Source organism: Filimonas zeae (genome assembly GCF_014641615.1).
Classification (GTDB): Bacteria; Bacteroidota; Bacteroidia; order Chitinophagales; family Chitinophagaceae; genus Filimonas; species Filimonas zeae.
Genome location: NZ_BMIB01000002.1, coordinates 1153430 through 1210121, shown reverse-complemented (window position 1 = coordinate 1210121; position 56692 = coordinate 1153430). Strand labels below are relative to the sequence as shown.

Annotated in this window: 56 protein-coding genes and 1 tRNA gene (1 of these 57 only partly in view); 33 read left to right on the top strand and 24 right to left on the bottom strand. The window is 45.6% G+C overall.

The window, feature by feature from the left end; translation table 11 throughout:
• Positions 1 to 300: a DUF6496 domain-containing protein gene (locus IEY13_RS11620; RefSeq protein WP_188952137.1), complete on the bottom strand. Its 300-nt coding sequence runs from the start codon at positions 298 to 300 to the stop codon at positions 1 to 3.
• A gap of 245 nt (positions 301 to 545) precedes the next feature.
• Between IEY13_RS11620 and IEY13_RS11615 the strand changes: the two genes are divergently transcribed.
• The 3 genes from IEY13_RS11615 to IEY13_RS11605 all read left to right on the top strand — a co-directional run bounded on the left by IEY13_RS11615 (position 546) and on the right by IEY13_RS11605 (position 4634).
• Entirely contained in the window at positions 546 to 1361 is an 816-nt protein-coding gene (locus IEY13_RS11615) for a DUF4249 domain-containing protein (protein ID WP_188952136.1), read from the top strand.
• Between the two features lie 145 nt (positions 1362 to 1506).
• The gene (locus IEY13_RS11610) at positions 1507 to 3819 is read left to right on the top strand and encodes a TonB-dependent receptor (protein WP_188952135.1); all 2313 of its coding nucleotides are present in this window, start codon (positions 1507 to 1509) and stop codon (positions 3817 to 3819) included.
• Between the two features lie 5 nt (positions 3820 to 3824).
• A complete protein-coding gene (locus tag IEY13_RS11605; RefSeq protein WP_188952134.1) occupies positions 3825 to 4634 on the top strand; it encodes a DUF4249 domain-containing protein in 810 nt (269 codons plus the stop codon).
• Between the two features lie 3 nt (positions 4635 to 4637).
• Here IEY13_RS11605 and IEY13_RS11600 read toward each other — a convergent pair whose 3' ends face one another.
• From IEY13_RS11600 to IEY13_RS11590, 3 genes are all read right to left on the bottom strand, one after another.
• Positions 4638 to 6551 carry a TonB-dependent receptor plug domain-containing protein gene (locus tag IEY13_RS11600; RefSeq protein ID WP_188952133.1) on the bottom strand — a complete coding sequence of 638 codons (1914 nt, stop codon included), beginning with the start codon at positions 6549 to 6551 and terminating at the stop codon, positions 4638 to 4640.
• Between the two features lie 192 nt (positions 6552 to 6743).
• On the bottom strand, positions 6744 to 7295 hold the full coding sequence (locus tag IEY13_RS11595) for a hypothetical protein (RefSeq protein ID WP_188952132.1): 552 nt from the start codon (positions 7293 to 7295) through the stop codon (positions 6744 to 6746).
• Between the two features lie 91 nt (positions 7296 to 7386).
• A complete protein-coding gene (locus tag IEY13_RS11590; protein WP_188952131.1) occupies positions 7387 to 8658 on the bottom strand; it encodes a sensor histidine kinase in 1272 nt (423 codons plus the stop codon).
• A 403-nt stretch (positions 8659 to 9061) separates the two neighbouring features.
• Here IEY13_RS11590 and IEY13_RS11585 point away from each other — a divergent pair, with 403 nt between their 5' ends.
• Entirely contained in the window at positions 9062 to 9709 is a 648-nt protein-coding gene (locus IEY13_RS11585) for a helix-turn-helix transcriptional regulator (protein ID WP_188952130.1), read from the top strand.
• Positions 9710 to 9833: 124 nt separating this feature from the next.
• Here the strand turns inward: IEY13_RS11585 and IEY13_RS11580 are convergent, their stop codons facing one another.
• From IEY13_RS11580 to IEY13_RS11570, 3 genes are all read right to left on the bottom strand, one after another.
• Positions 9834 to 10304 carry an SET domain-containing protein gene (locus IEY13_RS11580; protein ID WP_188952129.1) on the bottom strand — a complete coding sequence of 157 codons (471 nt, stop codon included), beginning with the start codon at positions 10302 to 10304 and terminating at the stop codon, positions 9834 to 9836.
• A gap of 63 nt (positions 10305 to 10367) precedes the next feature.
• Positions 10368 to 10970 carry a hypothetical protein gene (locus IEY13_RS11575; protein WP_188952128.1) on the bottom strand — a complete coding sequence of 201 codons (603 nt, stop codon included), beginning with the start codon at positions 10968 to 10970 and terminating at the stop codon, positions 10368 to 10370.
• Positions 10967 to 11803 carry an SDR family NAD(P)-dependent oxidoreductase gene (locus IEY13_RS11570; RefSeq protein ID WP_188952127.1) on the bottom strand — a complete coding sequence of 279 codons (837 nt, stop codon included), beginning with the start codon at positions 11801 to 11803 and terminating at the stop codon, positions 10967 to 10969. Before IEY13_RS11570 ends, IEY13_RS11575 begins: the two co-directional genes overlap by 4 nt.
• 48 nt (positions 11804 to 11851) lie before the next feature.
• Here IEY13_RS11570 and IEY13_RS11565 point away from each other — a divergent pair, with 48 nt between their 5' ends.
• From IEY13_RS11565 to IEY13_RS11535, 7 genes are read left to right on the top strand one after another with little or no spacing between them, the layout of a single operon-like run.
• Positions 11852 to 12496, top strand: coding sequence for a conflict system bpX4 domain-containing protein (locus IEY13_RS11565; RefSeq protein WP_188952126.1), 645 nt, complete (start codon positions 11852 to 11854; stop codon positions 12494 to 12496).
• Entirely contained in the window at positions 12465 to 13631 is a 1167-nt protein-coding gene (locus IEY13_RS11560; RefSeq protein ID WP_229687829.1) for an AAA family ATPase, read from the top strand. The genes IEY13_RS11565 and IEY13_RS11560 overlap by 32 nt, the downstream gene beginning before the upstream one ends.
• Positions 13604 to 14371 carry a hypothetical protein gene (locus IEY13_RS11555; protein ID WP_188952125.1) on the top strand — a complete coding sequence of 256 codons (768 nt, stop codon included), beginning with the start codon at positions 13604 to 13606 and terminating at the stop codon, positions 14369 to 14371. The genes IEY13_RS11560 and IEY13_RS11555 overlap by 28 nt, the downstream gene beginning before the upstream one ends.
• A complete protein-coding gene (locus IEY13_RS11550) occupies positions 14334 to 16982 on the top strand; it encodes a hypothetical protein (protein ID WP_188952124.1) in 2649 nt (882 codons plus the stop codon). Before IEY13_RS11555 ends, IEY13_RS11550 begins: the two co-directional genes overlap by 38 nt.
• The gene (locus tag IEY13_RS11545) at positions 16972 to 18738 is read left to right on the top strand and encodes a bpX3 domain-containing protein (protein WP_188952123.1); all 1767 of its coding nucleotides are present in this window, start codon (positions 16972 to 16974) and stop codon (positions 18736 to 18738) included. Before IEY13_RS11550 ends, IEY13_RS11545 begins: the two co-directional genes overlap by 11 nt.
• Before the next feature lie 12 nt (positions 18739 to 18750).
• Positions 18751 to 21384 carry an MGH1-like glycoside hydrolase domain-containing protein gene (locus IEY13_RS11540; RefSeq protein ID WP_188952122.1) on the top strand — a complete coding sequence of 878 codons (2634 nt, stop codon included), beginning with the start codon at positions 18751 to 18753 and terminating at the stop codon, positions 21382 to 21384.
• Between the two features lie 13 nt (positions 21385 to 21397).
• The gene (locus IEY13_RS11535) at positions 21398 to 22441 is read left to right on the top strand and encodes a hypothetical protein (protein WP_188952121.1); all 1044 of its coding nucleotides are present in this window, start codon (positions 21398 to 21400) and stop codon (positions 22439 to 22441) included.
• Positions 22442 to 22451: 10 nt separating this feature from the next.
• On the opposite strand, the gene IEY13_RS11530 is transcribed toward IEY13_RS11535, so the two are convergent.
• A complete protein-coding gene (locus IEY13_RS11530) occupies positions 22452 to 22736 on the bottom strand; it encodes a GNAT family N-acetyltransferase (RefSeq protein WP_188952120.1) in 285 nt (94 codons plus the stop codon).
• 187 nt (positions 22737 to 22923) lie between these two features.
• Here IEY13_RS11530 and IEY13_RS11525 point away from each other — a divergent pair.
• The 4 genes from IEY13_RS11525 (at position 22924) to IEY13_RS11510 (ending at position 24623) form a co-directional block, all read left to right on the top strand.
• Positions 22924 to 22997, top strand: a tRNA-Asp gene (locus IEY13_RS11525).
• 161 nt (positions 22998 to 23158) lie between these two features.
• A complete protein-coding gene (locus IEY13_RS11520; RefSeq protein ID WP_188952119.1) occupies positions 23159 to 23494 on the top strand; it encodes a hypothetical protein in 336 nt (111 codons plus the stop codon).
• The gene (locus IEY13_RS11515; RefSeq protein WP_188952118.1) at positions 23478 to 24080 is read left to right on the top strand and encodes an ATPase; all 603 of its coding nucleotides are present in this window, start codon (positions 23478 to 23480) and stop codon (positions 24078 to 24080) included. The genes IEY13_RS11520 and IEY13_RS11515 overlap by 17 nt, the downstream gene beginning before the upstream one ends.
• 150 nt (positions 24081 to 24230) lie before the next feature.
• A complete protein-coding gene (locus IEY13_RS11510) occupies positions 24231 to 24623 on the top strand; it encodes a DUF5071 domain-containing protein (protein ID WP_188952117.1) in 393 nt (130 codons plus the stop codon).
• 5 nt (positions 24624 to 24628) lie between these two features.
• Here the strand turns inward: IEY13_RS11510 and IEY13_RS11505 are convergent, their stop codons facing one another.
• Together IEY13_RS11505 and IEY13_RS11500 are read right to left on the bottom strand one after the other, a co-directional pair.
• On the bottom strand, positions 24629 to 25279 hold the full coding sequence (locus tag IEY13_RS11505; RefSeq protein ID WP_188952116.1) for a hypothetical protein: 651 nt from the start codon (positions 25277 to 25279) through the stop codon (positions 24629 to 24631).
• 241 nt (positions 25280 to 25520) lie between these two features.
• On the bottom strand, positions 25521 to 26804 hold the full coding sequence (locus tag IEY13_RS11500; RefSeq protein WP_188952115.1) for a toxin-antitoxin system YwqK family antitoxin: 1284 nt from the start codon (positions 26802 to 26804) through the stop codon (positions 25521 to 25523).
• A gap of 204 nt (positions 26805 to 27008) precedes the next feature.
• Between IEY13_RS11500 and IEY13_RS11495 the strand changes: the two genes are divergently transcribed.
• From IEY13_RS11495 to IEY13_RS11460, 8 genes are all read left to right on the top strand, one after another.
• Positions 27009 to 27533 (top strand): hypothetical protein, encoded by a 525-nt coding sequence (locus tag IEY13_RS11495; protein ID WP_188952114.1) that lies wholly within the window; start codon positions 27009 to 27011, stop codon positions 27531 to 27533.
• Between the two features lie 758 nt (positions 27534 to 28291).
• Positions 28292 to 28945: a hypothetical protein gene (locus IEY13_RS11490; RefSeq protein ID WP_188952113.1), complete on the top strand. Its 654-nt coding sequence runs from the start codon at positions 28292 to 28294 to the stop codon at positions 28943 to 28945.
• A 266-nt stretch (positions 28946 to 29211) separates the two neighbouring features.
• On the top strand, positions 29212 to 30789 hold the full coding sequence (locus IEY13_RS11485; protein WP_188952112.1) for a pyridoxal phosphate-dependent decarboxylase family protein: 1578 nt from the start codon (positions 29212 to 29214) through the stop codon (positions 30787 to 30789).
• A gap of 12 nt (positions 30790 to 30801) precedes the next feature.
• On the top strand, positions 30802 to 32349 hold the full coding sequence (locus IEY13_RS11480) for a phenylacetate--CoA ligase family protein (RefSeq protein ID WP_188952111.1): 1548 nt from the start codon (positions 30802 to 30804) through the stop codon (positions 32347 to 32349).
• A 6-nt stretch (positions 32350 to 32355) separates the two neighbouring features.
• Complete coding sequence (locus IEY13_RS11475) at positions 32356 to 32790, top strand: DUF8788 domain-containing protein (RefSeq protein WP_188952110.1); 435 nt, start codon at positions 32356 to 32358, stop codon at positions 32788 to 32790.
• Positions 32791 to 32813: 23 nt separating this feature from the next.
• Positions 32814 to 33686, top strand: coding sequence for a DUF8788 domain-containing protein (locus IEY13_RS11470; protein ID WP_188952109.1), 873 nt, complete (start codon positions 32814 to 32816; stop codon positions 33684 to 33686).
• An 18-nt stretch (positions 33687 to 33704) separates the two neighbouring features.
• Positions 33705 to 34103 carry a DUF8788 domain-containing protein gene (locus tag IEY13_RS11465; protein ID WP_188952108.1) on the top strand — a complete coding sequence of 133 codons (399 nt, stop codon included), beginning with the start codon at positions 33705 to 33707 and terminating at the stop codon, positions 34101 to 34103.
• A gap of 32 nt (positions 34104 to 34135) precedes the next feature.
• Entirely contained in the window at positions 34136 to 34669 is a 534-nt protein-coding gene (locus IEY13_RS11460; protein WP_188952107.1) for a DUF8788 domain-containing protein, read from the top strand.
• Positions 34670 to 34775: 106 nt separating this feature from the next.
• On the opposite strand, the gene IEY13_RS30150 is transcribed toward IEY13_RS11460, so the two are convergent.
• On the bottom strand, positions 34776 to 35330 hold the full coding sequence (locus IEY13_RS30150; RefSeq protein ID WP_229687828.1) for a dodecin family protein: 555 nt from the start codon (positions 35328 to 35330) through the stop codon (positions 34776 to 34778).
• 176 nt (positions 35331 to 35506) lie between these two features.
• On the opposite strand from IEY13_RS30150, the gene IEY13_RS11450 reads away from it, so the two are divergent.
• Complete coding sequence (locus tag IEY13_RS11450) at positions 35507 to 36979, top strand: vWA domain-containing protein (protein ID WP_188952106.1); 1473 nt, start codon at positions 35507 to 35509, stop codon at positions 36977 to 36979.
• Here IEY13_RS11450 and IEY13_RS11445 read toward each other — a convergent pair.
• The 9 genes from IEY13_RS11445 to IEY13_RS11405 form a co-directional block, all read right to left on the bottom strand.
• Positions 36918 to 37304, bottom strand: a complete 387-nt coding sequence (locus IEY13_RS11445) for a polysaccharide deacetylase family protein (protein ID WP_188952105.1) — start codon at positions 37302 to 37304, stop codon at positions 36918 to 36920. The two genes, IEY13_RS11450 and IEY13_RS11445, sit on opposite strands and share 62 nt — an antisense overlap.
• Positions 37305 to 37367: 63 nt before the next feature.
• Positions 37368 to 37739 (bottom strand): polysaccharide deacetylase family protein, encoded by a 372-nt coding sequence (locus IEY13_RS11440; protein WP_188952104.1) that lies wholly within the window; start codon positions 37737 to 37739, stop codon positions 37368 to 37370.
• A 119-nt stretch (positions 37740 to 37858) separates the two neighbouring features.
• Entirely contained in the window at positions 37859 to 38563 is a 705-nt protein-coding gene (locus IEY13_RS11435) for a lycopene cyclase domain-containing protein (RefSeq protein ID WP_188952103.1), read from the bottom strand.
• Positions 38560 to 39036, bottom strand: a complete 477-nt coding sequence (locus tag IEY13_RS11430; protein WP_188952102.1) for a sterol desaturase family protein — start codon at positions 39034 to 39036, stop codon at positions 38560 to 38562. Before IEY13_RS11430 ends, IEY13_RS11435 begins: the two co-directional genes overlap by 4 nt.
• 1 nt (position 39037) lies before the next feature.
• The gene (locus IEY13_RS11425) at positions 39038 to 39511 is read right to left on the bottom strand and encodes a hypothetical protein (RefSeq protein ID WP_188952101.1); all 474 of its coding nucleotides are present in this window, start codon (positions 39509 to 39511) and stop codon (positions 39038 to 39040) included.
• Entirely contained in the window at positions 39508 to 40344 is an 837-nt protein-coding gene (locus tag IEY13_RS11420) for a phytoene/squalene synthase family protein (protein WP_188952100.1), read from the bottom strand. The genes IEY13_RS11425 and IEY13_RS11420 overlap by 4 nt, the downstream gene beginning before the upstream one ends.
• A complete protein-coding gene (gene crtID, locus IEY13_RS11415; RefSeq protein ID WP_188952099.1) occupies positions 40328 to 41824 on the bottom strand; it encodes a bifunctional phytoene desaturase/3,4-desaturase in 1497 nt (498 codons plus the stop codon). The genes IEY13_RS11420 and crtID overlap by 17 nt, the downstream gene beginning before the upstream one ends.
• 32 nt (positions 41825 to 41856) lie before the next feature.
• Positions 41857 to 42780 carry a MerR family transcriptional regulator gene (locus IEY13_RS11410; protein WP_188952098.1) on the bottom strand — a complete coding sequence of 308 codons (924 nt, stop codon included), beginning with the start codon at positions 42778 to 42780 and terminating at the stop codon, positions 41857 to 41859.
• A gap of 192 nt (positions 42781 to 42972) precedes the next feature.
• Positions 42973 to 45336, bottom strand: a complete 2364-nt coding sequence (locus IEY13_RS11405) for a TonB-dependent receptor (RefSeq protein ID WP_188952097.1) — start codon at positions 45334 to 45336, stop codon at positions 42973 to 42975.
• Positions 45337 to 45452: 116 nt separating this feature from the next.
• On the opposite strand from IEY13_RS11405, the gene IEY13_RS11400 reads away from it, so the two are divergent.
• The 3 genes from IEY13_RS11400 (at position 45453) to IEY13_RS11390 (ending at position 47774) form a co-directional block, all read left to right on the top strand.
• Entirely contained in the window at positions 45453 to 45923 is a 471-nt protein-coding gene (locus IEY13_RS11400; RefSeq protein WP_188952096.1) for a hypothetical protein, read from the top strand.
• Positions 45924 to 46169: 246 nt separating this feature from the next.
• Positions 46170 to 47096 carry an alpha/beta hydrolase gene (locus IEY13_RS11395; protein ID WP_188952095.1) on the top strand — a complete coding sequence of 309 codons (927 nt, stop codon included), beginning with the start codon at positions 46170 to 46172 and terminating at the stop codon, positions 47094 to 47096.
• A gap of 66 nt (positions 47097 to 47162) precedes the next feature.
• The gene (locus tag IEY13_RS11390; RefSeq protein ID WP_188952094.1) at positions 47163 to 47774 is read left to right on the top strand and encodes an HPP family protein; all 612 of its coding nucleotides are present in this window, start codon (positions 47163 to 47165) and stop codon (positions 47772 to 47774) included.
• Positions 47775 to 47865: 91 nt separating this feature from the next.
• Here the strand turns inward: IEY13_RS11390 and IEY13_RS11385 are convergent, their stop codons facing one another.
• The gene (locus IEY13_RS11385) at positions 47866 to 48957 is read right to left on the bottom strand and encodes an alkene reductase (RefSeq protein ID WP_188952093.1); all 1092 of its coding nucleotides are present in this window, start codon (positions 48955 to 48957) and stop codon (positions 47866 to 47868) included.
• Between the two features lie 4 nt (positions 48958 to 48961).
• The gene (locus IEY13_RS11380) at positions 48962 to 50065 is read right to left on the bottom strand and encodes an alkene reductase (RefSeq protein ID WP_188952092.1); all 1104 of its coding nucleotides are present in this window, start codon (positions 50063 to 50065) and stop codon (positions 48962 to 48964) included.
• Between the two features lie 93 nt (positions 50066 to 50158).
• Between IEY13_RS11380 and IEY13_RS11375 the strand changes: the two genes are divergently transcribed.
• Together IEY13_RS11375 and IEY13_RS11370 are read left to right on the top strand one after the other, a co-directional pair.
• Positions 50159 to 51064 (top strand): LysR family transcriptional regulator, encoded by a 906-nt coding sequence (locus IEY13_RS11375; protein ID WP_188952091.1) that lies wholly within the window; start codon positions 50159 to 50161, stop codon positions 51062 to 51064.
• Positions 51065 to 51205: 141 nt separating this feature from the next.
• Positions 51206 to 52099: a helix-turn-helix transcriptional regulator gene (locus IEY13_RS11370; protein ID WP_188952090.1), complete on the top strand. Its 894-nt coding sequence runs from the start codon at positions 51206 to 51208 to the stop codon at positions 52097 to 52099.
• Between the two features lie 178 nt (positions 52100 to 52277).
• On the opposite strand, the gene IEY13_RS11365 is transcribed toward IEY13_RS11370, so the two are convergent.
• On the bottom strand, positions 52278 to 53021 hold the full coding sequence (locus tag IEY13_RS11365) for an SDR family oxidoreductase (RefSeq protein ID WP_188952089.1): 744 nt from the start codon (positions 53019 to 53021) through the stop codon (positions 52278 to 52280).
• Between the two features lie 327 nt (positions 53022 to 53348).
• Between IEY13_RS11365 and IEY13_RS11360 the strand changes: the two genes are divergently transcribed.
• Genes IEY13_RS11360 through IEY13_RS11345 form a run of 4 tightly spaced genes read left to right on the top strand, consistent with a single transcriptional unit; the run spans position 53349 to position 55372 of the window.
• Entirely contained in the window at positions 53349 to 54119 is a 771-nt protein-coding gene (locus IEY13_RS11360) for a hypothetical protein (protein ID WP_188952088.1), read from the top strand.
• Positions 54120 to 54137: 18 nt separating this feature from the next.
• Positions 54138 to 54398 carry a DUF2024 family protein gene (locus tag IEY13_RS11355; protein WP_188952087.1) on the top strand — a complete coding sequence of 87 codons (261 nt, stop codon included), beginning with the start codon at positions 54138 to 54140 and terminating at the stop codon, positions 54396 to 54398.
• 43 nt (positions 54399 to 54441) lie between these two features.
• Positions 54442 to 55092, top strand: a complete 651-nt coding sequence (locus IEY13_RS11350; protein WP_229687852.1) for a MarR family winged helix-turn-helix transcriptional regulator — start codon at positions 54442 to 54444, stop codon at positions 55090 to 55092.
• Between the two features lie 49 nt (positions 55093 to 55141).
• Positions 55142 to 55372: an RNA ligase 1 family protein gene (locus IEY13_RS11345; RefSeq protein ID WP_188952709.1), complete on the top strand. Its 231-nt coding sequence runs from the start codon at positions 55142 to 55144 to the stop codon at positions 55370 to 55372.
• A gap of 101 nt (positions 55373 to 55473) precedes the next feature.
• Here IEY13_RS11345 and IEY13_RS11340 read toward each other — a convergent pair whose 3' ends face one another.
• Positions 55474 to 56692: the 3' portion of a S9 family peptidase gene (locus IEY13_RS11340; RefSeq protein ID WP_188952086.1), read on the bottom strand. The gene runs 1067 nt beyond the window's last position; 1219 of the gene's 2286 nt are visible here — the last part of the coding sequence; the start codon falls outside the window, past its right edge; its stop codon occupies positions 55474 to 55476.

Here is a 56692-nt window from a genome sequence, read left to right as displayed (position 1 = left end):
TTATTTCGCTGCGGCTTTTTTACGGGCAGTTTTTTTACGTGCCGTCTTTTTTGCAACAGCTTTCCGTGCGGTTTTCTTTGCCGTCTTTTTCTTCGCTACTTTCTTTCGGGCAGTTTTTTTTGCAGCGGCTTTAGCCGGAACCCGCGCACCTTCCTCCCGCGCTTCTGATAATCCAATGGCTACAGCCTGTTTGGGGTTGGTTACTTTTTTACCACTGCGGCCACTTTTTAATTTGCCCTGCTTCATCTCACGCATGGCGGTAGCTACCTTGTTCTGGCTTTTTTCAGAATACTTTGCCATAATTGTAGTGTTTCAGATTAATGAATAGGTTAGTGATCAGTTTATAATGGCGCAAATATGCTGCCACAGGCGGGTGTACCCGCAACCAAGGGGGTAATGTGTAAACGTTTACACACTACCTTTAAACCTGATTAATAGAAAATAACGGCATTATTTTTTAAATGAATATTTAAGCTTAACTTAGGTCAGCGCTTGCTAAGTTTGTTTGTAATTCATTTCCGATATCCTCTTTAATGCCGTAGTGCATGAAATTCCTGACGTTCTGCTTGTATGCCATATGTGTATATGTAAGTCTTTTATCCTGTGAGAGAGTGGTGGATGTTGCTTTGAATGAAGTAGCGCCCAGGTATGTAATTGAGGCTACTATTAACAACAATGGTATATGCCGGGTTTTACTCTCTGCAACTGCCCCTGTTGCCGGTGCTGACAGTTTTGCGGTTATACGCAATGCTTCGGTTAGCATCAGTGATAATAATAGCGCACCGGTTATCTTATCTGAGAAACAACCAGGAGAGTACCAGTCTTCCACTATGAAAGGAAGGCCTGGGCATACTTACCACTTAAGGGTGAAAATTAATAAACAGGAGTTTACAGCTACTTCAGTTATGCCTGCTGTAGTTGTTAAGCCCGATTCTGTTTATTTCACCGCTGAGGCTGTTTCGGGATCAGATCATCTGATTGCGAACGTATGGTATAAAGATCCGGTTGGCGCAGGTAACTACTATCGCTTCATTCAATATGTCAACGAACGCAAAGAGCGTACTGTGTTTGTTAACAACGATAAACTGAATGATGGTAAAGCAGTGGCGTACCCATTGTTTTATCTGAACAGCGATAACAATGAAAAAAGAAACATTGACAGAGGAGATACAGTCCGGATAGAACTGCAGTGTATTGATGCGGGTATGTACAGGTATTGGTACAGCTTAAGCACAGTATCAGGCACTCAGTTGTTTGCTGCTGTTACTCCTGCCAATCCTGTATCTAATATAAGCGGCGGCGCACTGGGCTATTTCAGTGCATTTACCAGCCGTTCTATCCGCGTAATACTCCTGCCTTAAAAAGGATGGATAATCTTCTCATTGCGCTTTATTAAATTTTAAGCTGTTTCGCTGTATATGGAGTTTTTTTAAATCTGTATTTAAGAGGCTTCCCTATAATTCAGTCTAGGTTTGCAACAGATTCTTTGGTAATAATCTTCCGTCTATGAAATGTTGTTTACTGGCTGTAATAGTAATGGTTACGTTACAGGCCGCTGCTCAAAAGCAATACCTGCTTACTGGTCTTATTACCTCCGAAAAAGGTGAAACACTACCTTATGCTTCTGTAAAAGCTATGGAGCAGGGTGCAGCGGCTACTGCCGATAAAAATGGTTACTATGCGCTGCCGCTTACACAAGGTAAACATACAATAGCAGTGGATGGAACAGGCTATGGTTTACAAACCCTGGAGGTAGAAATAGATAAAGATACACGCCTTAACGTAGGGCTTTCTGAAGTGCCTAACGAGCTGGGCCGGGTTACTGTTAAATCAACCAGGGGAAGTCATTTAATGCAGCCCGTAACAGGTTACGAAAAATTTCTGCTCAAAGATACCCGTAACCTTCCTGCTATGCTGGGCGAACGCGATATATTAAAAACATTACAATTACTGCCGGGCGTTAAATCTGCCGGAGATGGCAACAGCGGATTTTATGTAAGAGGTGGTAGCGCCGATCAGAATCTGGTATTGCTGGATGGCGCACCTGTATATAATGCTTCGCATTTTATGGGTTTCTTTTCTGTGTTTAACGCAGATGCTATTAAAGAAGTATCGCTGTATAAAGGAAGTATGCCGGCGCAGTATGGTGGCAGGTTATCTTCTGTGCTGGATATCAGTACCAGCGATGGTGATAATCAGTCCTGGAAAGTAAATGGAGGTATTGGTTTAATTTCTACCCGGTTAAGTGTGGAAGGCCCCATTACAAAAGATAAGTCTTCCTTTCTTATTTCAGGCCGCCGTACTTATGTAGACATGTTTCTGAAGCTGTCTAAAGATTCAGCTATCAACAGCAATAAAATGAATTTTTACGATGTGAATGCTAAGTTCTCGTGGTCGTTAGGTAAAAACGACAAAATAAGCGTTGCTGCTTACAGCGGGCACGATTTGTTAAGTCTGTCAGGCCTTTTCAATATCGCCTGGGGCAATCGTCTCGGTTCTGTTCACTGGAACCATCATTTCAGTAATAAGCTGGTTACTAATACTGCCGTAAGCTACAGCAATTTTAATTATACAGCAGGTGTAGCGCAAACCAATTATAATATCAATATCGCTTCCCGTATTAAAGATCTCAGTGGTAAAACAGAATGGATATTTACGCCGGATAATCGTAATAAAATATATATCGGCGGGTCGTCTGCCTTCCGCAGCATTTTGCCGGGCAATGTTCAGTCGCTGCAAAAAAGTGCTATCAATAAAACCAATCAGCCTATCAGACATTCAGTAGAAAATGCGTTGTACGTAAATAATGAATGGACGCCGGGCGATAAATGGCAGATAAGCTACGGGGTAAGGCTTACAGGATTCAGTATCCTTGGCGGGCGTGGCGACTTTTACCAGTTAAATCCGCAGGGACACGTTACCGATACTATGCGTTATGGTACACGTGAGGTGGTAAAAACTTACATCAATGCCGAACCTCGTTTATCAGCAAGCTTCCAGTTAAATCCTGGTTCTTCTGTTAAAGCATCTTATTCCAGAACTGTACAAAACCTGCATCTGATTGCCAGCGCTACCGCTTCTTCACCAACTGACAGATGGGTAGCCAGTACCAATATTATCCGTCCTGAAATAGCAGATCAGGTAAGTGCCGGCTACTACAAAAACCTGGGAAATAATACATGGCAGCTAACTACCGAAGTGTATTACAAAACCATGCAAAACCAGATTGATTATAGAAATGGTGCGGATATTCTGGACAATCAGGCATTAGAGTCAAAACTGCTATACGGAAAAGGCAGGGCGTATGGTATTGAAACACTTGTTAAAAAGAAGAAGGGTAAGTTTACCGGCTGGGTAGGATATACCTTATCTAAAACCGAGCGCCAGATTGATGGTATTAATAATAACCAGTGGTATAATGCCCGGCAGGACAGAACCCATGAAGTATCCGTGGTAACTAATTACGAATTGGGGCAACGCTGGTCGCTCTCAGCTTCCTGGGTGTTTTACACAGGAAATGCTGTTACACTGCCTGCAGGAAAATATATTATCAATAACCGGGTGGTATATTATTATACAGAGCGCAATGGATACCGCATGCCTGCTTACCACCGGTTAGATGTAAGCGCCAGTGCACACATCATACGTAAAAAAAGGCTGAAAGCTGATCTTACTTTTGGTGTATACAATGCCTACGGCCGCGAAAACGCATATTCTCTGTTTTTCCGGCAGAGTAAAACAACTCCGGGTAAAACAGAAGCTATACAGGTTTCATTATTCAAATACGTACCATCTATATCATGCGATTTTAAATTTTAATAACTATGATATTCCCCCTGAAAAAATTGTGGGCACTGCCCACCCTGTTTTGTGCTGCCATAAGTTGCCGCAAAGCAATAGATATTGACTTTGAAAATGCTGCTCCTGTATACGTAATAGAAGGTAAAATTGATAACAATGGCTACTGTAGTGTACTTGTATCGTTAAGCCAGAATGTAAGTGATGCTACTGCTTTTATAGGGGTTGATAGTGCATCAGTAACTGTTACAGAAGAAGGTGGTGCTGCTGTTAGCCTCAGGCGTATATCCAAAGGGGTATATCAGCAAACATATAAAGGTGTGCCCGGTAAAACATACAATCTTGCAGTAAACGTAAAGGGTAACCTGTTTACCGCTTCCTGTAAAATGCCGGCGAAGGTGAATATGGATGGGCTTACTATTACTACAGAATCCATTTCGGGTAGCAGGCGCTATGTGGCCAATGTACAATATGCCGATCCTGCCGGAGAAGCTAATTACTACAATTTTGTACAAACCATTAACCGTAAAAAGGCCGGTATTGTATATGTGGCAGATGATCGTATTAACAATGGTACAGCAGTAACGTATCCGCTTTTGTACGAAGGTAATTTTGCAGATAGCTATTCCGCCGAAATAAAAAAGGGCGATACCGTGCAGGTGGAAATGCAAAGTATCGACCCTGTTATTTATAAGTACTGGTACAGTGTAAAGGCAAGTGCCAGTGGCGAAGATATCATGGCCACGCCTGCCAATCCCGTTACCAATCTGCAGGGTGGGGCGCTGGGTTATTTCAGCGCACACACCGCACAGTATAAAAAGGTGGTGGTTAAATAACGGTTAGTATGTAAACCTTATACCGCCCATTAACCAGCGGCCCGGCATCTGAGCGCCCAGCAAATCGGCATAAGACCTGTTAAATACGTTATCTGCTTCTGCGTATACGCTCAGTTTGTTTTTAATTACAAATACATCGGCTTTTACACTGGCTACAAAGTATTCAGTGGTTATCTGCCCTTTAATATTGGCAGCTGCCTGTGCTTCGCGGGTTTTGTACAAACCGTTTACGCTAATGGCAAACAATGGCGTACTGTAGCGTAGCGAGCCATTGACCATAAATTTTGCGTGCGAGTTGGTATAAAAAGAAGCAAAGCCTGCATTGGTTTCTGAGTTCAGCCATATAAAACCGGCATTGGCTGTAAAGCTGCGCTGGTTGTTCATAGTGTATATCCACTGTACATCTGTTTCCCAGCCGCTGGTTATCAGTTTAGAAATGTTGCGGGCCAGGGCGTAAGTACCGGTAGCACTCAGGTTTTCTTTCCGGGGCATATCTGCATAAGCAGTGGTAGACCAGTCAATCAGGTCGCTATGTCTGCGTTGAAACAAAGTGGTAGATACCCGGAAGTTTTTGCCAAAGTAATCGGCACCTGCCTCATAGCTGAAAGAACGTTCAGCCGATAAGTCCGGGTTTCCTATTCTTCCGCTTGTTACCAGTGTTTTGTTATAGTTATTATAGCGCTCTGTAAAGTCGGCATTGCGTATGGTTTTACCTGCACTACCCCTTACCTGAAAACTGCCTTGTTTGTAACTGGCGTTCAGCTGTGGCACCAGTTCGTAGCCACTGGCCTCATCCCAATCCAGCCTTACGCCGGGGCTTACGGTAAAGTGTTTATTCAATGCAGCGTTTAGTGAGGCAAAGCCTGCTGCCTGATAAACAGTATGGTTGCCCCTGTCGTTAGAGGATATACCTTTTTGCTGAAACTGGGCGCCCGTAACCAGGCTTAGGTCATTATTAAAGCTATGCTCGTACACAGCAAGCGACTGTAACAGCTTTGATTTGCTGTTGTTGGCAATGGAAGAAGGATTGTAGCCGTAATGGTCGTTTACATGCTTGTAGCCGGTTTGCCAGGTAAAATGATTATTGTTTTTATGATAGCTCAGCGCCAGTTGCTGCCACCAGGTAGTTACCTTTTCAGCAGCAGTGTCTGATGCAAAAGAGGTATAAAAATTCTGTGCAGCAAATTTGCGGCTGTCAAAGCTGGAGCGGTAAGCAATTTTCCATTGGTTGTTCAGCTTATAGCTGGCAGCTGCAGACACGGTATGCAGGTGAAAATAGCCATCAATGCCGCGCTGTGCCTGGCCATCTGCATTATTGGTTTGTGCCCCGGCGCTAACGGCCAGTTTTTCGTTGCTGTAATAACCAGAGGCATTGGCATTCAGTAAACCATAAGCACCTCCGGTAACGCCGCCGGAAAAGCTTTTAGAGGGTACGCCCGTATAGGCAAATGTTTTGGTAATAATATGTACCACACCACCCACTGCATCTGAACCATAAATAGCAGAAGAAGCGCCTTTCAGTACCTCTATACGTTCTATTTCAGCAGGTACCACAGGTATGTAGCTGTTAAAGTGTCCTGTATTAGGGTCGTTAATCCGTAAACCATCTATTACTACCAATACCTGTTGAAAGGTGCCGCCACGCAGTACCAGATCGCTCTGGGCACCCATGGGGCCGCGTGCCTGTACTTCAAAGCCGGGTATATAACGCAATACCTCGTCCAATGAGTGAACGGGCAATTTGGCAATATCTTCTCCTTTTAAAACAAACAGGTTACGCCCTGTTTTGGAGCTGGCTACCGGGTTTATGGTGGCTGTAATGGTTACAGGATCTAACTCACTGCTTTTTTCCTGGGCTATTGCCGCCATAGATACAAGCAATCCGGCTGCAACAGGCAAAGCTGATTTTGCGAACATGAAAAGTCGTTTGGTTTATGCCGGCAAAATTGTAGCATTAAAGCATACATCAGTAGGGAAGGGGAGCGGCATTTGCACTTGCAGATAGTCCGGTTGGCGATAAAGTAAACAGACCGGTACCAACAAAATACCGGATTGCCCTGGTAAAAGGTCAACCCGGTAAGGTAATAAAAGGATAACGATAATTAACGGTTACGTGGTGATGTACGCACAGAGCGACAAAATCTGGTAAAAGGCCTTATATACCCTTTTTAACTCACTAATATCTGTAAGCGCACGTTGCACTTTCAGTTCCAGCTGGCTGCCTTTTCCTTTTTCAGTAGTTATTTTTAAGGAATACCCTGATAACGACTCAAATACCTTGCGTGTATCCCGGCTGGAAAATACTTTTTTAAACTTCAGGGCATCGTTTGTTTTCACAATCACCTGAGAATCAAATTCCGGGTATCCGGTTTTAATATCCTGCATGCCCAGCAGTTTCCCTATTTCGGTAAAAACATCCTGCGGGTAAATAGTAAAAAAGAAATCGTGGCCAGGATGTAACGGGGCTGTTATGGTTGTATACTCATAGCCGCCTTCCTCGCTGCCTCCCAGGTGTACGCCCATGGTAAGCTCTATATTCCGGTTTTCCTGTTCTATTAAAACAGCATAATCACTTAGGGTAGTTAAAGTACTAAAATCGTCCTGTAACTGCTGCCAAATTTCTTCCGTGCTATTTCCTCTTATTCTTTTTGCAACTTCCATATGTGCTGTTTTTATGTTGTTGATATATTTTACATATACCTTTCATAACAGGAAAAATGATGCAAAAGTTGAGTTGTAATGGTTAATATTATTATAAACTGTCTGCAGCGGGCAAACAAAAGCTGAATGTACTTCCTTCGCCGGGCGCGCTTTTAATCAGTATCACGCCGCCGTTGCGGGTTATAAATTCTCTAATCAGTTGAAGGCCAAGCCCTATGCCTTTCTCATTGCTGGTGCCTGGCGCTGAGGCATTTACCACATTGGTAAATAAGCCTGCCTGTGCGGCAGCGCTGATACCTATACCATGGTCCTTTACCTGAATCCATACCTGTTTGCCGCTGTTGTGGTTCACTATCAATTCAATACGGCCGCCGGGGTAGCTGAATTTAATGGCATTGGTTATCAGGTTACGTAGTATCAGTTTCAGGTGTTCGCTGTCGGCAAATACCCATACCGGACTGTCACAATTCCATGTTGTTTCAATGTTCTTAAACTTCATCAGTGGTTGCAACAGCGCTAAAATTTCTGCAATATGGGTACAGGCATCTATTTTCTGGGCATGTACTTCAATGCCTTTCAGTTGACTGTGCGCCCATTTCAGCAGTACCTCCATGTTCTCGTTCAGGTGCTTGGTCTGGTTAGCCAGCAGGCCACTCAGCTCCCTGAATTTTTCCTGGGTAATGTATTCGTTGTCCAGTAACTCCAGCGTAGCGCTTAATGAGTTAAGGGGCGATCGCATATCGTGTGCCACAATAGAAAACAACTTTTCCTTTGCGTGGTTACTCGCTTTCAGGTTTTCATTAGCTGCTTCCAGGTGCGTAAGGTATTCCAGACTTTGTTTTTTGAACGAATACAGGCAGCTTAATAACAGCCCCAGCCATATGGCCAGGTTTAAAAACTGTCTCTGCGCTGTAGCGGGTTGTATGCTGGTGTATGGAGCCACCAGGTGGGTAATCAAAAAAAACAGGCTGTTCAATAATATAATTGCCAGAATAATCTTCAGGTTATCAAACAGTACCAGCCCCAGGCAAACCACCAGCAGTACGTAAAACTCCATGTTGTTGTTAAACAAAAGACCGTTGAGGCATAAAACCAGAGAAATAACCACCATAATAATGGCGGGCCCCTTTAAAAAGTTCTGGCGGGCATTACAAACCAATAGTCCAATCAGCGATAAAAGAGTGGCAATGTTAATACCCGCCAGCAGGTAATTGCCACTGATGGCATTGATAATGCTGAACAGGAATGAAACCGAGCCGCCCAGTAAAGAGGCCAGGTTAATAATTCTGATACGCGTATTTTTTATAAAATCCAGTTCGTTTGACGCTCCGGTATTAATCCACTTTCTTACAATTTGCCACATGAGGTACTGTCAAAAAACAATAAAAAACGCTAAAGTCGGTTAAAAGATAGTGTAAAAAAACGATTTTCCACATTTTTAATACAGTGCTGTATATCATGCGGTTCCGCTGTTTTAACACATGTGATAATTTAATATAAAATAATTCACTTTTAAAATACCTTGAATAAGGTAACTCAAAAACAAAATATCGTTATATGTTTGACTGATTATTGAATGGGTAAAGCGCCTTAAACCTTATTAGAATTTCCGGATGAAAATACCATTTAAACAGCTGTTTTTCATAGCAGCGCCTGGTAATGAAATTATTGGATGTTTTAACTGCATAAAAACGTTTAATCTCTTTTCGTACTTCCTGTAAAACTTCCTGCTCCGCATCGGAACAGGAGATATGCTAATATTTTGTATGATATACATAGGAATTGTTGAAAAGAATGAGACGTTTGTACTGGCAATTAAAACCTTTTTGCAGGACCGGAAAGATTGCCTGGTTGTTTTTGAGTGTTCAACCATTGAAGAATATCAGCAACTGGCTGATGCACAAAAAATGGCTGATCTGGTGTTTATAGGGGTAGCAGAAGAGGGGCCGGCATTGCAGCTGGCTGCAAGCATCAGAAAGCAGTTTAGCTTTATACAACTGGTGTTTATGCTAACGGTTAATGACGAGCGGCTGGTGTTGCGGGCAGTAAAGGCCGGCGTTACCGGCTTTCTTAAAAAGCCTTTTTCACAACGGGTACTGGAAGATTGTATTCAGCATATTGGTGAAGGACGAAGTTTTCTTGCCTTTGATGTGCAGCGGAAATTGTTCGATCTTTTGTTTCACGAGCAGTTGCAAAGTGGCAGGCGAATAGGCACCAACATGCTTACTCCACGCGAAGCAGAAATTATAAAACTGATATTGAAAGGGTACACCAACAAAGAAATAGGAGTGGCGCTGTTTATTTCACACCATACCGTAAACGAGCATCTTAAACGAATTTTCAGAAAGCTGAATGTAAACTCACGCATTAAGCTTATCTACAAGATAGTTGCAGATTTTAATCTGTACGATTAATTAGCATACCCCTTGTTGTTAGAGTAAAGTGGGGCATCAGCAGTAATGCTTTTGCCTCCTTTTTTTTGCAAACAAAATAAGGGGCCATGTAATCATAGCCCCTTATTCTTATCAATAGTTTTATCTACTTGGCTTTCTTTTTGGCAGTCTTTGCTGCTTTTGCTGCATCTGCTGCACGCTGTTTATCAATACGCATATTGTAGCGCACCACATCCCAGTATTCTTTGCCATAGCCCACAAATATTTCAGAACCTTTGGGTATGTCTTTTTTGGCAACCAGAAATACGCGAACGCCTTCCTCTACAAACTCTGCATTGTTTGCCAGGCCTTTTATCTTCACCAGTCCGCGCGCATCATTGGCATAACGTGCCACTGAATCTTTGTGCGTATTGGCATCAATAACATGGTTTTTGTTTACATAAAAAATGTAAGGGTTGGCACCGTCATGGTGTTCCACCTCTTTCCATTTGGTTATGGTACCTGTGTATTCCGCTATTTTGGCTCCTTTGGCAATCGCTTTTTTGGTAAACAGGCCCTTTCCGGCATCAGGCAGGGTAGAGCGCTTCACTACAAGCTGTATCTCTGATAATTCCATATAGGGCAAGATACGTATTGCCTTTGAAACAACAACAATGGTGCAGGCGGGCAAGTGTATTTTTTACGTATGCAGCAGCTGTAACAATGTTTCAAAGCGGCTGGTGTAAAAAGGAAGCGCTTCCTCCCAACGGTTCAGCGGAAGGTACTGCCCCAGTTTTATAAATGGTAGGGTTTGCCAGGCAGTGCTTATATCAGTGGTTTGCGGGGTAACCGGCTGGTAGTTGCCCGGCCCAAAATAATGCTGCCAAGGGTCTTCTGCCAGCACGGTATGCCACTGCTGTAAACGGCCTTGCTGCAGGTGCCGCAGAAGCAGGGGCATATATTGCGCCTTATACCTGCCAGATAGATGCAGATGTATGCTAAAGTGCTGGCCCCACCAGAAAAGCGATCTTATGGCAAAGGCATCTTCCTGTTTAAAAAAGCGCGGCTGGTCCAGTATTACATATGGCAGCTGCCGGTAATATTCTCCTCTGGCTATCTTAGGCGTTGGCTGTAGTATTGCCGCATCGGCCGGCGGGTATTGCAGCAGCAGGTTGCTGTAGCGGGTACTTAACGTACCCAGCAACTCATACACTTTTCCGGTAATCTGTTGCTTGGTCAGCAGCCATTCGGCATTCTGTACCAGCGTAAGCTCCGGTGCGGTCAGTTGCCAGGTGCTGCTCATGGCCGGCCAGGTGTTGGGGTGCCGGTTGCTGCTTCGCTTTGCAGCAGCGATTTATAATAGATTTTACCCATCTGCGCTGCCAGAAACTTCTTTGGCAACAGGTGCATAAACATACTGCCCAGCCGGTTTAACCTGCCTGGTATATGGCTGTATTTACGGGTAACAAAAGCGTGCAATCCCTCTGCAGCTGCCTGCTTTACAGGCATCAGCCAGCTTTTAAGGCCATGGAAAGCTTCCCCACCTGTCATTTCCGTCGCAATGCCTGCAGGGGCATAAGCGGTAACAGAAAACTTCGGGTTTTGAATTTCGTGCGAAAGGGCATTGGTAAAGCTTAGCAAAAAGGCTTTGGTAGCAGAGTAAGCGGCCTGGTAAGGTACCGGATACAGGGCGGCCATACTGGCCACTATCATTAAACCTCCTTCCTTGCCGGTAGTTTCAAAATGCTTTACCAAAGCAGTGGTAATGCGGGTTACACCCACCACATTGGTCTGCAGTATACTTTCAAACCGGTCCCACGGTAAATCGGCATGGCGGCCAAAGTAAGTAAGCCCTGCGTTTAAAACCGCTCCGTACAACTGTCCCCCTTCCAGGCTTTCTGTTATTACGCGGTCTACATCGGCCAGTACCGATAAATCAGCCGCAATAGCTTTTACCTGTACACCGGCGCTTTGCTCCAGTTCAGTCTTTAGTTGTTCCAGCCTTTCGCGCCTGCGCGCTACAATCAGCAGGTTGGCTTTATGCTGTATTGCCAGCTGGCGTGCCATTTCCTCACCTAAGCCGGACGATGCGCCGGTTACCAGTACCCATTGGTTCTTTAGTTGCAAACGTTTCATACAATGGCGCAAAGCTATTGCTAAAAAACTTATATTTGAAACCTACCCATGATACCCGATATGAATAACCCTGCCCGGCATCACTTTCTGGATACTATTTACCATCTGCGTAACGAAGAGTCGTTGTTGCTTTTTTCCCGTATTGCAGTTATTGAAGCGGAAGAAGCCTTGCTGGTTACCGATTTTCTGGAGCTGGAGTATCGTAATGAGTGTCTGGATTATCCGGCCACGCCACCTGCCTTTAACGCAGCGGCGGCATTATGGGGGGCTAAAACCATATACACAGCAGCCCAACTGCTGCTTTACCGCGAACATACAAACACACAGCTGCCGGTTTTGCTACCTGCTTACAACGGCACACAAACGCCGGATGCCATACTCTCGGCCGATTTGTGCCTGCGTTTTCTGCCAGCGGTGTTGCAGCAGGCTGAAAATATAGATCCGGATGATGTGATAATATCTCTGCTGCAGGCGTGTTTGCAGCAATGGCATTATTCCGGCATCAGTTGTTATGCCGCAGAGCAGTTGCCTGATATGGCGGTAGTGCTTGATAATGCCACTTTGCGGCAGTTGTATGCCGATAGGGTTATTGCCTGTAAACAGGCTGCATTGGCAAAGTTGCCGGCACTGGCACCGGTAGTTAAGGCGTCAATGGGCAATTATGCCAATTATTTCTGGAAAGAATTATTATAACGGAATGGAGCAGATTACACAACTTAAAAATGTACTCTCATATATCAAACAGTCTTTTGTTGGTAAAGATGAGATTACAGACCTGCTGGGCATCAGTCTTGTTGCCCGCGAAAACCTCTTTTTGTTAGGCCCTCCCGGTACGGCTAAAAGTGCTATCGTAAGGCTGTTGTCGGAATGTTTGGAAGGAGGCAGGAATTTTGAATACCTGCTTACCCGTTTTACGGAACCTAACGAATTGTTTGGCCCGTTCGATATCCGTAAGCTGAAAGAAGGGGAGCTGGTTACCAATACCGAAGGCATGCTGCCAGAAGCTTCACTGGTGTTTCTGGATGAAATATTTAATGCCAACAGTGCTATTCTCAACAGCTTGTTGCTGGCTTTAAACGAAAAGTTGTTCCGGCGGGGAAAGGAAACCCGTAAGCTGCCGGCACTCATGTTTGTGGGGGCCAGCAATCTGCTGCCGGAAGATGAGGCGCTGAATGCCTTGCTCGACCGGTTTTTGCTGCGGGTAAAATGCGATTATGTACACCCCGACAGGTTGCAGGAGGTTCTATTGGCCGGTTGGAACATGGAGCGGGGTACCGGAGAAGACAGGCCTGTAATTACGCCGGAAGCCATTATGGCCCTGCAGGCTGCCAGCCGCAGCATAGATCTGGCATCCATTCGTAAACAATATATAGATGTAATACATAGTCTGCGTAACACAGGCATTAAAGTGTCTGACAGGCATGCGGTAAAACTACAGCATCTGATTGCTGCCAGTGCCCTGCTTTGCAACCGGCAGCAGGCCATTTTATCCGATCTGTGGGTGTTAAAGTATATCTGGGATACCGAAGAGCAGATGGAAATACTGGCCGGTATCATCAACAGTGTTATTGAAAACAGTACAGATGAGCAGGCACATCCGCAGGCATTTTACAATAGTGTACCTCAGCCCGATGAGGTAATGAAGGAAGTATTGCTGCTGCGCGATACCTGGAATACCCCTCAACTGTCTTTTGAAGCGCAGAATGTAATTAAGGATAAACTGCGGTATGTACAAACCCGGTGCGACTGGATTCAGAACCCGGAACAGAAACGGTTTATTCAACAGGAAATTGAGGGGTTATGGCAAAAGATGTTACAGCTGAATTAGTATATGTACTGGAAATAAGCAGGCAGCACCAGCATTATCTGGGCCGCATAAGGCATTGGGAGCAGCTGATGGTAGCCTGTAACAACCACTGTTGCCTGGTAAAAGGTTTTACAAAAGAGCAGGCTGTAAGCACAGAAGTAAAAAGCATTCCTTTTGCAACGCTTTATCATTGGCACAACGGCCATTTGTTCAGGCCGGGGGGACTGGTACCCGAAAAGCAGCTTGCTGCAAAAGAGCAGTTTCAGCCTATTGCACAGGCGCTGCCTGTTACCCTGCCTGCGTTTAATCACAACTATTTTGGTATACAACAGCAAATACCTGTGCGGCTGGTACCCGGTGTACAGGAACAATCTGCCTGTGGTATGCTGGTAAAGGTAGATGTACTGGGTAGGTACATTGCCACTGCAGCTGCCGTTCGTCTGCAGCCGTTGCAGTGGTGTTTGCTTAACCGCCATAAGGCATTGGTGCTGGGTACCCCATTACTGCCGCTGTCACATGCGCAGGTGTTATGGCAAAGCGGCAACCTGTTGCTGCCGGTTGGGTATACGCTGGAATGGCCTGTGTTATCACCCATATTGCAGCAGATAGCAGAGGGTAAAGGTAATCTGGCGCTGTGGCAGCAAGACCAGACTTTACTACCATTGTTCTGGCAACAGTTTCGCCCGCTTTCTGTAAGTTCTTTCCGGTTAACTACCGGCAATATTGCAGCACCTGAAAATTCACCAGCTGATGGACAGTAAACTGCAACACTACATACAACGCACGCCTGGCTATTTCTGGTCGCTGGAAGATGGGGGGGAAGTTATAGCAGGCAGCAATGGCGGGGGCACTATTGTGTATACCCCACTGCTGCTGCAAACGCTGGAGTTTATACTACCACACGGCTGGCCTCCATTGGGTGCCCTGCTACTGGCGTTTGCTGCCACCAATGCCAACAGCAACGTTACAGACCTGTTAAGCCATGTACGTGCCTCCTGTAGCCGTATGGCAAAAGGAAACCGTACAGAACCTGCTTACATTAAAGAGGCAGAACCATTATTGCACCTGCTGCAAAAGCTACCGGCTCACTATCGTACCGGCACTGCCAGAATGCAGCTGATGCAGGTGCTGTTTTGTAAAAGTCATAATCGTTTAGGAGTAGAACGTATCTCACATTGGCTACCTATGCTAAGGCAAACGGGTTTACAGGCAACTCCTATGCCCGGTGGTCCTGAAGATGAGCAAAGAGATTTGTTTTTCCGCAGGGTAGATAAAGATTTTCAATGCCTGAGCCTGCTGGCGCAAAAGTTCAGGAACGAAGCCGGTATTCTGGACGCACTTTCCGGTTTGCCCGAAATAAAAGAAGAGCCGGAACTGCCTGAGTTACCGGTAGCAGGCAATGCAGCACCACCCACGGATTGGCTGGAGGCGCTACTGCAGCATCCTGAAACGTTTCAGGCCGGTGCTTTGCTGCAACATCTGTGGGCGGGTTTGTCTGTGCCGGTGTTGTTTTCCCTGCCGGAAGAGCAGCCGGCAGGTGGTGCTGCGGATCTTACCAACAAAGGTAGCTTCGACAGAATGTTGTTGTCTGAATATGCCAATGATGATATGGTGCTGCTATCCCGCCTGGCCAATAATGAAGTGTTATACCTGCATCCGGAAGCTTCTCATGCCAGTGATGATGCAGAATATACCGTGCTGATAGATGTGTCTCTTAAAAACTGGGGTAATTGTCGTGTGCTGGGGTATGCGCTGGCGCTGGCTATAGCTAAGCATCCCCGTGTTAAAGATGCTATTCATATACAGGCAGTGGGCCTGCATAATTTCCCTGTTGCTTACGGGAACGTGGAAGAGGTAATAACGGGCATGCGCCGTTTAGATACCGGACTTCATGCCGCTGCCGGTATATCCGGTTATCTGGCTTCGCAGCCGGATAATAAAAAGCAGCAACTGCTTTTTATTTCCAGCGAGGAGGCTGCGGGGCATATAGAAGTGCAGAAGGTGATAAGCGATCATTATCACCGTTTTGTTTGCTGGATTATGGTAACAGCCACGGGGCAGGTATCTGTATACCGCAAAGTGCAGAAAAGCCGCAAGCTGCTACAGCAGATGACGCTTCCGCTGGATATACTATGGCAGAAAAAGCTACCGGCTAAACCGGTAGCGCCCAGGCCTGTAGCACCACTTTCGGAAGAGCAGGTGAGTGCTGCTGCAACGTATCCTATTTTATGCCCGGCAGATAACAATATTAAAAAACTGCTGGGAAAGTTGGGCGACTACTGGATTGTTACCGGCACCAAACAACTGTTTCATGCCTGCGATTATAAGGATAAGCGGGGATGGGAATGGATGCCTTATAAAATACCTGACAATAGTAGTCTGTTCGATTTGTGTGTAAACGAACAGGGCGATAAAATACTGCTCTGCTTTGCAGCGCAGGGCAAAAAGGTAGGCTTGCTTAACTTACGTACCGGCAACTGTGATATGCTGGACTTTCCCGAATGGCAGCTGTCCTCTCATCCGCAGTTCTTTCATATTGCGCATACTTTCTATTATATAAAAGGCGACGGTTGCTGGACTATACAACCCGGCCCCCAACCTGCTATACATCGCCGGCACGCAGAGGCTGATATGGTTCAGCACTATAACGATTACGAAAAATACCTGACGGAACTGGGGGATACGTTTAACAAGGTGGGCGCCAAACCATGGATGAAAAAACTGAAAAGTCTTTACATAAATACGGAAGGGCAGCTGGTATTAAATGATTCACATGTGCTGGTGCTGAATCACCGTGGTGTTATAAAATGGTTGCAGGTGAGCGCAGAAAGAAAGCGCAGTGCAGTGGATGCAATTTATTATGAAAATGAGAATTTATTTGTGTTTCCCGATGGTAGTAATGTTGAAGTCAGTAATAAAGGCTTTGTTATACTTAAAATGGTGAAGCCGGATATAGAAGAACTGTACGATGTGATAGCCCCATCGCAGCAAATTGCGAATAAGATGGAGTATTTGAAGAAATATTCTGATAACGGGCGAATTGATTCTTCACTCAGTGAAATTGTTCATCTGATAGGAGATAAACCCCGCGTAGTCTCCACTTTCTCTTCATTGCTCAAAGCGGAAGCATATATAATGCAGTTTTCAAAAACCAATATCGTACTTGAAGCAGTTAAAGTGCAATCTCATCAGGATGTATACATTCCCCTTGTTATAGATACAGCATTGGCCATAGCAACCCCGCATTATTTTGCGGGGAATGAATATTATCTGCCTTATAACCATAAATCAGTAGTGGTGCGGGATAGCGCAGATCTGTATAAGCGTACCGTAAACTACTTTACCTCGCAAATTATCCGCCATGGAGCTTAGTCTTACACTATCCAACCAAAACCAGTACCCACTGGCTGCGTTGCTGATACGTGGCAGTACGGTGGAGCAATGGTTGCAGCAAATGCAGCAGATGCAGTTGAACCTGGCTATGGCGAATGTATATGCGTTACCCGGTAAAAAAGCCAATAGTCTGTGGGGCTGTCTGGTGGTGCCGGAACAAGCGCTGCTGCCAGCTATTGCAGGCAGGGCAGAATATTGTCAGCTGGTGCACAATCATCTGTTTATAGCACAGTATACCAGCCTGTATCCTATACTTGCATCAGACGAGCTGCACCGGCTACTGGGGCCGCAGCTGCATTTTCTGCATGCAGAAACAGGGTTGGTTGCACTGGAGCAGCCGGTGCAGTGGCAAAGCCTGTTGCTGTTGCCGCAGGAAAGTACAACTGCGGTATCGGTGCCTGCAAAAGGCGTTTACCGGCCTGGAAAGCTGCGTGGTATGTTTATTCAGGTAACATCACCCGAGGAAACGCTGGAGCAGTTGAGTAAGCAAAGCTTTCCGCAACAGTCGCCAGAGTTGAATAGCAAACCACTGGCGTGGTGGGAAAAACTGGTATTGTGGTTACTGCGGTTATTGCGGGCACTTTTACGATTGTTGTTTTGGTTGCCGGGGCTTATACCTATCCGTATTCCTGTAAAAACCGGCCACACCGGCACCTCTTCCCGTAACAACAATAATTCAGGCACCTCATACAAGGCCGCACAGGGAAAATTGCTTTCCTGGATGCGTAAAATGGAAAAGCAGTATGAAGATCTGGAAGAGCGTAATAAAAAACAGGTAGATAAGCTGTTAGATCTGTTTCGCACCAACCCTGAAAAAGCTTTGGAGTATGCCGTACCGCTGGATACCAGCGGGGTACACCGTGGCGGCAACAACCTGGCTGAAATAGGTTTTTCAAAACGTTGGAGTGGCTTTTCGCTCTTTGGTAGCAACAGGGGTGCGGCGGGTGCAGGGGCTTATACTTTGCCTGAAGATCACTATCAGCTTTTAAACAACCAGTACCGACAAACAGCGGCTGATCTTATGCAAAACGGCGACTATCAAAAAGCAGCTTTTGTATACATGAAACTGCTGGGCGATTACCGCGCAGCCGCCACTGCATTGGAAAAAGGAGGGCTTTATGCAGAAGCGGCAGCTATTTATATCAAATACCTGAAGCAGACGGAAGAAGCTGCCAGGTGTTATGAAAAGGGGAATATGCTACAGCAGGCGTTGGAACTATATATAACCATTCATAAACACGATAAGGCCGGTGAATTGGCTATGCTGCTGGGCCGTAACGAGGAAGCCCGGCACCATTATGGATTACTGGCGCTGGAATACAAGCAAAAGAAGCAATATATGAATGCGGCTGGCGTATACCGGGAAAAGCTACAGGATGATGAAACCGCGCAGGCGTTGCTGCTTTCCGGATGGGAAGCAGGACAGAGCGATGCGTTGCGGTGCCTTAATACCTATTTCTCTCACATAGAGGCAGATGCCGCATTGGAACAACAGGCTGCTGCTTTATACAAAACAGCAACGCTGGTTCCGCAAAAGCAATTGTATCTCAAGGCCATGGGACACCTGTACCAGCACCGCCAGGCTGCCGCCGGAACGGCAAAGCAGATTGGCTATGAAATTATTGCTGCTCATATTGGCCGCAACCGGGAAATGGCGGAGGAGTTAAAGCTCTTTAATAAATTTGATCAGAATCTGACGAAGGATATACAGCTCTATAAGCAAAGCAAACGATAAAAATCTGTACTTATGAATGTAGAACAGCAACGCCTGCAACAGCAGGGATGGAAGAAATGGGGATCTTATGTAAGCGACAGGCAATGGGGTACAGTAAGGGAAGATTATAGCGCGCATGGCGATGCATGGAATTTTACTACGCACGATATGGCGCGCAGTAAAGCCTGGCGTTGGGGCGAAGAGGGGATAGGAGGTATTTGTGATGAAAAGCAGTTGCTGTGTTTTGCACTGGCGTTCTGGAACAAAAGAGACCCTATACTTAAAGAGCGCTTTTTTGGCGTTACCAACCAGCAGGGCAACCATGGGGAAGATGTAAAAGAACTGTATTACTATCTGGATGCCACTCCTACTCATTCTTACATGAAAATGCTGTATAAGTATCCGCAGCAGGAATTTCCTTACCAGTTACTGGTGGAGGAAAATGGCCGCCGCAATAAACAGCAGGAAGAGTATGAGTTACTGGATACGGGTATTTTTAATGAGGATAAATACTTTGATATTTTTATTGAATATGCCAAGGCAGATACGGATGATATACTGATAAAAATTACCGTTCATAACCGAAGCACCGAAAGCGCTGCTTTGCATGTACTGCCCACTGCCTGGTTTAGAAATACCTGGATATGGGGCCGTCATTCCTATAAACCCGTATTGTTTACCGGAACAGACAACTGTGTGCATCTGAAGCATGAAAAGCTTACGGTTAAACATCTGTATCACCAAAAGGGGGGCACACAGCTGTTTTGCGAAAACGAAACCAATAACCAGCGCTTATACCAAACCCCTTCGGTAACGTCTTATCCTAAAGATGGTATTAATGATTTTCTGTTGCATGCAAAGCCATCGGTAGATACAGATGGGCATGGTACCAAAGTAGCTATTGACTACGAGTTGGTAATACCTGCAAAGGGCTCGGAAACCATACAGTTGCGGTTAACAGAGGTGGAAATGGCAGATGCTTTTGCCGATTTTGATACGTTGTTTACGCAACGCGTAGCAGAGGCTGATGAGTTTTACCGCGATGTTCAATACAACGTAATTAACGATGATGAAAGGTTAATTCAGCGGCAGGCCCTGGCTGGTATGCTGTGGAATAAACAGTTTTACAGCTATAAGGTGCAGCAATGGCTGGATGGCGATCCTGCCATGCCGCCACCACCTCCGGGGCGTTTAAACGGCCGTAATGCCAACTGGAAACAGTTGAATAATGAAGATATTATTTCGGTGCCCGATAAATGGGAGTTTCCCTGGTATGCCTCGTGGGATCTGGCTTTTCATTGTGTAACACTGGGCATGATTGATCCTGACTTTGCCAAGCAGCAGCTGACGATGCTTACAGAGGAATGGTATATGAACCCCTCCGGCGAGTTTCCGGCCTATGAATGGTCGCTGGGTGATGTTAACCCGCCTGTACATGCCGGTGCGGTGTACCGCGTGTATAAACAGGATGCGGCGCAAAAGGGTAAAAAAGATTATGCTTTTCTGGAAACACTGTTTCATAAACTGCTTATCAACTTTACCTGGTGGGTAAACCGGAAAGACAGTGGTGGCAGTAACATTTTTGAAGGCGGCTTTCTGGGGCTGGATAATATAGGCGCGTTCGACCGCAGTATGGTGCTGCCCGGCGGCGCGGTAATGGAGCAGGCAGATGCTACCAGCTGGATGGCTGTATATGCCCTTAATATGCTGCATATATCGCTGGAGCTGGCTACCAACAATAAGGTTTACACCAGTATGGCTATTAAGTTTTTTGAACACTTTATGCATATAGCCGGTGCTATGGCCAATATGGGTGAGGGAGATAGCGGCCTGTGGGATGAAGAAGATGAGTTCTTTTACGATCAGATAAGAAGTGCAGATGGCAAGGTGGTAAAGCTGAAAATTAAAAGCCTGGTAGGGTTGATACCATTTTTTGCCGTAGAAGTTATTTCCAAAGAAACATTGGACAGTAACCCGCTGTTTGCGCAACGCATGGCCTGGTTTTTACGCCACCGGCCCGATCTGGCAAAGCTGGTATCCCGCTGGTATGAAGAGGGGAAAGATGAAAAACACCTGCTCAGCCTGCTGCGCGGTCACCGCATGAAAAGGCTGCTGAGCCGCATGCTGGACGAAACGGAGTTTTTAAGCGAGCATGGAGTGCGTTCATTGTCAAAGCGGTACAATGCTACTCCTTTTTCACTACAGGTAGATGATGTTACGCTGCAGGTAAAATACACGCCTGGCGAAAGCGATACCTCTATTTACGGGGGCAATTCTAACTGGCGCGGGCCGGTGTGGATGCCTATGAATTTTTTAATGATTGAAAGTTTACGTAAATTTCATTTTTTTTATACAGATGATTTTCGCATAGAATATCCTACGGCATCCGGCAAATACCTGTCACTAAGAGAAGTGGGCAACGAACTGGCTAACCGACTGCTGAAAATATTTCTGAAAGACGATAAAGGACGAAGGGCTGTATTTGGTAACAACGAGAAGTTACAAACTGATCCGCATTTTGCTGATATGGTATTGTTTTACGAATACTTTCACGGCGATAGCGGTAAAGGGCTGGGCGCTTCTCACCAGACAGGCTGGAGTGGACTTATTGCGAATCTGATCCGTATGAAAAATAAACCACAACATATGGGTACACCTACCAGCTAATTAAAATGAAAAAATGTTAAAGAAGCTACCCTTCGCTTCTTTTTGCGTGTTGCTGTTACTGGTAGCATGCGATAAAGAATCGGAAGAAATACCAACCGGATTTACACCAGGCTCTGTTCCTTCTGTATACTGGATCAGCAGGGGAACAGGGCACGATTATATTGTAAAAGGCCGCAAAGCCGCAATGGATAACAGGCCTGAAATAAAAGAGTTGTATTCTGTTGCGGCCAGTCAGGCCCTCTCTCTGTTTACACTCAATGCCACTACCGGCCATGTATATTGGGTAACCCGTAACAGTGGTGCTGCGGGCCGTTTACATTCAGATATCTACGCTGGTGATACCCTGGGCAGTACACCCCGCCTGGTATTAAGCGTGGCAGCCCCTATAACTGCGCTGGCTGTTAACCCGGTAACCAACACACTGTACTGGACACAGCATGATAGTGTGGTTAATGCAGATTACCTGTATTCCGCCAGCAATTCCGGTGGCAAGGTTACACGTATGCTGCAGCGTGATACCCTTATGACGGTAAGCCATATTGCCGTAGACGCTGCATCCGAATCACTTTTCCTTATCGAAAATTATACAGTAAAAGATTCCACTGCCCGTTTTTCGCGCGTAAGCAGTGCGCAACTTGCCGATACCAGTAAACGAACCCTGTTATACAGTAAAGCAGATTTTCCGGTTACTGCGGGCAGTGCAGATTGGTTTTCGGGCCTGGTTGTAAACGGTGGCAATTTATACCTGGCCATGCAACCCGGTACAGAAAATAAGGTAAGCTATATTTTCAGAGGCACTACTGATGGAAAAGCTACGCTGGTTTCCTTTTTACGCTCTACCCAATTGGGGCTTACTAATATACTGGATTATCCGCTGGCGCTTACTTTAGATAAAAAGAAGCAGTATCTCTACTGGATTAACCGCAGCACTAATGCAGGTACGGGAAGTGGCAGTCTGTTCCGCTCTACCTTTGCAGTGCCTGCTTCTACTGAAGTGGTTTTTGACAACCTTCCTATGGCAGCTACCGGATATGTGCCACTGGAAACAGGGTTGTAGCAGGTGCTGTTTATAAAATATCGCTGAAGTTTTCCGGGTGGCGTTTTACCTGTGCTGCCACGTATGCACATAACGGAATCAGTTTAATACCATGTTCCCGCACATAGCCCACCATAGCTTCCAGCAGCTGTTTGGCCAGTCCTTTGCCTTCTTCTTCCGGTTGCACTTCTGTGTGGTATACGGTAAGGTGGTTGCTGCCCTCATGTATCACCATTTCCGCTATTCTTTTATCGCCATTGGCTAAGTAAAAACTGCCGTTGCCTTTCTCGTCTTTTGTAAATTGCACATTGCTCATAACCGGAATTATTTAATACACTCAAATCTACTATCTACGGGCATACTTACACTGTTAAAACACAATCAATCAGTTAGCTGAAAATATTTTTTGGAAAAGTTTTGTTTGTTAAAAACAAATACCCCTATATTTGCACTCCCAAAACGATAGAACGGTAACACGGAAAATCAAAAAAAAGGGAAGGTTTGGATCGGTAGTTCAGTTGGTTAGAATGCCGCCCTGTCACGGCGGAGGTCGCGGGTTCGAGTCCCGTCCGGTCCGCAAAAAGCTCACAGGAATGTGAGCTTTTTTGTTTTCGGATCAATTCTCTCTTGTGGTTCTTTTACCTGACAGTATCACAGTCATTCCTGCCACAGACGCCATCTGACTTTTAAAATTTGTATATTTAATTACTGTTAGTTGTAAGACTAAAATAGTAAGCCATGGCAAATCCAAAGAGAAAGGGGCGGGCAGCGCTTAGGTTATCAAATGCGGGCATGTTTTACCGTCGGAAGGCAGCGCATTACTCTTCCCTTAGTGAGATAGAAGACAGGCAGGATAAGCAATTTTTCACCGCTATAGCACGTAGTGCTGCGGCAAATGCTATTAACGAGAATAAGGCTTTGAATATTCCTGTTGTGGTAGTTGAAGATGGGTGGGTGGTTAGAAAGAGTAATAATGGCGAGGTGGAAAAAATAAGTGAAATAGAACAACGTACGGCTGCTATAAAGAAAAGAATGCTAACTAAAGGAACTGTACTGTATGTCAAAAAAGGCTAGCCAGAGAATGCGTGTTTTTGCTGGTCCCAATGGTTCAGGTAAAAGTACCATCATTAAAGAAATTCAAAAGCTGGTAATTACGGGAGCCTATATTAATGCCGATGATATTGAAAAAGCTTGTCGCGATAAAGGCTTTGTTAACCTGGGCGATTATGGGTTAAGTTCTACTGAATCTGCTTTTACTTCCTTTTTACAGGATTCTACTTTATTGGCTAAGGCTACAGAAGAAGGCTTCGAAGTTATAATTTCATTTTCTAACAATATTATTAAAGTCAATCAGCAGGCTAATTCCTATGCTGCTGCATTAATAGCAGATTTTCTTAGAAATCTGTTGTTAAACCAGGGTGAAACTTTTTCATTTGAAACAGTAATGTCTCATGAATCCAAGTTGGAGATGTTTAAACGCTCCCGTAATGCAGGCTTTAAAAACTACCTTTATTTTATATCTACAGAATCGGCTGATATCAATGTGGCGAGGGTTGCAGCGCGTGTTAATAAAGGCGGTCATGCTGTAAGTGAGCAAAAAATAAAAGAGCGTTATGTGCGCTCAATGGAATTACTGGCTTCAATAATTCCCTGTTGTTAGAGGTGTTTTGTTATAGATAATTCAGACGATTACTACCGCCTTGTATTGGAAATTGTAAATGGAACTACTATAGAGGTCGTTGATAGTAATATTCCGGCCTGGGTGGAAACCTATGTGCTGGATAAGTTTGTAATATAGGTTTCTCAAATCATGAACATACGCGAACTTGTTCCCGGACATAAGGATGATCAGGAAGTGATTGAAGGGCTTAAAAAGCTTTCATTTGAGGAGATGAAGCCTATTGTTTCTGATTTGTTGGAATGGCTTCAGGATATTAACTGGCCAATTGCCCGGCCTGTTGCAGAGGTGTTAAGGCCGTTTGCAGATCAATTAGTGCCAGACATAATAAAGATTTTAAGGACGAATGATGGTATTTGGAAGCTATGGGTGTTGGTAGCGCTTGGAAGGAACACTCAAAACCATGCTCTGTTGAAGGAAATAGAACGGATTGCAAAATATCCAACAAAAGACGAATTGGAAGAAGGCGTACATCAGGAAGCGATGGATATTTTAAATAACGCGTTTAACCCCGAGAGGCAATAATGTGGCTATTCCTTCCTTTTTACAACAAGTATCGGGTAAAATACCACCTCTATAATACTGCTCGCTTCACTAATGTAGCTTACAAAATCGGTATAATGTTCCTTATATTCTCTGCTTTCCGGCTGGCCGGGAATGCTGGCTGGTCTTTTGTCTATATAAGGTGAAGTAGTGGCGTAGCTTATAAATTCCCAGTCGTTATCGCCCGGTTTTCGGCTATAGATGGCAACAGGTAAGGAGTAGTTTTTATGAAAAGCAACGGATATGTAATCGTTGGCGGATGTAACGGTTAGCTGTGGGCGCAAATTTTTTACATCCACCTGTACGGCGTTACATTTTAAGCCGCCGCCGGTTACCACCGGGTTGTCGCCGGCATTTCCTTTCTTGGCGTACATAGCCATCCGCCTCATTTTAGTGGTAACGGCCTGCACCAGCTCTTTTTTGCGGGCTACCGCAGCTGCAAGATCTGCCTTTTTCTTTTCCACATCGTATATAGCGTCAATCATTTCCTGAACCTCTGCTTCATGCTCTTCTATGTCTTCGTTGCCCATATAGGGAATAGCTGTGGCGGCTACATTTCTGAAGTTTTGCTTATATGCGCTGGCGTATACACTTAGCTCTGCATCAGCATGCGGAATGAAGTCTTTGTATTTTTTCATAAAAAAAAGCCTGTGTGTTTGCGTGGAATAACTTTCTGGTTGGTATAGAAAATTTTCCAGTTAAATCAGTGATGTTTCTGAACGATATCAAGGTGTTTCTGGTTGAGATGGAAAACTTTCTGAGAGAGTCAGAAAGTTTTCTGAATGAACAAGAAAGTTTTCTAATGGAGTTGGAGGCATTATTTTTCCGCCCGGAAGTGAATACGGAAGACTGCCGGTTGTTGTTGTAGAATGGTAATAATCAATAATTAACGTCTGGATATGGCTGTGCTGGTCTGCTTAGCTGAATAACAGGCAGGTAGTTGCTTCCGCTGTTGCTGGTGGTTTGTAGTGTCAGCACTATCTTGTTGAGTTCGTCCCCGGGGTCCAGGTATAGTTTGCGGAGTTTTAGCAGGTAGTAGGTAATCAGTTCCCGGCTGCGGTCGTCAATTTTTCCGTCTATTGTAAGGTTGCCAACGGAGCGGTTGGGGAGAATGGTAAAGCGGATGCTGGCATTGTACCTGTCTTTTTTGTTTACCGTCTGGCCGGGGCGTATCATAGGGTAGGAATCTGCATAGCAGGTTTTGCCGGGAGAGGAGAATCCTTTAAAAGCCAGTTCCTCTTTTTTTATCAGTGCATTACATATTACCCTTATAAACAGGGCAAAATTCTGGTCTGCAGAGTTAGGGGCCTCTTCTATAACAGGTGCGTGGCCCCGCACAAGAAAAGATCTTAGCTGATGAACACCGCTTGCGGTAGGGGCAAACACCAGATCGGCCTTCAGCTGATCCAGCGTAAGTAGTTTTGGGGGCCATAACGTAATGGCGGCAAAGGGGGAGGTAACTATTTTTCTTTTGTCTATGGTTTCGTGCGGGTTGTGCAGGCCGCGGATAAATCGGCCACGTACGTATTGCTCCGATAGAAAAACGCGATGTGTACGGCTGATGTGTCCAAAAAAGGTGTTGTAGAAGGTGGTGTATTCCCAGTTGCCATCCTTTAGCCCTTTACGTACTTCTCCGTCTATTTCCAGACCTGAGGGTAATATCAGGCCTTCAAATTCTTTTGTTTCCAGCGTAAATTTGCCGCTGCCATCTTCCAGTAGGGGCCTGCCTTTTTTATTGTAAAGGAAGAGGGGGGTAAAGTTGGTTTCACTTTTACAATCCATTACTGCGCGTAGAATGCCGGTGCTGCTGTACAAGTGCCATTGCCCGGTCATTTTACCCTGCGTAAAATGTCCTTTCATTTTGATTTTGCCGTCAGGATAATAAAAAACGGCGTCTCCGTCCAGGTCTCCTTTCAAATTATAGGTAGCCTGCATTTCGGGCTGGCCGTTCATATAGTAATCTGTAGCAGGGCCAATATAGCGGGCCAGGCTGTCTATGCGCATGGTGCCAATGCGGTAATAATGTGCTGGTGTTCTTTCGCAGAGTTGCCATTTAATGTCGTAGAACAAGGTGTCGGTAATGTCCTGCGCTGCCGTAATAGCTGGTAGGGTAAGCATGGCGATAAGCAATACATATGCAAAGCGGGTAAAAAGGGCGCGCATAAAACTATTTATAGTATAAATATAATAGAAAGCTACTAACATTGAGCTGTTTGATGCAGTGCCGGGTAATAGCAAGCTTGTATACGGGGGGGATGAATGATTGCTGAGATTGCCTCCCTGGTAATTGCCTGGGTAGCTTTTTCGTAACTGCCTAAATATTACTGGTATGCAGTTTGCATTAGCAGGCATATAAAATACGTAACTATGAAAAAGTACATCTTACTGCTGACCGCTCTGGTTGGCTCAATGAGTGTGTTTGCGCAGTCTACAACAAGCACCGAAGTTACCAGCAGAAACTCGTGGCTTAAAATAGGGGCGAATGTGGGCGTTCCTGTAGGTGATTTATCAGATTACAGCAGCCTTGCGCTGGGGCTTGACCTGAAAGGTCAGATTATGACCACCAATCATATTGGTGCAGGTATTACCACCGGTTATAACCACTTTTTTGCGAAGGAAGGGCTGAAAGACTTCGGAACTATTCCATTGGGTGCATTTCTCCGGTATTATCCACAAAGCAAGGGTTTCTTTTTAGGAACCGATGTGGGTTATAGCTTTTTAACCGGTGTAGAAGATGGCAAAGGTGGTTTTTATGTACGCCCTGAATTAGGGTATCACAACTACGACTGGAACATTTTTGGATTTTACAACGGTGTGCTGCGTGGTGATGATAATGGCGGTAATATTCAGCACGTAGGTATTGGCTTTACTTATAATATCCGCTTTAAATAACAGTGTTTACAATGCATAATACACTACTGCTTACCGGTGTAACAATGTGCTGTTGTAAACAGAAGGTATCCCGGAAGCTGCATCTGCTGTAGCCGGTTCAGCCTGAGGAATAAACTAAGAAGAGGAACTGTTTTCAGACAACGGAAGCAGTTCCTCTTTTTTGTAGGCCACAGGGGGAGTTGAAAAAGCTAGTTATAAAATAGTACGTTAGATGCTATATTATAACTAGCTTTTTCATTTTAATAAACGCAGGTGATTTGCCCCATGCTTTTTCAGGAGCAAGGTAAATGGTTCTGGCGGCAATATAATAGCTCCCCCATTGTACCGCTACATTACTTCTGCGCACTTTTACCGTTTACGGATATTTTCATTGATACATGTTTAAACTATTACCCCGGCTGGTAACATTCTTTTCTCTAACGGTTTTCCGGTAGTTGGCATGGTGTAGTAGTTCGTATTTATGTATGAAATAATATTTTCTTTTTTTTCATTGTTGCACCATGATGCTCGGAGATGTATGTTTTTTTGTGTTATCTAAAAATTAAATGTAAAATTTTAAGGTTTGTGGATGTGATGGCTGTTTTTTTATATACCATCGGAAAATGAGAAGGTTATGTAAAGTTTTAAATGATAATAATGGCGTTTTAAAAGAATCATAAAACTATTTATAAGTTAAGTTGGTATTTGTTATTATGATTTGTGATAAATAAATATTTACTTTGGCTCCTCAAATATTTATAACCTAAAACACAAAACACATGTTCGCAAATCCTGTTAAAGTAAAAAACGTAAACATTTACCCTTATGTAGCCTGGCAGGGTGGTGGTGTGGGGCCTGCCATACTACCTGTAATTGAGGGCGCTTCAGGGGTATACTCTGTAGGTACGCTTTTTACAAATGTATTTTACAACCTTACCCTTAATGGTGGCAAAACGCTTGCGCCACTGGTAGTTCATGAAAGCTATGTAGCTGTTGGCCAAACGGAGTCTGGTGTGCCGTTTACTTCACATTGGATGTATTGCCTGCATACCGGCGATACGCCTGAGTTTGGCTTAACCATTAACGCTTATTTTGTGCCTTACCACTATGTGCCAGGCAGTTATTCAACACCACCGTATTTTCCGGTTGCGCCGCTTACCAATATTACTGTAAGCCAGCTTTTTCCGCCTCCGGGCATCGGTTCCAGACTGCTTATTGTTAACGGAACAGGCAATATTATCGCTACCAAAACAGGTACTCCGCATGAAATGGGTGTGGAAGTTACCAGTGGCGAGCGCTTAGGCGTATTGTCTGTAGGGTTACAGAACATTATTATCACCGGTAAAAATGCAGATGGTAATCTTATTACCCTTACCACGCTTACCTGTACCGGTTCCGGAGAGCCTGCCGTATTCCTGCGTCAGCTTGTATAATTACATTTTTTATAAGTAATGTGTATGGGAAGTTAGTTCTGTGCTGCAATGCTTTGCAGCCGGAACTTGCTTTTAACAGATTGCTTTTGCATTTAATGAACGTTTATTTATATCTGTATAACGGAAAGCCGGTATTTTATTTATAAATGCCATGGTTATATTTGTTCGGTAAAATACCCCTGCGGCTATTTGAATACAGATGTCTTTTTCTGATATATCTTATGAGCAACTGCGTAAAGAAAATAACTAATTGAAAAAAGAATGCCATGTCTAGTAACGAAAATGCTGGCCTGATTAACCACAAACACCCTTCTGTAACAATTCCGGCACCTGAAAGTATATCCTGCGAAGAAGCTTATTCTACCAAAGCCTTCCGTAAAATAGCCGAAGTAGTAGTTTCTTCCCTGGAACAATATCTGGAGCAGATAGAACCTGTTAGTGGTTTGGCCCTTACAGATCCTTCTATGCTTACCCATAAGGCCAGAAGCCTTATGACCAGTGCGTCTGAAGAAATAGCGCCATTTGACGAAAGCCGTCTCCGTAAAATTATTGAATTGTATACAAGAACCGGTATTCAGGTACATTCCAAAGGGTATATGGGAAGGCAGTTTTCCGGTGTGTTGCCCTTGTCGGGCATTTTTGATCTGGTAAACTCTACCGTTAATCAGCCTTCTTCTTTTTACGAAGCGGCGCAGCTACCCAATGTTGCGGAGCGGATTATGCAGGATGAGCTGAATACATTTATCGGGTACCCCGAAAATTCTTTTGCTATGGTTACCACTTCGGGCGGCTCGCTGGCTAACCTTACTGCATTGCTTTCTGCCCGCAACCATAAATACCCCGATGTTTGGAGCAGCGGCTTTTATGGATGGAATAAAGAGGGCAAACCTGCTGTTGCTGTTAGCGAGAACGCACATTACAGTATTAAAAGAGCCATTGGTATAATGGGTATTGGCGAAGACCAGATGGTAAAGCTGCCGGTAAATGAAAATAACGCTATAGACAGCAGCAGAGTGCAGGCCCGTTTAAAAAAAGCAAAAGAACAGGGTTTACATGTGTTTTGTATGGTAGCCTCAGCCTGTACTACAGATACCGGTTCGTTTGATCCGTTAGAGGAGCTGGCTGCTATTGCGCAGGAGCATCATATCTGGTTGCATGTAGATGGCGCCCATGGTGCCAGTTTGTTGTTATCTGACAAACACAGGCATAAATTAAAAGGGCTGGAAAAAGCAGACTCGTTTGCATGGGATGCCCATAAAATGTTGTTTACACCCGGTACCTGTACCTTATTGTTTTATAAAGATAAGCAGAGAAGCTACGGCGCTTTTCGCCAGGAAGCCAGTTATGTTTTTGAAAAAGAATCAGATATTTATACAGCTTTGGATAGTGGTGAACAAAACTTTGAGTGCACCAAAAGGCCTGTTATTATGAACCTTTGGGTTTCATGGGCTATGCACGGAAAAGCTGTTTTTTCTCAGAAAATAGATCACCTGTGTCAGCTTGCTAACCAGGCGTATGAGGTGTTGCTGAACGAAGATGACTTTGAGGTGATACACCAACCTCAGGCAAATATTCTTTGTTTCCGGTATACACCCGATAATCTGGACCCGGAAGTACATCACCATTTTCAATTGTATATCCGCAATAAAACCAAAGAGGATGGCAGGTTCTTTATTTCAAAAGTGGAGCTAAACGGACAGGAAGTACTGCGGGTGGTTTTTATGAACCATGAAATAGAAATGAAGAACTTCCGTATGCTGCTGCAGGAAATAAGAAGAACCGGACAGGAAATGATTGTTGCACACCCTGCTGCCCGCTACGAAACTCTCTCTATACCGCAATAAATAGCATTATACATGAAGCCTAAAAAATCAGAAACAAACCAGGTTGCCGAACTGGTAAATAAATTAATACCCGATAACGAGTGGAAACCCCGGAGTATTGAAGAGGTTATTCAGTTGCCTTCGTTTTACGGCAAGCTGAAGGAGTTTGCAAAAGCATTACAGAAAGAGGAATATAGTGCGGTGGATATAGAAGCGCAACAGGCGCTTTCTTTTCGCAGGCTGCAGCAGATTACCAATATTCTGTTGCTGAACCCAATGTGGAAAGCATATATAGGCAAGAGCGGCTTAAGCGTAGCGCCAAACAATTTTGAAGAATGGCAGCAGCTGCCTGTTTCTGATAAAAACAAAATGGCAGATTTTTTTATGGGCGACCGCCCCGGAATGGTGGTGCCTTTAAGTCACGGAGGTTTTGAAATAGTAGCCAGCGGTGGAACTACTTCCGGTGTACTGGCCGAAACAGTATACCCGTTAAAAGAACTGCAGGAAACCTATGATATAGCGGGTGACTTTATTGGCAAACACATGTTGAAAAACTATCTGACTGGTACGCAGCCTAAATGGGTGGCTACCACACTGGCCGATTATCAGATGTGGAGCAGTGGTACCATGGTAGGAGGAGTATTGCAGAAGATACCGGGTATTAACTACGTGGGTGCAGGCCCGCTGAACAAAGATGTATATCAGCATATGATGAGCTATGAAGGCCCTAAGGCTATCATGGGCATATCGCAGGGTATTGCATTGCTGAGCCAGCTGGGCATTGGTATGCCGGAAGAAGCGCGTAAAAGCCTGAAAGTGGCTATGTATGGTAGCGGGTTGCTTACACACCTGCAGCAGAAAGAACTGAAAGCGCTGTATCCTGATGTAGCTATTCTTAGCTATTTCGCTGCCACGCAGGCAGAAACCATTGGTCTGCAGTTAAACCACGAACTGCCCGGACTGGCTGCTGTGCCTGGTTTACACTTTATAGAAGTGGTAGATGAAAACGGCAAATGGGTGGCGGAAGGCGAGGAGGGGGAACTGGTAGTTACCCGGCTTTTTGGCAATGAAGCACCGGTTATCCGTTATAAGGTGGGCGACCGCGTAATAAGAAGGGAATACATTGTAACCGATACGTTAAAAACGTTTCAGTTTGAGTTTTCGGGAAGAAGCGGGGATATGATACACCTGGGTGATACCCAGTATTTTGCTCCATTGGCTTACGAAAACATTGCTACTGCGCTTAAGGAAAAGGGTATTGCTGACCTGAAAGAACTGGCGCAGGAAATTCAGTTTGTAAACTATCGTAAGGATACAAAGCTGGCATTGCTGGCTACGGTAGATGATCCGGAAAAGTATGCTGCCAAACTAAAAGCGGCGTTAACGGATGATAGTCTGCAGCAGCTGTTCTATAACGCATTTGCTTCCTCCCTGTCGCTCTTTAACAAGCTGGAAGCTAATAGCAGTAATATCAAAAATACCCGATACTCCTTCCTGGTAAAGTTTATTGCAAAAGGCAGCAGCGAATTGCATAAAACCAAAGTAGGTAAGGTGCCATTAATCAGAGACATATTTCAATAACACAGTATGCAATACAATATAAACATCGTTGTAGCAGTAGATGTAATTAAAGCGCTGTCTGAGAAAAAGCTGGACAACAGCATCTATTTATTGGACGACAGTATATGGGGTAGCGAAGGCAAAGGTACCGGCCGGTTAATAACCCGGTGTGTGCCCGGCCAGCGCATTAAATGGATGAGCTACCCTGTGGATCTGCAAACGCCACTGTCTATCAGCAGGGTTGATTTTATACCTGTTTATGGTTACGTACCTGGTGGTTATCTGCCACAAACCGGTACAGGTATACAGGCAGTTAACCCCGATTATTTTGAATGGACCGGTGTGGTGCCGGATTATCTGATACCGGGCACCCCTTACTATTACCGGTTGCAGGTGGAAATGGGCGAGGGAAAAAACAGCACCATGCACATAAGCACAGCGGCCATTATGGTAAAACCTTAATTCATGTAAAAAATTAATCAACAATGGCACAGGAAGTCACTGTAATTATGTTGGTAGATGTTCCGGCTGCTTTAGAGGCAAATACGCTGGAAGGCAATCTTTATCTGGTGGATAATCTGTTAACAGAAGGTTCTGAAAATGAAGGAACCGGTAAACTTATTTCCGCAGTAAATGGTACACATTGGTTTGATGGCTCGCAGGCCAGTGAGCAACTGATAAACTGGTTGCCTTACAGCATTACCAGTCTGTCGCCCCAATTACCCCGTTTTTATGCGGATGATCGTCTGGATGACTTTAAAGACAGGGCAATCAACTCACTGCTTAACCGTCCTGGTACAAAAAACTTCGCAGCTGTTGCTGATATGGAGGGCGGAGTGGCCATTGACCCCTTTCCGGAGCCGCAGGATGTTCCGGTATTGACCAGCGTGGCAGATACGCACGGCAGAAGAATAGTAGACGATGTGCCGTTGATGGATCTGAGAGGTAATTTCATTTCTTTTGATGATGCTGTGCCTATGGTAAAAGCAGTTGCCCCTGGTGAAGATGCACAGGTGCCGGGAGGTCCGTCTCCGGATATATCCTATATCAGTTATCTCACCCCGCAAATCACCAACATTACCGGCGAAGCGGTTGATAAAGGTGTTATCTATCCTGCACAATATGGTACGCCAGCACCTATTAAAGGTGGATGGTACTGGTGCGCATCGGTTAATACCTATATGACCGGTGTATATTCTTACACCCTGCATATTACGCTTTATCAGCCGGAGCGGCATGGTAACGAAGTAATATGGAAGCCGGTTTATTTTACCCAGGATGCTTCCATAAAAGTAACCAGTGGTACCATGAGAAACGGATTTACCAATGGTGGTTTAGGATTACTTCCTGTTTTGTAACAACCAAATAACCTTACAATGGAACCAAGAACAATTACAATACTTTCTCTTATAGATGTGGTGGGAGCACTTGCCAGCGATTCTATGCAAAAGAATCTCTATTTGTTTGATGACAATAAATCTAACGGCTCTACCAACCTGGGTACCGGTGTGTTAAAAACAAAGGTGCAGGCAGGTGATAAATTAATATGGACACTGATGGCGCTGGAGCCGGAAGCCTACGCGCAGCTATATAAGATAGAAATGGATAGTACGGTATGCAAACTGGAGCAAAAAAAGTATCCGCAATCGGATGTTATTTACTGGGAGGGCCATGTGTTGAAAGAGGTAACATCTACCCCTTATAAAATAACGTTTGAGGTAGGTACACAGAAGCAACAAATTGAAACACTGGACTTGCCTTCTTTAATTGGCTAACGCAACATTATCTTATTTCAAAACTATTATAAATGGAGCAGTCTAAAACTACCGACACGGGTGGCTTTGCCTTTAACTCTGTACAGCTTAACCTGGTTACGTTTGTAGATATTTATAACACAAACGCTAACCAATCGCTGGATGGCAATGTGTTTATGATGGATAATTGTCTGGAAAGCACCGGACAGGGCACCGATCATTTACAAACGGTTTGTAAGCAGGGACAGATTCTGAACTGGCTTATTTTTGCCATGGACTCCGGCAAAAGACCAGACGGCACTTTTCCACCCTTTGCTAAAATAAACAATATTGTACTGCTGAATGAAAGCGGAACAGATGTAGCCAGCGATCAGATATTCCGCGAAATAAAAATTATTGGTGGCCCTGATAAAATACGTTCTAAATATACCTCTGTTTATTATTACTGGGCGGGTGCGTTGCTGGCAGATGTTCCGGTGGGTGTATATAAGTACCGGTTTGTACTGGAAGTAGGTACAGAAGATCCTGCAAAGAAAAATTATTTTAATCTCAATACCCCCTCCCTGAAGATAGTACCAGTAGCGTAGCCTGATAATACCTGAGCGCTAACCTGTACATTATCTTTCGTAACACACTCCCGGAGGGCTTACGGGGCGTAAGCTTTTCCGGGCGTTGTTGCAAAAAAATACCTGCCTAGTGGGCAGGTACAAAGTCTTTCTGATGTGCAGGTTTTTCTTCTTTTTCCTCTTCGGATTCCACTTCTTCGCGTTCCTGCTCCGGTTGCGTTTCCTGTTCAGATTGTGCCTGCGGTTGTGCTTCCTGCTCCTGATCTGCGGTAACTCCCTGCTTATATCTTTCTTCTGATGATGTTTGTTCTGAACCTTCCTGCTGCGATGCTTCAGGCGTTGGTTGTGCCGATGCCTCTGTTGTTGCCTCTGCCTGCTGCGGCACCTTAGGTGTTACGCTGGCTGCATTGGTAGCTTTTGATGCCTGCGGTGTTGCTTCTGATTCAGTTGCCGCTTGCGAAGGCTCACTATCCTGCCCATTTTCATCCAGGCGGAAGGATATTTTCGAAATCAATCCGTAGCTGGTTATTTTGCCGTCTTTTACATGGGCCTTAATATCTTTAACATATACAGAATCAATGTTCCGGATAGTTTTAGATGCTTCTGCCACAGCCTGCTGCAACGCATCTTCAATGCTTTTTTCGGAGGAGGCAATTACCTCTATTACTTTTACGATGCTCATAGGATTACGTTTTTAATAGGGTTGCAATTACTGTTCCTGGTGCCTGTAGGTTATAGATGTGCGGGCGCCGGGTTACGGACGGGGAATTTGCGCATCATTATGATAATTTAAGCAATAATAAACTTGTAGCCACGCAACTAAATGGTGGGGTTAGTTGTCACGGGTTAAAAAAGCATATGAAAAAACTCCTTACTGCATGTATTCTGCCGGGCCTGATAGCACTGGGAGCATGTAATAAAGGCTCTCATTCCGCGCAGCTATCTTATGCAACAGATGGCTTTGGTACTAATCCGGGAGGTACAATAGGTAAAATGGATGCCATTCAGGAGAATCCTTTTATTAAAACCAAAGATTCGGCAGTTACCACTTTTTCAGTAGATGCAGATGGAGGTTCTTATGCTTTGGTGCGTAAAGCGCTGGAAACCAGCATGCAGCTGAACCATTATAAAGATGCCATTCGTACAGAGGAGTTTATCAACTACTTCACCTATAACTATCCCGATCCTGTTGATGGTAATAATATAGCAGTTAACGGAGAGGTAAGCACCTGTCCCTGGAATACGGCGCATAAACTGGTGCGTATTGGTATTAAGGGTAAAAGTGTGGAAAAGGCAAACTACCCTGCGGCCAATTTTGTGCTGGTGATTGATGTGTCGGGCTCTATGAGTACACCGGATAAGCTGGAACTGTTAAAGAATGGATTTATCACTTTTGTAAACCAGATGCGTGCGGAAGATAAAATTGCCATTGTTACCTATGCCGGTGAGGATGCGGTGAGGTTGTTATCTACACCCGGTACTAAAAAGAATGAAATTATTGCAGCTATTAAAGGTTTGGGCGCTTCCGGAAGCACCAATGGTGCAGGGGGGATAAAAAGGGCTTATCAGATAGCCAATGAAAACTTTATAGCGGGTGGTAACAACCGGATAATACTGGGTACAGATGGCGATTTTAACGTAGGCATTACCAACACCGATGAGCTGATAAAGCTGATAGAAGAATATAAGGCCAGGGGCATTTATTTAACCACGCTGGGGGTGGGGTTGGGTAACTATAACGAGGCTATGATGGAAAAGATTGCCAATAAAGGTGATGGTACGTATGAGTATCTGGATAGTGAGGCTGAACTGCAAAAGTTGTTTATTGAGGAATACAATAAGTTTGTTACAGTGGCTAAAGATGTAAAAGTACAGGTGAGCTTTAACAAAGATCTGGTGGAAGAATACCGGCTGATTGGTTACGAAAACAGATCGCTTACCAATGATGATTTTAAAGATGATAGCAAAGATGCGGGTGAAATAGGGGCGGGGCAAACCGTCACGGCCATTTACGAAGTAAAGCCTGTAGCCAATGCTGCCTTTAAATTGAAGCCTTCCTTTGGCATACAGTTCCGGTATAAGAAAAGTGCTGATGAAGCCAGCATTCCGCTGTCGCTGGATATTTATGATAATGGCAATAGTTTTGCTGAGGCGAGTGAGGATATGCGTTTTGCTTCTTCCCTGGCAGCATTAGGTGCATATCTCCGTGGATCGGCCTATACAAGAGGCGTTACCTTAAGTAGTATTAAGGAGTGGGCTTCCGCTGCTACTACCTTCGACCCAGGTGGTCATCGTAAAAAACATCTTCAGTTGCTAAACAAGGTGCAGTAACATTCACGGATGCTTTCGGTAGATATTCCCCCAGTTCCCGCAGGGCAATTACCTTATAATGGCGTTGCTGTATCAGTTGCAGAAAGCTTTCCAGGTGTTCCGGTGTGGTAGTGTAATCCGGGTGCAATATGTCGGGCACGCCGTGAATGGTAAATATCAGTATCTGTCCGGGCTGCAGTTCTTCCGGGGCCTTGCGGGTGCGGGTCAGTAATTTTTCTGTGGAGCCCATGGTATAGCTGGGAAGTTCCAGTAAAGAATAAGTGGCGGGGTTAAAGTACTGGCTGTTGCCGGCGCGGGCATAGTTATAGCCCATTTCGTGTAACACTACCTGCGCCTGCGAATCGGCACGGTTGCCAGGGTAGGCAAAGGAAACAGGTTTAGGTATGCCCTAGGAGCTGCACTTATCATCTACATATTGAATTTCCTGTTGCAGCTGCCCGCGGGTTAGTTTGGTTACGTTTTTATGGTGGCCGGTATGGTTGCCTATTTCAAAGCCCATCTGGTGTAACCGCTGAATCTGTTGCCAGTTCATAAACTCCACAGAGTCTGCCGGGGTTTTACGGGGAAAGTCGCATACAAAGAAGGTGGCATTGCAGTGGTATTTTTTCAGCATTGGTGCTACTACGGTGTAGTGGCTTATTTCTGCATCGTCAAAGCTCAGTATTACTATCGGTGGGCGGGTAGTATCGGCAGGTGGCAGCGCGTAAGAGAAAGGTAGCATAAACAGCAGGAGGGCAATAGCAATAGTAATGCGTTTCATAAAGCAATCGTGTTGGTTTGGTTGCGTATCTGTTACAGACTGCTAAACTAAGGTAGTGGGGCATACAACCGTCCTGTTGCGTCCTGTGGCCACCGGGCGGTTGTATTATATCTGGTACACTACATTGACAATGCTACTTTTCTGCTTCTGCTGCTTATAAGTTTAAAAAAGAAAATATTCAGCAGGAACATTTCAAAACCGTAAATAACATCTTCTATAGGTATGGTTAACAGGCGTATGCCCATGTTTTCTGCATCGTTATATATTACTACAGGCGCATCAGGGCCGGTGCCGGTTAGTATGCCGTTTACAATAAAAAAGGGCAATAGTAATACCGAATAATACGTAGCTGCTTTGTGCAGCCAGTCAACCTTAGCTATAAATTTCAGCGCCAGAAATATAAGTGCTGTTATAGAAAAGGTAATGCAGGTGTAAGCCTGCCTGCGGTATACAACGCTTATACCTACCAGCACCACAGTAAACACCAGCACAAACCAGTTTTCTGCTTTGCGGCTCCAGCGTACCGGCCAGAATTTTTCCAGGCAGAAAAAGGTAAACTGGCACGAGAAGGGGATGCAGTAAAAAAACAGCACTTCTTCCAGTGGCAGGTTGCCTATGTAAATACCCAGTACATAATCGGGATTAAAGTGCCATACACCATGGACAGTAAAAATGCTATCCCATATTACAAAAAACAGCGCGGAAATACTGGCCGATACTAAAAAGTGCCCGAATTCTTTATAAAAGCGGATACGTGGATGAAACGAATACAGGAAGGGAACCAGTATGGTGCCCATATTTACATACATATACAACCACTTCATGATGTCTGACTTTGGGTTTTTGCTTCACGGAAATATTTAAACGGTACGAACAGCATACCAAAGCATTCACCATGTTCTTTGTTAATGTGTTTGTGGTGCATTTTATGCGCCCGGCGCAGTGCCCGGAAGTAAATGCTGTTGCTGTTACGCATCCATTTAAAGCGCTGGTGTATAAATATATCATGCACAAAAAAGTAGGCGGCGCCATACAGCGTAATACCTACGCCTGCAAAAAACACGTAACTAAAGCCGTTTTGCGCACCAAAGAATAAACAGATAATACCGGGTATGGCAAAAATGAGAAAGAAGAAATCGTTCTTTTCCAGAAAGCCTTCGGTTTCTTTTTTATGATGGTCTTTATGCAGGTACCACAACAGGCCGTGCATGATATACTTGTGCGTAAACCAGGCCACGCCTTCCATTAGCAGGAAGGTTATGAACACTATGGCTATTTTAATAAGAACGTCTGTCATGTTATTGGCTTTTCGTGTTTTGTAAAAATCCCGATACCTCCGTTTTCAGGTAGCTATCGGTAATGTTGGGCAGCGCGGCTGTTAAAAACGCTTCATCTTCCCGCAGGTGTTCTTTATAGTTTAAAAATGAAGGGGCCTGTTTCTGCGCTGCATAACGTAGCATACGCAGTTCGGTATTATTACCGTCCTGTGCTATGGCATCGTTCAGCATGCCCTTTCCTTTTTTAAAATGACTCAGTTTGGTAACCGGGTTAAAAGCATGCTTAGCCTGTGCCATGGTAGCCACGCCGTAATAGCCATACATCAGCGGATTGTTTTGCGCAGTATACGGCTGTAATAAGCTTATCAGCTGTTTGCAGCTGGCTTTATCATCGGCGGCTTTTTTTAGCAGTGTGCGCACGGTAGAAAGGGTTGGTTCTTCCGCCCGGTAAAAACTGCCTGCCATCAGTAACAGTGTAAGCATCAGTACTTTCATATCCAGTTCATTTTTTGTTGCAACAGGCTGTTTAGCATCAGCCCTATTTTACGCGTATTATTAATACGTATACGCTGCTGCAAAATTTCCCGGGCCGGCAGTTTTTTAATTTTCTTAAACAAACTGTTGTAATATACATAAGCCAGGTATACGCCGGTTTTAGAAGAGGCGGGCAGCATTTTTATACCCGTAAGTGCCTCGCGGAAATCGGCTTCTATATCTGCTTCAATCTGCCGTTTGGCTTCGCAGTTAAAGTTTTGCAGGTTTACATCGGGAAAATAGGTGCGGTCCAGCAGCTCATAATCGCTTTTGGCATCGCGCAGAAAATTTACCTTCTGAAAAGCGGCACCCAGCCGCATGGCATAGGGCTTCAGCTGCTCGTAATACTGCCTGTCGCCATTGCAAAAAACACACAGGCACATCAGGCCTACCACTTCGGCAGAGCCGTAAATGTATTGCTGGTATTTCTGTTCGGTATATTCCACCTTGGCCAGGTCCATTTCCATACTTTCCAGAAAAGCGTTAATCAATTCGTGCGGAACACGGTACTGGTTTACTACTTTCTGAAAAGCGTTCAAAATGGGGTTGGTAGAAATACCTGCTTCCAGCGCACGGTACGTATCGTTTCTGAAATGGCTCAGCAACTGCTGTTTGTTGTAACCTTCAAAGCTGTCAACAATTTCATCTGCCACCCGTACAAAGCCATAAATAGAATATACAGCATCGCGTATGCAGGGCTGCAGAAAGTAAATGCCAATAGAAAAGCTGGTGCTGTATTTACGGGTAGTGATTTTGCTTATCTCTACCGATAAATCATCAAATAACTGCTTCATGGTTTGTTTTCTTTAGTTGACGGATAAGTTCATTCGCGGCCAGTTTGCCGGATATCAGTGATGGTGGAACGCCGGGGCCCGGAACGGTAAGCTGGCCTGCATACAGCAGGTTGCGCAGTTGCCGGTTGCGGAGTTTTGGTTTAAGATTGGCGGTTTGCCGCAGGGTGTTGGCCAGCCCGTAAGCATTGCCTTTGTACGAGTGATAATCGTTAATAAAGTCGTTTACGCAATAACTTTTCCGGTAATCAATAAACGCCGCTACAGGTTCCTGTACCTGTTCTTCCAGCCGTTTTATAATCAGCTGAAAGTATTGTTCCCGCAGGGCTTCTGTGTCTTCCAGCCCTGGTGCAATGGGCATAAGAATAAACAGGTTTTCGTGGCCGGGCGGCGCTACCGTGTCATCCGTTTGCGAAGGGCAGCAAACGTAAAACAGTGGTTTGGTGGGCCATTGCGGGTTTTTGTAAATTTCCTGCGCATGCTGGTCCAGCGCTTCATCAAAAAACAACGTGTGATGCGCCAGTGCGGGCAGGCGTTTGCTTAGGCCGATATAAAAGATAAGGGAAGAAGGCGCAAACGTTCTTTTGTTCCAGTAAGCCTCGCCATAGTTGCGGTAGCGGGTTGGCAGCAGTTTACTTTCCACATGGTGGTAATCGGCGGCGGCTACAATTGCGTCCACCGTTTGCTGCTGTCCGTTTACCTTTAGCGAGTGTACTTTGCTTCCGGTGGCATCAATAGCCTGTACTTCACTGTTGTAATGAAAAATAACACCCATGCTTTCCGCCAGTGTAACCATGGCGTCTATCACCTTTCCAAAACCTCCCTGGGGGTACCAGGTACCCAGCTGCAGGCCTGCATAGTTCATGAGGCTGTACAGGGCGGGCGTGTTTTGCGGGGTAGCACCCAGAAACAACACGGGAAACTCCATCAACGCAATCAGCTTAGGATGACGGAAGTGCCTCCGCACATGCTTGCTGAAAGAGGAAAATACCTTCAGCCGCAGTGCTTCACGGATTACATGGGTGTCCATAAATTCCATCAGCGAAAGGCCTGGTTTATGCACCAGTTGTTCCATGCCTATTTCGTATTTAAGGCGGGCATCCTGCATAAACGCATCCAGCTGTTTACCGGCGCCTGGCTCTATAGCTTCAAACATGGCCTTTAACTGATTATAATCGGCCGGTATATGCAGTGTTTCCTGTTGGGGATATACCACATCAAAAGAAGGGTTCAGCAACTGCAGCTGATACAGATCTTCTACCCGGTGGTTAAAATGCCCAAAGAAATTGCGGAACACATCTGGCATCCAGTACCAGCTGGGGCCCATATCAAATACATACCCGCTGTCTGTTTTCAGCTGGCGGGCACGCCCGCCGGCAGTGGCATTTTTTTCGTACACATGTACTTTATGCCCTGCCTGTGCCAGATAGCAGGCGGCGCTGATGCCGGAAAAGCCTGCGCCTATAACTGCAATTTTTGCCATGTACTGGTTGGTTGGTTATTATTGGTGGTGAATCAGTTGGTGGAAGAAAGGGTTTGCTCCAGCTGTTGGGGTGTGTGCAGCAGGTAAGTATCTGCCGGCAGTTCCACTGTTTCCAGCAGCGAGGCACTGCCACATACATATATATGGTTGCGTGCTTTAAAATAGCGGCGCAGATTATTCAGATAAGCCTGTGTATGCTCCGGTGGGTTACGGTGTACCAGAAACAGCAGCAGGTGTTGCGGCTGTACCGCCGTTATAGCTTGTTGCAGGGTGCTTTCCGGTACATTTCCGCCCAGGTAAATTACCTTTTTACCGGTCTGGCGCAGCAGGTACTGGCTAAAAAGCAACCCCGTTTCGTGCCACTCATCTTCCGGTAAAAACAAAAGCCAGCATTCTGCGTTATCTGGTGGTGCAGGCAGCGCGTCTACGGCCGTAGCCAGCTTCTGTCGTAGAAGGTGGGTAATAAAATGCTCCTGCGCCGGATTAAGGGTGCCAGCGGCCCACATAATACCGGTGCGTTGCAGCAGGGGGTAAATAACCTCTTTATAAGTAGCGGCCACCCCGTGTTGTTTAATACAACGGGTAAGCAACTGCTGAAAACGCTGCTCCTGCCACGAAATACCGGCATGTATTAGCTGCGAAACATACTGGCTGGTGCCGGCATCGGGTGTGCTGAGGTAGTGCTTTTGTATCAGCATGGCCAGCTGTTCATCCGGCATGGTACACAACTCCTGCAGCTTGTGCTCTGTATGCATCAGGCTTACAATGTTCAGCAGGCGCTTCAGTTGATGACTATTGTAGTAACGGGTATTTCCTTCTGAACGCTCTGGCTGCAACGCCTGATAACGCTTTTCCCATATACGGATGGTATGGGGCTTGATGCCGGAAAAACCGGCCAGCTGGGAAATAACAAAGCTATCCACTTGTTCAAGTTTTCTGTGTTCAAACTTAAACATAAAAATCTGTCTTTTAGTTGCAATTCTTCCGGATTTTAAGGTGGCTGGGTAAATTTCCGTGGTTTAAAAGTGGTTTTATGCTGGTTTGAGTAAATATCATAAAAAGCAGCCTTAGCCGGAATTACCCCGCTAAGGCCGTTTTTTATTAGTACACGCATGGTAAAGCAGCCTATGCTGCCCGGCTGCATGTTGTTAAAACTTATAAGCTACTGTAGCCAGATAGTTTACAGTAGGCTGGTAGTGCGAAAGAAAGCCATCGCTTACCCAGTATTTGCTGTTGGTAAGGTTGTTGGCCTTAAAGCCGATACGAAACTGCGGTGTGTTGTAAAAAATGCTGGCGTCTGCTACGGTATAAGCAGGCATGGTAACCGTGTTGGCACCATTTACCCACGCTTCTGAAGCGTAAATGAAGCCTGCACCAAAGCCCAGGCCTTTTAACTTACCGTTCAGCAGGGTATAGCTGCCCCAGAAATTGCCTACGTGTTTGGGAGCGCCTATGGCGGTTTTACCTACCAGCTCGGCATTGGCTTTTATGTAAGTATTCTCGTTAAAACCGTAGCCGGAAACAAAGTTAAAGCCGGGGAAGGGGTTACCAATAATCTCTGCTTCCACCCCCTTGCTTTTCTGGGTGCCATCAAAGTAATAAAACCTTTGTGTACCCTGCATTTCCAGACGCTGCGCGTTTTCTACCCTTATTTCGTAATAGCTGATGGTGGAGCTGATTTTGTTTTTAAACAAATCCAGTTTAATACCACTTTCCCACTGATTACCGTATTTAGGCTTGCTGTCTGCCACCGTGCCGTTATCGTTATTAACCGGTGCCTGATTGCTGAAGCCACTCATATAGTTGCCAAACACAGATACTTTTTCTTTTACCACCTGATATACCAGGCCCAGTTTGGGCGATAAAGAGGTTTGGGAGTATTTGCCGGAAGTAACACGGGTAAGATCGTTGGTGGAACCGCCGTTTTCCAGTTTGTCTAAACGCACACTGGCCATAATGTTCAGGGCTTCTGTTATATTAAACACGTCTGATACATAGGCTGCATAGTTTTTCTGACGCAGATGCAGCGGTGCGCCGGCACTGGTATCTGCAAATCTTCTCTGAACAGATTCCAGTTTAATATCCGGTATGCTGGCTGCTTTTATATTTACCACACCACCCGGCATGCCTACATATTTATACGAGCGGTATTCCGATACATAATCAAGCCCCACCAGCAAACGGTTACGGAATTTACCAAGGTGAAAATCGCCCGTAAAGTTTTGCTGAATCTGTGTTCTGCCGGTTTTGTCAGGAGAAAACACATCCACTCTTCTGTTTACAGTAGAGTCTGTTAACCAGGTTTGATTAAAGTAGTACAGGTTGTTATACTCACCGCCACCATTGGCGTAGTTGGTTTGAGAAGTCCAGCTATCAGATAATTTGTATTCTGCACTCACATAAAAATTGCGGGAGGTTTGACGGCTGATAAAAGAGTTGTCTATCAGCGAGCGTTTAAAGTCTATCGCAAACTCATCCATCGATTTTACGGTAGGGCCGGTAGTGGCCACCGTCCATGCATTGTTGTTGGTGCCTTTATAGGTTTGAATATCTGCATCCAGGCGCAGGGTAAGGCGGTCGTTAGGCTGGTAGGTAAGCGAAGGCGCTGCTACCAGGCTGGAGCCATGTCCCTGATCCTGAAAATCGTTTTTGTTCTGGCCTGCCAGGTTAATGCGGAACAGCAGGGTTTTATCGTCATTCACCGGTGTATTAATATCCGCAGTTAAACGGTTTAGTTCAAAGCTGCCGGTAGAATATGATACTTCGCCACCCAGCTGCTGATATGGCTTTTTGGTAACGTAGTTGATAAGGCCACCAAAGGAAGCCATTTTGCCACCAAACAAAGTAGCAGAGGGGCCTTTGATAGCCTCCACACGGTCTACCAGCGCCAGGTCAATACCGGTACGCAGGTAAGTGGCCATACCGTTTCGGAAGTTTTCGGTGTTGTAAAAACCGCGCGATGCAAAGGCGGGCATACCGGCGCCGGTTTTGGCAGGCACGGCACCCGGCACATTGCGGAAAGCTTCTTCCAGCGTAAGGGCCATTTGCTCGCCAATCAGTTCTTTGCCTACTACGCTGTACGATTGCGGGTTTTCCAGATAGTTCAGCGGCATACGTGCAGCAGTACTGCTTTTTTTGCGGGCGGTAACAGCGTATTTGTTGCCAATAATCACCACCTCGTTAAGGGCGGTAGCACTTACCGATAAAGCAAAATCGGCAGCCACGGTTTCGCCCGATGCCAGGTCAATGGTCTTTTGCTGCGGCTCCTGGCCGGCATAACTTACAGTTACCACATATTTACCGGCTTCCAGGTTTTCGATGCGGAATACCCCATCTTTATCTACACGGATGGTGCGTTTACCATCCAATACCACGGTTGCGTATTCGGCCGGTTTACCATCGCTGGTAAGTATTTTACCGGTAATAACGCCTTTGGCAGGCGGATGGGCAGATAGCAGCAGGGGAAATAGCATTGAAAACAATGCGGCGAGTAAACGGGTGGAAAAGTTCATAACGTTAAGTCTTGTAATTGAGGCCGCGAAGCTAGCCGGGCAACGGGCTACCGGCTTACGGATTCAGGAAAACTTATTTTCACCTATTTTTAGGCGTACACCTACACCACACCGGCATGGCAACCACAAACGGAAAAGCAATATTGATTGGTATTCAGGCTTTCTTATGTATACTGGAAGCATATCTGATTTCTAAAATTTCGCTGATTGGTAAAATAGGCATTGCCATGTTTTACAAACAATACCGTTTTTTACGCACTGGCTGGAAAACCTTTCTGCTGCTGTTTACCATACAGTTGTTGCTGATACTGCTTTTGCATCTGGCCAAAAAACGGCTGCCTGCGCGCAAAGCCAATTACACCGCAGCCGTGTTTCTGATACTGGCTATTATTGGTTTATGGGGTACGTACTACGATTTTCAATACACCTTCAGCCACCGCCTGCTGAAAGAAAAGTTTCACCTGGGCTTTTACCTGTTCTGGCTGGGCTGGATGGGTACCTGCGTATACTACCTGGCCATAAAACCTGCAAAGCAGGAGTCGGCGGTTGCACTGGCAGAAGCGGCGGAGGAGCAGATGCCTGCTTAAAGAGCGTTTTCGGTTGCCGGATTACCTGGTAGTGGGTAACTGATGGAAGAGGGTAAGGTTGCTGCCGCAGATTACACTACTGCTATTGAGTGGTATACCAAAGCAGCTGACAAGGGGTATAAAGAGGCTTATGATAAGCTCTATTCTATTTAAATAATAGTTGCAAACGTTTGCGTATTTCCGGTTTTTACGCCGCAGTAAAATACATAGCTTGCTGTTGTTTGCTTTATGAAACAACAGTAAATTATGTTACAACGTTTGCTTTTTTTTGCCTGCTTATGCGCTGCTTATGCAACTGCCACTTCGCAGAATTTTATACCTCTGTGGCCTGCGGGCAAAATGCCCAACACCAAAGGCCTTAACCTGAAAGATAGTATTACTAATGAGCGTGTTTACCAGGTAGGTATGCCAGGTATGTATGCGTTTTTTCCTTCCAGGCAGGAAAACAAAGGTGCAGCAGTGGTTATATGCCCTGGAGGAGGATATGCACGCCTGGCCTATGCCATCAGTGGCATTCAACTGGCCAAATGGTTTAATACTATGGGCATCAGTGCTTTTGTGCTGAATTACCGCCTGCCGCTTTCTCCCGATCTGCAACAGCGCGAAACAGGGCCTTTGCAGGATGCACAGCGTGCTGTACGTGTAGTGCGTGCGCATGCAGCAGAATGGGGTATTGCACCGGATAAAATTGGAATACAGGGTTCTTCTGCCGGTGGGCATCTGGCCAGCCTGGCCGGAACGGCACAGCAGGATGTAGCTGCCATTGGCGATACACTGGATACTGTAAAGTATAAGCCGGATTTTATGATACTGGTATCGCCGGTGATAGATATGGGTGCGTGGGCGCATAAAGGCAGCCGCGAAAATCTGCTGGGTAAAACCCCTTCTGAACAGCTGATAGCTGCTTACTCTACCCAGCTACTGGTAACAGCTGCTACACCGCCTGCGTTTATTGCAGATGCCGCCAATGACAATGTGGTAAGCCCTATGAACAGTCTGTTGTTTTTTCAGGCCCTGTTACAGCATAAGGTGCCAGCCAGCTTACATGTGTTTACGCAGGGTAGGCATGCTATTGCATTGAGAAACAATCCGGGTTCTACCAATCTATGGACGGAACTGTGCGAACGCTGGTTAGTAGAGATGAAAATAATTCCAGCTGCGTTACAGCCTTGATAATCATAACACTGCGATAAAAAGTAGCTTCCTTATCTTTGCACCCGTTTAAGAGGAGGAGGCCGTATGATTCAAAGGAAGATTAAGCGGGTTACGCGCATTTCGAGATATGTGGTGTATAAAGAAACGCTGGTAGACTGGAAAGAGCATTTCTGGTCGTTTCTGGGTGCGTTTGTGGGTATTGGATTGATAGCCTATATTCAGCATACTGCTTTTGCTGAACATGATAATATGTTTCTGATTGGCTCGTTTGGCGCATCCGGTGTGCTGGTATACGGGTTTATTCAAAGTCCGCTTGCGCAGCCCCGCAACCTCATTGGCGGGCATGTGGTATCTGCTTTTATAGGCGTTACGGTTTGTAAGTTTCTGCCTGATATACTATGGATTACGGCTCCACTGGCCGTGGCACTTTCTGTAGTACTGATGCAGGTTACCAAAACCATTCACCCGCCAGGCGGCGCTACTGCATTGATAGCCGTTACCGGCTCGGCAAAGATTAAAGCGCTTGGGTATGGGTATGTGTTATCGCCCGTGCTTACCGGCGTGCTGATATTGCTGGGTGTGGCATTGATTTGTAATAACATGACACCTTACCGCAGATACCCTACCGACAGGCGTTTTACCAAAACCATTTTAAAATTATTTTTCCGCCGGGTACGGTTGAAGGATGGCAATTAGGTTATAAGATATAATATTGAAATGCCCCCTGAAAGTTGGAAGCTTTCAGGGGGCATTTTTTGTGAACGCAATAAAGGAGCAACAATTGCAGTTACGCGCTGTACACCGGATAATCGGTATAGCCATGTTCGGCCCCGCCATAATGGAGGCTTCTGTCTGGCGCTGTCAGCGGCCAGTCGTGTTGTAAGCGTGCTGCCAGGTCCGGATTGGCTATATAGGGTTCTCCAAAGCCAGCCAGATCAATCACGCCTTTTTCTATCAGTGCTGTTGCTTTGGGTTTGTCCAGTCCGCCTGCCAGTATAATCACACCGCTGTAGTTGCTGCGGAAGCGTTCCAGAAAGCCTTCAGGTATAGCCAGACTGCCGCGTGATTTCTGATCCATCAGGTGAATGAAAGCGATATTTCTTTTATCCAGCTCCTGCGCCAGATAGGCATATGTGGCTTCCAGTTCATCATACAAGGGTAACTCGTGCATAATGCCATAAGGGGTTAAGCGGATGGCGGTTTTGTCTGCCCCGATAGCAGCAATACACGCGTCAATGGCTTCCAGCAAAAAGCGGCTGCGGTTTTCTACAGAGCCTCCATATTCATCGGTGCGGTTGTTTACGTGCGGGTTTAAAAACTGCTCAATCAGGTAGCCGTTGGCGCCATGCAGTTCTACTCCATCAAAGCCTGCTTTAACGGCATTGGCAGCAGCGGCAGCAAAATCGTGAACTACCTGTTTTACTTCGGCGGTGGTTAAGGCGCGTGGGGTAGAGCAGTGTACAAAGTTTTCCTTTCCGTTTTCATCATACCCCCACGCAAAGGAATTGGTGGCAGGTATATCAGAAGTGCCTACAGGGGCTGCGCCACCGGGCTGGTTGGTGGTGTGTGACACACGGCCTACATGCCAAAGCTGGGTATATATTTTACTGCCGGCTTCGTGCACGGCCTGGGTTACGGCTTTCCATCCCTGTACCTGTTCGTTGGTATACAAACCGGGAATATGTAATACACCCATGGCAGTGTCAGATATGGCAGTGCCTTCGGTAATGATAAGGCCGGCATTGGCACGCTGGCGATAGTATTCCGCATTCATGGCATTGGGTACGCCATTGGGGTTACGTGCCCGCGTCATGGGGGCCATTACTATGCGGTTGTGTAAATCGAGATTTCTGTGGTGATATGGTTTAAATAATTGCATGGTACTAATGATTGTAAAATGGATAATCGGTGTAGCCAACAGTGGTGCCGCCAAAGAAGCGCGTTCTGTCGGGCTGGTTTAAAGGTAGTTGATGTTGCAGGCGGTAGGGCAGGTCTGGGTTGGCAATGAACGGGCGGCCAAAGGCAATAAGGTCTGCCCAGCCTTTGCTTAATGCTTCTTCTGCACGTTCCGTGGTGTACTTGCCTGCATAAATAAGGGTGCCACTGAAAGCTTTGCGGTAGGCTTCTTTAAAAGCTACGGGCATTACCGGGGCGTTATCCCAATCGGCCTCTGCAATGTGAATATAGGCTACGCCTATTTCGTTGAGTATGCGGGCGGCGGCTATATAGGTTTCTTCGGGGTTATCGTCTATAGCGCCCATCAGCGTGGTTAAAGGTGCCTGGCGTACGCCTACTCTTTCTTTACCAACCGCATCGGCTACGGCGGTTGCTACTTCGCGCAAAAAACGCAGGCGGTTTTGCAGACTTCCGCCATATTCATCGGAACGTTGATTGGTTTGCGAATCTATAAACTGTTCAATCAGGTAGCCGTTGGCACCGTGCAGCTCTACACCGTCAAAACCAGCGGCAATGGCATTGCGGGCCGCCTGGGCGTATTCCTGTATAATGGCTTTTATTTCGGGTATACTCAGCTCGCGTGGCATAGAATGCTGTATCATTTCGCCGGCACCACCTGCGGGGCCCAGGCCCTGTGCATCTACAAACACTTTTACGCCTTCGGCCAGTATAGCGGAGGGCGATACAGGTGCAGCGCCATTGGGTTGCAGTGAGGTATGCGATACACGGCCCACATGCCATAGCTGGGCAAATATGCGGCCACCGGCAGCGTGTACAGCATCGGTTACTTTTTGCCAGCCGGTTATTTGTTCCGGGCTGTAAATACCGGGCGTCCACGCATACCCCTGGCCCTGCGGGCTTATTTGGGTGCCTTCGGATATTAATAACCCTGCGGTGGCGCGCTGGCTGTAATAGGTTGCCATAGTATTGGTAGCTACATCGCCCGTGGTGGCGCGGGAGCGTGTCATGGGTGGCATTACTATACGGTTGGGCAAGGTTAAGTGCCCCATTTTATATTCTGTAAAAAGCATTGTTTTTTGTTTTCTGCATACAAATTTCACCCTCTTTTAGCTATTAGCATAATAACTTAAGTTTTAGATTTGTATCAGAAAAATGATAGTGGTATGATTATGAATCTGGAGTGGTTACGTACTTTTAAAGCCATTTACGAGCAGGAAACGCTTACGGGCGCTGCGCAGGCGCTGTATATATCCCAACCCGGTGTAAGCCTGCACCTGAACTCGCTGGAGGCATATACGGGGTATAAACTATTTGACCGCTCTGCTAAAAAAATGGTACCTACCGAGCGGGGTAAGGTGCTGTATAACTTTGTGCTGGAGCCGCTGAGCAAGCTGGAAACAGCGGAGCAGCTGTTTCATAAGAGTACGCTGAGCGACAGGGCTACCATTAGCATAGGTATGTGCTTTGAAACCTTTCAGTTTACGCTGGAGCGGCATATATCATCGTTGCCTTTTAATGTGATTATTAAGTTTGGTGAGTACCCGCAAATGCATGCAGACCTGGATAAGGGCTTGCTGGATTTGATTATTACCCCGCAGAAAGGCGAGCAGAAGAACCTGGAATACAAACCTTTTTCTAAAGAGCGGATTGTGATGGTATGCGGCTCTAAAACCAACCTGAAAGCATTACAGCCTTTATTACAGGCCAATAAACTGCAGGAAGCGGAGAACTGGCTGAAGCAGCAGATATGGTATAGTACGGCGGCAGATATGGAGCATATGAAGCGCTTCTGGCAGTATAATTTTAAAAGCCATATTGACTTTAAGCCCAATTATATTGTACCTAATATCAGCTCTATTGTGCGCTGTTTAAGCGGCGCTACCGGCTTTTCTATTATACCGGACTTTCTGTGCCGTGAAGAGATTGCCGGTGGTAAGCTGAAGCTGGTATGGGAGGGGAATAATGTAATGGAAAATACCCTTTATTTTGGTACGCGCAAGCGCACGATTTACGAGGAGGAGATTAACCGGGTTAAGGCGATTTTTGAACAGCAGAAGATAGCAGAGTAGTATTGCTATTTCGATAATGATTTCGCCAATTGTTGGTATTTCAACAATGGTTTTGTGTATGTTTTGCTGTAACTGGTTGTAGCTGATGTGGTTAGGTGTCTGGCACTGGGTTTGGCTATTATAAGCAAACCTCAACTACATATGAAAAAGAGACTGACTACTGCACCACTGCCTGCTAATGCTTACAACCAAACGCCGGATGCGTATTTTAAGGTAACCCATTTTGCCCATACTGCGGGCTTTGAAGCGCTGAACAGTACCCGTTGCGAGCGGGATGATTGTTTTGAACTGATCTGGATTAATGAGGGTTGCGGCCGCCTGAAAATTGATTCAGAGGTATACCCTGTTACGCCCCCTTTTATCTGTTGCATAGCGCCTGGTCAGCGGCGGCTGTTGCAATCTGCGCAATATGTATCTGGCTATCATATTGTGTTTACACCCCGTTTGCTGTATTTATCGGGCGCTGTGGCGCGCACCATGCTGTGGCTGGAGCAATGCAATGTATACCGCAAGGCCATATTGCTGCAACCGGATGAGGAAATGCAGGCTGAGGTAGATGCTATTTGCCGGAAGATGGAGGTGGAGTATACGCATACGCATGTGCTGCGGCAGGAGATACTGGCGGGGTTGCTGCATTTGCTGGTGATGCATTTTTCGCGTAAAACGGGTAATACGGGCGAGCAGCAACTGCTGGGTAAGGATGGCGAACTGGTGAAGCGGTTTATGCAGATGGTAAAGGAACAGATTGCGATAAAAAAGATGGTGATTGGTTATGCGCATGAGCTGTGTGTAACCCCCAACTCATTAAACAGGGCGGTAAAAAAGATAACGGGTTTTACAGCCAGTTACCAGATTCAGCAGCAGATTGTGCTGGAAGCCAAGCGGCATTTGCTGTATGCGAATACCAGTATGAAGGAGATTGCGTATAAGCTGGGGTTTGATGATATGGCGCATTTCAGTAAGTTTTTTAAGAACAACAATTCCGGCCAAAGCTTTACCTGCTTTAAAAAAGATGTGTTGTTACAGGCAGTGTAACCCGTTGCTAACCGGCCATTTGCCAATGGCCGGAGCTCTGCTGCTTGTATCAGCGTGGGTTTTTGAAAATAGTTTTGCTTTTAACAATATCCGGTTTTTTAATGCGGGTACTGTTTACCGGATATAAAAAACGGGCAGATTGCGCATGCTGCCCGGTGAATGCATGTTGTGGTGGCGGTTAACCAATATGGTTGAGCACCTGAAAAGCCTGTGTGCTGTTGCTGAAGAAATGTTGATACAGCTGTTCTGTTTCCCCTACGTGCATTTCGTATACATCATCTTTAACACCCTGTATAATAGCTTCTGCTACTTCCAGTGCGCTTAGTTTGTTGGTGGTGGGTATGTCTCTGGCAAATTCAGTATCCACCAGCGAGGGCATTACCTCAAATACTTTTACCTGACTTACCAGGCCCAGGCTATACCGGAGTGATTGGGTATAGGCGTGCAAGGCTGCTTTGCTGGCAGAATAGGTAGGAAGTGAAAAGGCAGGTGTGAAAGCCGCAATAGAAGAAATATTGATAATAGCGGACTGCTGCTGTTGCTGTAACAATGGCAGAAACAAAGATATGAGCCGTATGGTAGACAGGTAATTGGTGGTTATTTCCCCGGCTGCATAGGCATAACTGTCTGTTGTATTGCTCAGGTTGTGCAGGTACGCCAGCCCTGCGTTGTTCATTAATATATCCAGTTTGCCAAAGCGGTTGGTTATGGCATCTTTCAGTTGTAGTACATCTGCTTCGCTGGTTACATCGCAACTGTAATAAGCAGCGTTGCCAATAGTAGCGGCAGCTCTTTCCAGTTTTTCTCGGTTGCGGCCGGTAATAATAATGGTGTTACCCTGCTGTGCAAACAGGCGTGCCGTTTCCAGTCCAATGCCGGAGCCGCCGCCGGTAATGAGAATTGTTTTGCCGGTTATGTTCATATTATAGATTGTATGCTACAAAATTGGTTGTTGTACTGCCGGGTAACAATGGCTAAACCCTGCCAACTGCTGTATATGTTATTCAGAAATCCTTTTGTTATGCGGCTTTTTGTTGTGCTGGTGGTTTTGATGCCGGATGATATTTTTTGTGTTTACCGGTGGTTGTGTATATACAAGTGTATGACAGGTATTTGCATTGTGGTTGCCTGAGGTGTGCGGTAGGTTTGCGAAAATATTTACTATTTATTGACAATTTAAATTTGTAAATAGTAAGGAATCCTAACTATATTTGTTTTGTCATTCAGATCAACCGTTAAAATGTTATTTATGAAAAAGGTAAGCATGTTTATGACTGTTTTGGTATTGCTGGGCGTACAGGCCAGCGCACTTGAATTTTGTGATTCCTGTCAGAAAGGTGGTAAGAAGTCTGCCATTGTGGAGGCTGATTACGCCATTACGGGTGCCAGTGTTACCCATAATAAAAAATGGGGACAGCTGGAGTTTGAGATTACTGTAAAGGGTACTGCCGGTAAAAGCACCTCACTGCCAGCAGGACAAATGAATGGAGCGCCTGTAGACGGGTATGTTTTTCCTACCACGCTTTCATCAGAAGATATTGGCTTTAGCAAAACAGAGGGTATAGTAGCGCTGGCATTAACTGCGCACCCCGATTTTGATGATACGCCTTTATGGGATGAAGATGGCGATGGTAACTATGCCAACGACAAAATTGTATGGCACCCACACTGGGTAGTGCTGGTAGAGGATAAAAGGGTGCCGGGCGGATTAAGTGTGAAAGAGTTTGACCCCAAAGATAAATCGGTGGTATTGCCTAAAACCAACCCCGGTATGCCTATGTATATGGATTCGCCGGGTTTTCAGGTAGTAACGGAAGGCCATAACATTCGTGTGGTGGTGCCTGATTACCGGGTACGTTTTAAAACCGATTTTAAATACGATGCAGTAGGGGCTTATATGCAGATAGCTACCGGCGAAGGTGGTAAGCACGAAGGTAGTGCAGCCATGCCTATGCTAGGGGTGTATAAAGTGTACAGTGTATTATCCAAAAACCTGTCGCTTCCTTATCAGGTACGTTAATTTTAAAATGATAGTTATATGAAAGTAGCCGTATACGATACGTATGTTACACGTAAAGATGGTGGTGTAATGCATTTTGATATTCTGGTTCCGGAAACACTGGGCAGTGAAGAGCAGGTGTTGCTGTATGGAAAAGATTATCTGACACATAAAAAGCAGGAAGGGCAGCCGCTTACTACACGCGAGTGCCGGTACTGCCACATAGAAGAAGCCAGCGAAACAGTGGTGAACGATATTGAGGCACGTGGATATTCTATTATAGAGATGCAGGGATGCTAAAATGAGGGGCAGGGGCAAAGCAGCGTGCGCAGGGTGTGTGAATATGAACTGCTTTGCCTATTTTGCAGCAGATACTTTAGTGATGGACAGATCGCCTTTTAATCCGGATGAACAGAACAGTTCGAATGATATGCTGCTGATGGCAGCAACAGAACGTGTGTCTGAAGCTGTGCGGGTAATGCTGTGGGAGCAGGCCAAGGATTATGGGCTTAGCCCTATTCAGCTGCGGGTGCTGTTGTTTTTAGAAAGCCATCATGAGGATATGGCTACGGGAACTTACCTGTCCAGAGAGTTTAATGTTACCAAAGCTACTATGAGTGATGTGGTGAAGGTGCTGATTGAAAAGAAACTGGTACAAAAGAAAGAGAATGCTACAGATGTACGCTCGCAGGTACTAAAGCTAACCGCTGCGGGAAAAAAGATGGCTGCCGCCACAGGGCAGTTTGCCGGTAAACTACTTCCTTATATAGAAAGCCTGGATGCAAAGCAGAAGCTGATGCTGAAAGAGGTGTTACTGGGAATGATTTTTCACCTGTATAAAGAGGGTGTGGTGAACACGCAACGGATGTGTTATAACTGCGTACATTACTCTTTACAGCAGGGGCGCCCATTTTGTGCGTTGCTACAGATTCCGCTGGTAAAAGAAACGTTGCGTATGGATTGCCCGGAGCATGTATTGAACCCGGAAGCGTAAATGAAATTTAATTTTGTAGCAATATAAATAAGCCGCTGCCGGGGGCACGCTGCCCGATGGTACTTACGAATTAATAGGGCCTAAAGTAAATCGTAACAAAGATGGTGTTACTGAGCATACACTGGTGCCACACGGTAAAGGTGTATATGCTGATTTTGCCAGAACCTTTGAAGGTATCCGTACTTTTCTGGAAAGCTTTGAGGGTGAAGGTGTGGTGTTTCACCACCCGGATGGCCGCATGTGTAAGATTAAGCGGCGCGACTTTGGTATGAAGTGGTAGTGTATATAACAAGAGGCCGTATCTGTTTGTGGATACGGCCTCTGTTTAATTCTGCCTGATAGTATTAGTGCCTGTTATATAATTTTCAGGTATTCTTTTGCTTATTTTCTGGGATCTTGTTTGCTCTTTATTTCATACCCCGCAGGTGGTTCGCTATGTAGCAGATGACGTACAAAATAATCCCACCGGCGGCGCATCATATAAGGTGAATACGCGCCAAAGCCATGCCTTGCATTGGGAAACACAATCAGATCATAATCTTTGTTGGCTTTGGTAAGCGCTTCAATTACCAGCAGGGTATTGTAGGGTGGAACGTTGTCGTCCATCATACCATGGGCCAGCAGCAGTTTGCCCTTTAGTTGTGCTGCGTAAGTGGGGTTGGCCTGTGCTGCATAATCTGCTTCGGTAACCAAACCGTTATAACGCTCCCCCCAGTCATCTTCATAGTTACGGTTTTCATGATTGCCCGATTCGGATATGCCTACTTTAAAAAAGTCGGGGTACCGGAACATGGCAGCAGCGGTGGCAAAGCCTCCACCGGAATGGCCCCATATCCCTACACGGGTAGTATCTATAAAAGCATAGCGTGCTGCCAGTTGGCGTATGCCGGTAATCTGATCGGGTAAGGTATTCTCGGCCATGTTGCCATAATTCATATCATGATAGCTTTTGCTGCGCAGCGGGTTGCTGGTACCTTCTATCACCACTACAATAAAACCCAGTTCGGCCAGCGCCTGATGATCGCCCCGTGCACTGGTGAACGACCAGTTGTGCACACCGCCGCCCTGCGGGCCGGGGTAGATATAATCTATAATAGGGTATTTCTTTGTGCTGTCCAGATGCGTTGGCTTAAAAAGCAGGCCATATATATCCGTTTTACCATCGTACGCTTTTACCGAAAACAAGGTAGGCGGTTGCCAGCCGGTGGTGGTAAGGCGACTGATATCTGTTTTTTCCAGTTGTAATATCATCTTGCCTTGTTTGTTGCGTAGTACAGTTGTTGCCGGAACATGGGGTTGTGAGTAACTGTCTGTAAACAAAGTGTTGTCTGGTGAAAAGCTGAGTTGGTGGTTGCCGGTTTCCGGTGTAAGATCGGTAAAGCCGCTGCCATCGAACTTTACTTTGCAGTAATGGCTGTAATAAGGATTGGCGCGGTCCAGACCGCATGTTTTAAAATATACCGTTCTGTTGGCTTCATCTACCTCCAGTAATTCTGTAACTACCCAGTTGCCCTTGGTTATCTGGTTTTTCAATTTGCCGGTTGTGGCATCGTATAAATACAGGTGGCCCCAGTTATCGCGTTCGCTATACCAGATAAAT

What these genes read in the sequence shown, in the direction of transcription:
- IEY13_RS11560 (WP_229687829.1), top strand. Translation starts at nt 12,465, where the DNA reads ATGCCAATTATTTCTGGAAAGAATTATTATAACGGAATGGAGCAGATT.
- IEY13_RS11395 (WP_188952095.1), top strand. Translation starts at nt 46,170, where the DNA reads ATGTTACAACGTTTGCTTTTTTTTGCCTGCTTATGCGCTGCTTATGCA.
- IEY13_RS11600 (WP_188952133.1), bottom strand. Translation starts at nt 6,551, where the DNA reads ATGTTCGCAAAATCAGCTTTGCCTGTTGCAGCCGGATTGCTTGTATCT.
- IEY13_RS11545 (WP_188952123.1), top strand. Translation starts at nt 16,972, where the DNA reads ATGGAGCTTAGTCTTACACTATCCAACCAAAACCAGTACCCACTGGCT.
- IEY13_RS11365 (WP_188952089.1), bottom strand. Translation starts at nt 53,021, where the DNA reads ATGAACATAACCGGCAAAACAATTCTCATTACCGGCGGCGGCTCCGGC.
- IEY13_RS11355 (WP_188952087.1), top strand. Translation starts at nt 54,138, where the DNA reads ATGAAAGTAGCCGTATACGATACGTATGTTACACGTAAAGATGGTGGT.
- IEY13_RS11435 (WP_188952103.1), bottom strand. Translation starts at nt 38,563, where the DNA reads ATGAAGTGGTTGTATATGTATGTAAATATGGGCACCATACTGGTTCCC.
- IEY13_RS11385 (WP_188952093.1), bottom strand. Translation starts at nt 48,957, where the DNA reads ATGCAATTATTTAAACCATATCACCACAGAAATCTCGATTTACACAAC.
- IEY13_RS11565 (WP_188952126.1), top strand. Translation starts at nt 11,852, where the DNA reads ATGATACCCGATATGAATAACCCTGCCCGGCATCACTTTCTGGATACT.
- IEY13_RS11585 (WP_188952130.1), top strand. Translation starts at nt 9,062, where the DNA reads ATGATATACATAGGAATTGTTGAAAAGAATGAGACGTTTGTACTGGCA.
- IEY13_RS11615 (WP_188952136.1), top strand. Translation starts at nt 546, where the DNA reads ATGAAATTCCTGACGTTCTGCTTGTATGCCATATGTGTATATGTAAGT.
- IEY13_RS11440 (WP_188952104.1), bottom strand. Translation starts at nt 37,739, where the DNA reads ATGAAACGCATTACTATTGCTATTGCCCTCCTGCTGTTTATGCTACCT.
- IEY13_RS11380 (WP_188952092.1), bottom strand. Translation starts at nt 50,065, where the DNA reads ATGCTTTTTACAGAATATAAAATGGGGCACTTAACCTTGCCCAACCGT.
- IEY13_RS11470 (WP_188952109.1), top strand. Translation starts at nt 32,814, where the DNA reads ATGGCACAGGAAGTCACTGTAATTATGTTGGTAGATGTTCCGGCTGCT.
- IEY13_RS11475 (WP_188952110.1), top strand. Translation starts at nt 32,356, where the DNA reads ATGCAATACAATATAAACATCGTTGTAGCAGTAGATGTAATTAAAGCG.
- IEY13_RS11530 (WP_188952120.1), bottom strand. Translation starts at nt 22,736, where the DNA reads ATGAGCAATGTGCAATTTACAAAAGACGAGAAAGGCAACGGCAGTTTT.
- IEY13_RS11590 (WP_188952131.1), bottom strand. Translation starts at nt 8,658, where the DNA reads ATGTGGCAAATTGTAAGAAAGTGGATTAATACCGGAGCGTCAAACGAA.
- IEY13_RS11485 (WP_188952112.1), top strand. Translation starts at nt 29,212, where the DNA reads ATGTCTAGTAACGAAAATGCTGGCCTGATTAACCACAAACACCCTTCT.
- IEY13_RS11520 (WP_188952119.1), top strand. Translation starts at nt 23,159, where the DNA reads ATGGCAAATCCAAAGAGAAAGGGGCGGGCAGCGCTTAGGTTATCAAAT.
- IEY13_RS11405 (WP_188952097.1), bottom strand. Translation starts at nt 45,336, where the DNA reads ATGAACTTTTCCACCCGTTTACTCGCCGCATTGTTTTCAATGCTATTT.
- IEY13_RS11465 (WP_188952108.1), top strand. Translation starts at nt 33,705, where the DNA reads ATGGAACCAAGAACAATTACAATACTTTCTCTTATAGATGTGGTGGGA.
- IEY13_RS11375 (WP_188952091.1), top strand. Translation starts at nt 50,159, where the DNA reads ATGATTATGAATCTGGAGTGGTTACGTACTTTTAAAGCCATTTACGAG.
- IEY13_RS11570 (WP_188952127.1), bottom strand. Translation starts at nt 11,803, where the DNA reads ATGAAACGTTTGCAACTAAAGAACCAATGGGTACTGGTAACCGGCGCA.
- IEY13_RS11430 (WP_188952102.1), bottom strand. Translation starts at nt 39,036, where the DNA reads ATGACAGACGTTCTTATTAAAATAGCCATAGTGTTCATAACCTTCCTG.
- IEY13_RS11480 (WP_188952111.1), top strand. Translation starts at nt 30,802, where the DNA reads ATGAAGCCTAAAAAATCAGAAACAAACCAGGTTGCCGAACTGGTAAAT.
- IEY13_RS11460 (WP_188952107.1), top strand. Translation starts at nt 34,136, where the DNA reads ATGGAGCAGTCTAAAACTACCGACACGGGTGGCTTTGCCTTTAACTCT.
- IEY13_RS11540 (WP_188952122.1), top strand. Translation starts at nt 18,751, where the DNA reads ATGAATGTAGAACAGCAACGCCTGCAACAGCAGGGATGGAAGAAATGG.
- crtID (WP_188952099.1), bottom strand. Translation starts at nt 41,824, where the DNA reads ATGGCAAAAATTGCAGTTATAGGCGCAGGCTTTTCCGGCATCAGCGCC.
- IEY13_RS11605 (WP_188952134.1), top strand. Translation starts at nt 3,825, where the DNA reads ATGATATTCCCCCTGAAAAAATTGTGGGCACTGCCCACCCTGTTTTGT.
- IEY13_RS11360 (WP_188952088.1), top strand. Translation starts at nt 53,349, where the DNA reads ATGAAAAAGGTAAGCATGTTTATGACTGTTTTGGTATTGCTGGGCGTA.
- IEY13_RS11555 (WP_188952125.1), top strand. Translation starts at nt 13,604, where the DNA reads ATGGCAAAAGATGTTACAGCTGAATTAGTATATGTACTGGAAATAAGC.
- IEY13_RS11400 (WP_188952096.1), top strand. Translation starts at nt 45,453, where the DNA reads ATGGCAACCACAAACGGAAAAGCAATATTGATTGGTATTCAGGCTTTC.
- IEY13_RS11510 (WP_188952117.1), top strand. Translation starts at nt 24,231, where the DNA reads ATGAACATACGCGAACTTGTTCCCGGACATAAGGATGATCAGGAAGTG.
- IEY13_RS11420 (WP_188952100.1), bottom strand. Translation starts at nt 40,344, where the DNA reads ATGAAGCAGTTATTTGATGATTTATCGGTAGAGATAAGCAAAATCACT.
- IEY13_RS11370 (WP_188952090.1), top strand. Translation starts at nt 51,206, where the DNA reads ATGAAAAAGAGACTGACTACTGCACCACTGCCTGCTAATGCTTACAAC.
- IEY13_RS11505 (WP_188952116.1), bottom strand. Translation starts at nt 25,279, where the DNA reads ATGAAAAAATACAAAGACTTCATTCCGCATGCTGATGCAGAGCTAAGT.
- IEY13_RS11410 (WP_188952098.1), bottom strand. Translation starts at nt 42,780, where the DNA reads ATGTTTAAGTTTGAACACAGAAAACTTGAACAAGTGGATAGCTTTGTT.
- IEY13_RS11535 (WP_188952121.1), top strand. Translation starts at nt 21,398, where the DNA reads ATGTTAAAGAAGCTACCCTTCGCTTCTTTTTGCGTGTTGCTGTTACTG.
- IEY13_RS11515 (WP_188952118.1), top strand. Translation starts at nt 23,478, where the DNA reads ATGTCAAAAAAGGCTAGCCAGAGAATGCGTGTTTTTGCTGGTCCCAAT.
- IEY13_RS11350 (WP_229687852.1), top strand. Translation starts at nt 54,442, where the DNA reads ATGAACTGCTTTGCCTATTTTGCAGCAGATACTTTAGTGATGGACAGA.
- IEY13_RS11620 (WP_188952137.1), bottom strand. Translation starts at nt 300, where the DNA reads ATGGCAAAGTATTCTGAAAAAAGCCAGAACAAGGTAGCTACCGCCATG.
- IEY13_RS11495 (WP_188952114.1), top strand. Translation starts at nt 27,009, where the DNA reads ATGAAAAAGTACATCTTACTGCTGACCGCTCTGGTTGGCTCAATGAGT.
- IEY13_RS11575 (WP_188952128.1), bottom strand. Translation starts at nt 10,970, where the DNA reads ATGAGCAGCACCTGGCAACTGACCGCACCGGAGCTTACGCTGGTACAG.
- IEY13_RS11425 (WP_188952101.1), bottom strand. Translation starts at nt 39,511, where the DNA reads ATGAAAGTACTGATGCTTACACTGTTACTGATGGCAGGCAGTTTTTAC.
- IEY13_RS11450 (WP_188952106.1), top strand. Translation starts at nt 35,507, where the DNA reads ATGAAAAAACTCCTTACTGCATGTATTCTGCCGGGCCTGATAGCACTG.
- IEY13_RS11500 (WP_188952115.1), bottom strand. Translation starts at nt 26,804, where the DNA reads ATGCGCGCCCTTTTTACCCGCTTTGCATATGTATTGCTTATCGCCATG.
- IEY13_RS11490 (WP_188952113.1), top strand. Translation starts at nt 28,292, where the DNA reads ATGTTCGCAAATCCTGTTAAAGTAAAAAACGTAAACATTTACCCTTAT.
- IEY13_RS11610 (WP_188952135.1), top strand. Translation starts at nt 1,507, where the DNA reads ATGAAATGTTGTTTACTGGCTGTAATAGTAATGGTTACGTTACAGGCC.
- IEY13_RS11390 (WP_188952094.1), top strand. Translation starts at nt 47,163, where the DNA reads ATGATTCAAAGGAAGATTAAGCGGGTTACGCGCATTTCGAGATATGTG.
- IEY13_RS11595 (WP_188952132.1), bottom strand. Translation starts at nt 7,295, where the DNA reads ATGGAAGTTGCAAAAAGAATAAGAGGAAATAGCACGGAAGAAATTTGG.
- IEY13_RS11580 (WP_188952129.1), bottom strand. Translation starts at nt 10,304, where the DNA reads ATGGAATTATCAGAGATACAGCTTGTAGTGAAGCGCTCTACCCTGCCT.
- IEY13_RS30150 (WP_229687828.1), bottom strand. Translation starts at nt 35,330, where the DNA reads ATGAGCATCGTAAAAGTAATAGAGGTAATTGCCTCCTCCGAAAAAAGC.